A 54,828-nucleotide genomic window follows, 5' to 3' on the forward strand; every position below is an offset into this window, starting at 1 on the left:
TGCTCCTCCAATTGTTAGATGTGTCTAACAATTGGGGAGCAGTTCATAATAGTAGGGTTTTATTATTTTCCTTTTAAAGAGATAGTTGTAGTTTTGATAACATGTATGGCTAACTGAACTGTATATAAAAAAGCTGCAAAAATAACATAGATATAAAAGTTAAAAAATAAAACTTTATAAGTAAGTATATTTTCAATTGCACTATTCAATGAAGAAAAAAAAGTAAATATGGACATCATTGCAACAATACCCCAAAGTATTATATTTAATAAAAAGGGAAATAAAAAAATATCTAATAAATTGTTTTCAACCATTTCTGGAACCGCTGGTTTATAGATTACAGATATAAAAACTGAAAGAGCAGCAAGGGATATTCCGAAAATAGATGCAGAAGCGCCCAAAAAAGTGGTGGAATAGGTACCATAAAAAGTAATTATGTCAGAATTACTTAATTTTACTGGTCCAATTAGGTAAATTATTATCCAAATTATTGCAGGAAGGATAAATGAAAAAGAAGTGATTTCTGAATATTTGCTAAACATGAATTTGTCAAAATTATTTTTAATTTTCATAATTACACCTTTCCTTTCTTAATAATTTGATTTTATACCTATATAGTTACACAATTTTAAATACATGGAATAGGCTTAAGAGATATAAGATTTCAAATGAACTTTAAAAAAGCCCCTATTGATAATGAGCATGAAATTCTTAATCCCATCCTATAGTTTATTATAACATTTATACGTACATATGTACGTATAAATGTTTTGTTCTTTAAAGTAAATTTTTGATGATAAAATCAACTACTTTTTCGAATGCTTTTGATGACGAGCTATCTTTAACAGATAGCTTTTTATTAGAGTTTTTTGAGTTGAATTTTTTCCTTTTTACAATTCGCTTTTTTGTCTTTCGTTTCTTACCTGAATCAACATATGAAATGTTTTCCCCACGTACCTCTATTTCACCATACCCAGATTGTACCATTTCTATTCCATCATTTACGGTTTCATTTTCGATTGTCTCTTTTTCATTTTTTATTTTTAGACCATCTTTTTCATCTTTAAAACTTATTTCCATTTCTTTTGAGGAAGTTTCTTTAACCATTTTTTGATACATATTGTAATGACGTTTACCAGGATTTGGGTGAATAAGTGAAAATTTAAGAAAAGTTATCTTATCTATTGCTTTTATTTCCTCGATAATATCGTATTCCTCAGGGATAAGTTTAATAACTACCTCTCCAACAACTTCGTCTTGACTAAGCAAACTTGTAAAATGCTTTATGAACTGATCGACTCCAATTTTAGTTGTAGTTGTAAAGGATAAAATTTCTGAACCTAAATCATATATAAACATTGCAGAATTTGCTACTTCATTATCAGTATTAGAAACAAAGGTATTGGAACCACTTTTAAATCGCAATTTTTCCTTCTTCGAGTTTGTTAAATGACCAATAATAACTGTTCGATTATTTATTTCTTTACGAATAATGTCTGTAAATGAAATAGTTGAATGCTTTAATTTAATGTCTTTTGCTGCTTCGATAACTCTTGGGATTTCAGTGTGAATGAGTTCATCAAGATTTGGTTTAAAAATATTTCCATGGATATTTATTTTTGCAAAATAAAAAACTTTATCTGATGTTACAAAACTTTCTGCAATTTTGTTTTCGAAGTCTTCAGCTGATTTCTTTTCATTACTTGGTGTATTCATTTTATCCTCCAATAATATTAATAATAATTTCCCTTTTAAACTGTCTATGTATTGAGTATTAGAAAAGAAGTTGAATTACTTCCTTTCAACAAAATACCTAAGCACAATTTTGGTTATATAGTCTTGAGTATATTTAACTATTATATTATTAAAACAATAATTAATCCATTATTGTTTTATATTTACAATAAAGACTGTAATTAAGGACATGAAATTAATCATGCCCTACTTTTTCTTATAGTCATTTTTAATAATTTCCCGAAGTCGTTCCACAGCTTCTTCCTCGGAATCTGGCAATTCTTTATAAAACACATTCAATTTGGGATTGTTTGCAAAGGCTTGAAACTCAGCTTGCCTTTATTTTTTTTCCAAAAAGTTCTGTCATATTAATATCACCTGTTTTCATATTAACACAGATTGTGTTAAATAAATTGTTTTATCTAATTTATTGACAACACGATTTGTGTGGTTTAAAGCTGAGCAAATCGAATATCTTATTGATTGGTCACAAGCGAATTCATTCTGGAAATCAAATATTCTTTCAATCAAAAAATTATGTGAAAAGGCTACAACGTTAATACGTCAAATCAAAGCAGAGAATGCAAAAGAGAAAACAAAGCCAAACACCTTTACCAATTAAACATCGACAAGGACGTAATGAAGTTGTACCAGAGTGGTTCCATAAGCGAAATGAGGACAGAGCTGAAACTGTAGAAGTCAGTCAAGAAATTAACTTTGAAGCAGAGCGTAAAAAAATACTTGAAACTTTAGGTAGGATAGACAAAAATGCACAGTAAGCTGAATTTGCTGTATAGAGTAAAAAAATCCCCCTCTATCAAAGGGGAAAATACTTTATTAATTATTTTGACTTATAAATTTAATATATTCTCTATAATTTACCCAAATTATCAAGAGGATTAGTATGAAAAAAACACTAAAGAATGCTAACGGAAACGAAATCAAATTATTTAAAGTAAAGCTATAAATAAAAACCACAATAAAGCCAATGATGAGTATACGAAATATAATTCTTAATTTGGTAATAGGCCATAAATTATATATTTTTTTTAGGGGGAAATGATAGACCAGTTCATAAGTTATGTTTTTATTATTCCAGTTGTCTACAATTCTATAGTTTGAATCTCTTTCCACCAATAAGGAAGATTCATTTTTCATTTTGAGTATTTTCCATTTTTCGTTATCGTCTAAAAGGAGAAAAAATTCATTATGTAATGATACTTTTCTATCTACCCAAATGATTGCGTTAAAAAGCAAGATAAATGCGAATGTCACGATTAACCACACTATACCAAAAGCAATAATAGTAGTAGTTATAGAAGGCGAAATATTGCTAATAGAACTGGGATTGTATACAGCTATATAAAAACTACCAATAGATAATATGAAAAATGTATAAACGCCGTAGTTTGAAAAGTCTATTTTGAATTTTTTCCAATCAGTCATTAATAGTTTTTCAATTTCTAATAAATTCTTATTATCAATTATATTTTTTATTGCAATAACTACTAAGGAAAATAATGTTATTATACTGATTTCTCCAAGAAATTTGGATATTAATGTATCCATTTAAAAACTCCTTTACGTAAATTTATAGTTAAATTTTAACATAATTAAAGCTGAGATAATTCAAAAAATAAATGTTACTTGATCAAAGAAGAAAGGGGAATAGTGATGGGAAGAACACAACAATATTTTATCAATGGCAAGTTATATGAACTACCTATATACAAAGCAGGGGATAGAGTGCAATTACTTGAAGCACCTACTATTAAGGGGACGGTAAAAGAAATTAAAAATGATGGCATGTATGTTCATGTGATATGGGACAAGTTTCAATATCCAAGTATTAAAGGTATAGGCGTGAATTGGCTGGTTTCCAACATACAAGCAGCTAAATGAAAGAGAGGGAAAATTTATGTATAACAGGATGGGATTATTAAAGCAACAAAACGCATTGCATAATCAGTACTGTGTAACATGTGTAAATCGAAAAGACCGTAACGCAAAAAGCTGTAAAAAGTGTGACATCTTCATCAAGTTTAATGAAATCGGTAGATGCCTTTTAAATCTAAATAAATCTCCTAACGATCAAGCGTCACTGAAGAAGACAATAGATGATATTTTTTTAGAATCAATGACTGAATACGGAATGATTCTTACAATAGATCGGTACTTGGACTTACAAGAAATGGGCCTAAAAAATTCTGAAATAGCAGCGCACTACGATATTAAGATCAGGAGCTTAATGAATGGAAAGTTTGGCAGGGGCTAACTGGGAAACGTGGTCCAATGTCCAAAAAGGATCTAGCATGCGGCAGTTAAGTATCTTTGATTGTCAGGGAGAGGATAGATATGAATGTATTCAAAAACATGCTCTAGTGAAACTAATTCTTTTAGATAAATCGATAGATTGGGAGATTCATAATTATCGAAAATACTATTGTGAACAATGGATTGGAAAAATAGGAACAGTTTTGGAAATAAAGAAAAACACAGTTGAGGTTCAATTTTTAGAGGAAATCATTTTATGTGATGTTCGCGAGCTAGAATGGATAGCATAGGGTATGGCTGCAACCGTAGCCATACATTTAAACCTTCGTGCTTTATACACTATAGCAATTATAGCAGGGAGAGGCTTTTATGGGAAATACAGTTAATTTAGGGGCATTAGGTAATGGAGTTTATATCGTTCAACAAGAAGCAATTGTAGAGGTTCTAGAGCCTTAGGAGTATGGACAAGATTCTATTCAGTGGCAACATGGCAAGGTGTTTGAAGTGAGTGAGAGTAAGCGAAGACGTGTTGGATCAGTTAAAAAAACTAGATAAAATATATAAGAATTTCGACCAATACAGAATTAATTTAACATAATAAGAAAACACTGAAATATATGTTCTATTTTTAAAAATTTATAAATCAAAAGGAGAGAATAATGTGGTATGGATTGAAGCACTTGAAATAGGAAAAGCTTTAATATTCGCAGGAATGGAAAATGATGCAAAACATAGGGAGACAAAAATTGTCTTAACCGAAATTCAAAAAGCTACAACTAAAATAATTGAAACAATTGAGAATCAAGGTTTAGTTTTACTTAAAGGAGACCTTGTAGGCTTTTATGAACAGTTCGAACGTGATATTCGGGAAAATGAACAAGGTACTTCTAATACTGATTCATTTATTACTTTAAGTAACACAGTTGGTAATCTTAAAACAAAATTAGATAATTATTTTAAAGAAAATGACATAACTTTCTTTACAACGAAAGTATACCCAGTTTATGTTTTAGCTGTATCTTTACAAATATCAGTATTTTCTGAAATAGTTTTTAGATTTAAGAAGTATGTATTTAAAGAACATATTTTAAAGCAATGTATTGACGAATTTCTCAAAACCCATCATCTAGTAGAGGAACATCTTTTTAATGTGGCAACAAAAGAAATTAGTGATGAATACGATAACAATATAAAAAAAGAATCAGGTGGATATTGGAAAATCTCGCCTTACTACGAAAAAATGGTTCTTAATGAAGCAAATCGTCGTGTTAAAGAATTGGTTAATTTTAGGGAACTGATTGAAATGAAAAGGTATAAACTTTTGATAAATCTAAATAGTAATTTTGAAATAAAAGAAACAGAAGATAGATTTAAATTTGGAGAGATTGATTTTTCAAGATGTACAAACTATTCTTTAATGACCATGGAAGACAAGACAACAGTTCTATCAGTAAATGACTTTAATGGTGATAATTCTAGAAATCCAAGCATCTTCAAAGTAATTGAAGATATACCAAGAGGGGCCTTTGATGGTATGGGTCAAGCAAAGATTCAAGTTAAAATTAAATCAGACAAAATTGATCGTAAGGTAGAGTTAGTAATTCATGAAGTTGATATAAATACTAATCAATATATTGCTCGTGAACCATTTGAACCAAAAACTATTAACGTAGGTAATGAATGGGTAACTCTTGAACAAGAATATGTTTCAGTGAAGAAGCGCACTAATATTATAATATTTGAATTGTATTGGTATGATCATGAGGAATCAAATTTACTGATAGATGAGTTTACAATAGACTTTAATATTATTAAAGAGGTATATCCTTTGCCTGATGTTCCATATAAAGAAGTTCTACCTAGTATAGATTATCCTTATGCTAAGTTTAATTGTTCCCATCACTCACATTTACTTGAATTAAGTAATAATCATATATCAACTCATGTAATAGCTGTAAATGATTCGGGAAAAACTGAAGGTAATCCAAGTATATTTTTTGACTTGATTTACAAAAGAGTTGAATTCAACCTTAGTGACAACACCGTACTCAATGACCTTAAAATGATAACAGAGTGGAAACAAATAAATACAACTTGTAGAGTAATTCTTCGAAATAAAGAGGATTTAAAACGAAAAATAATTGTTTATTTAAAGGAAATAGCTTGGTCAGAGTTTGGTTATAAATTCGAAGAAGTACGTGAAGTATCCACTGGAAAAATTGAAGTCGGTAATAAATGGACTGAGATAAGTTGTCAATTCAACAGGGACAAAAATGAAAACGATCTTTATTTAGGTATTAGTTGGGAAGGTGAAGAAAACTCAGACCTTCTTATAAGAGATATTGATGTAGCACATAATTTATTCTAATCTATCTCGAACTTTTAACAGTAAAAAATATTGCTCTTTACGGAAAATACCGGAGGCACTAACAGACAGGTGAATGACCTGTTTTGTTGGTGCCTCTTTTTATTTTATTAAAGGGGTGGAGAACATGAGGACAATACAAACAGAGCTGGTACAAAAGGAGTTAAGCAAAGAAGTTAAAGGGCAAATCTCAAAAGGATGCCAACCTAAACAACAGATGAGTCAAAGAGAAACTGAAGGTTTAATGTGAGTTAAACGCAACACTTATAAACGAGTAAAGGGTGCATTTAGACAAAAAAGATGATAAGAGATTCATACTGTTACTGGGAAGGAGCGAAAAGATTGAAAACAAGGCACATACAACTTGTAGATGAAAAATTAACACACAAAGCAGTTGAAGAAAAGATAGAAAAGTATCGTATGTATTTACTCACTGTTCCGGCCGATTAATTATCAAAAATAACAGCAGATTATTCATTAGCACCAGTCAATTCAGATCAATTTAATAGTAAAACAGAAAATGCGAATATTAAACGTGTAGAATTTGAACTTGCACGTGAGAAATATTTTAATTGGGTGCATAAAGGTTTAATGTCATTGAAAGAGGATGAATGGCAAATAATTGTTCGTCGGTATCTCCAACCAGTAACTGAATATGATATTGATATTTGGATGGATTTAAACATTGGTAAGACAAAGTATTATAAAAAGAAATGGCAAGCTATGCTACGTCTTGCTTTTGCCTTAAAAATAGAAGTTTATCAGCAGCTAGTATTTGAAAGTGGAACCTATAAGAGATCGTGAAGTGTTAGCAAGAATGAAATGATATTTAAGCGATACAAACAAAAGAAATCATTTGATGTTTCTGACAGAGATACATTGTGGATTTCGTATTAGTGATATTTTGAAACTGGAAGTAAAACATGTTAAGGGATGGGATATTCGATTATTTGAGGAAAAGATGAAGAAATATCGTTCTGTAAGGATGACTAAAGAATTGAAGCGAGAAATGCGAGACTATATTCATGGGAAATCGGATGAAGAATATTTGTTCAAATCACGCAAGGGAATCAACCAACCAATATCGAGAAAAAGAGCCTATGAAATATTGCGTGAGTTAGCAGACGACTTTGACCTTGAACAGATTTGCACGAACAAGAAGAATTAGATAAGCAGCAAGGTAAAATAGATTGGTAACTGCACTGATAATATATTGGTGTAGTTTTTTTATGTCTATTTTCTGTGTGAAGGAAACTATTTTTTATAAACAAGCCCTTTTTGTGTTTTGGCACAATGAATAAAGGGACAAGGAGAAAATGTAGGCTGGCAAAGGGGTGGAAAGGAATAAGCGAAAAGGACAATACATGTAAAAAGACACTTTGAAATAATCAATCTAGGGTATTTCCAATTATTTGTTATAATGAATTTATAATTTTTGTAAGGGGTGTAATAACAATGGAAATAAAAGAAGATCAATTTGAAATATTGAAAAAAATAGGTGAGGGAGGGTATGGAGAAGTTTATGAAGCAAAATTGAAAGCAACAAATGAATTGGTTGCAATAAAATTCATTAATAAAGAAGAATTGATAGGCGATGAACTTAAACGTTTTGAAAGAGAAATTAGAATACATAATCAATTGAACCATCAGAACATAATAGGGATTATTGATTATTATATTACATCAGAAGATTCAAAACCATATTATGTAATGCCAATTGCTGAAAAGAATTTTTCAACTTTTTTAAGAGAATATAGGGAAGATAATTATGCTCCAATGGACGATGAAATTGCCACTATGTATTTTAATCAATTACTAGATGGAGTAGAATATGCACATAGTGAGGGAATTATACATCGAGATTTAAACCCTAGAAATATTTTGGTCTTTAATAATGGAAACACAATAAAGATTAGTGACTTTGGGTTTGGAAAAAGGCTGAATTCAGACAGTGAATCATTGACTCTTACTGGAACGGGTGTTGGAACAGATATCTATTCAGCACCAGAGCAATTGCATGAAGGAAATGCGAAAGAAGTAGACGAAAGAGCAGATATTTATTCATTAGGAAAAATTTTATATGAAATGGTAACAGGTGATTTGCCATATATAATCGATGCGGAACGAATTAAATCATCGAGATTTTCTTATATTATTAACAGAGCAACAAGACATAACAAAGAAGATCGTTACAAAAGTGTAAGTAAACTTAAAGAGGATTTAGAGTATCTAGTGATAAAATCAAAATATCTTAACGAAGATCCATCTGCTAAATTTAATGAATTATTAGATGAATACTATCGAACTTCAGAAATAAAAATACTAGAAGACATTTTAGATCTTTTTCTAGCTTATCATGATAGTGAGAGTTTATTTGAATCAAGATTTTTTTTGTTAGAAGAAAATATATTTAAAATAATGTATAACGAGTATAAAGATAAATTGTTAACAAATGTGGAAAATTATCTGTACCATACAAGAGGATATCACGCATTCTCCAGTACAGACTATATAGCTGATACACTTGAAAAAATTTATTCGGTAATTTCTAGTGATGGTAATGATGAGTTAAGGGAAAAGATTTTAATTAGGCTGTGTGGACTAGGCTATGATCATAATAGATTTCACGTGGGGATAGTCTTTGCTAGAGTTGCTTCTAAAATGACAACAGGAAATGATATTCTATTACTTATTTCTGTTTTAGAAGCTAATATCGCTGCTAGTAGTTGGAATAAAACTTATTTATTTGAATATACCTTACCTAGCCGAATCACTGAATTTTTGAAAACTATCTAAGGTGATATTATATAAAAAATGGTTACGAACTTTTTGCGAACGAAAAACGAACTAAATGCGAACCTATTTTTGTTTAAACTGTCCTAATTTTATATTATGCACATTGATAATTAAATATATGGATTCAAGGAAGCTTCACCAATAAAAGGTGTGGCTTCTTTTTTGTGAGGTAAAATTATGAGAGAACATACGGCAGCAGCTAAGAAATTTTATAACAGCAAGGCATGGAGGGATTGCAGGGCATCGTATCAATTCATTAGAAGATGAACTTGCGAACATTGTCAATTTAATTTTGGTTACATTGTACATGCTTTAGTATTAAAGCTACGTTTGGTAATGATAGGCCAGCCTTGATTCAAAAGATTAAACAAGAGCTTAGTCAGATTAGGAGAAATTAGAAGTTGAACACAATCATAAATTTATTGCCTATTATTTTGAAGTAAACAAATATTTTTTGGTTGAATATATTCGAAAAGAGGATGTTGAAATAATGGCAGAGTTACTTCAATTGAATTTTACTATTGTAATTAAACTATAATTAAAGTGTAATTAAAATACAATTATAGGGGTGGATGTAATGAAATTTCAAAAGATGTACTCTGCTGAAGAATTTGCTGATCAAGTGGGTGAAAAAGTAGCCAATATTCGTGCTTTTAGATTATTTGCTAGGGAATTTAATTTAATTCAAAACCATGAGTTATTGACTGAGGCCTTTTTACCAGCATGGGATATTGCTCAAAAACTACACTATGAAAATAACGTAAAGTGGGAAAATGCTATGAAACATGGTCTTAGTGAAGTGTTTGGAGTAACTGTAGATCAAAGTTCATCAGAAAAAGAATCAGCTACAACTAATAATATTGATGAAAAACTTGATGAAATAATAGTTTATTTAAAAAGAATAGTTACTGCGTTAGAAAAATAACTTTAAAAACGAATATACTTTCAGCCTTCCACAATCATCTGTGGAGGGTCATTTTTATACAACAAGACCTAAGCTAAGCACTGTTCCGAGCAGTGCTATTTTTATTGATGAGGTGGTTCACATGGAGCAACAAATGGGAAGATTAGAAAATGACATGGCCGATGTGAAAATACGGCTTGCTGTTACTGAATCAAATATTAAGGAAATTCGCAAAGATATAGGCGGAATAAAAGATAATACAACTTGGATATTAAGGCTGGTTATTGACGGTCTTGTAAGTGCAAGATTGGCTTTGATTATTAAAGGAGTACTGATGTAATATGAAAATTAACTGGAAAGTAAGTTTGCATCATAAACAATTTTGGGTGACATTAATCGCATTATTTCCTGTGCTCGCTAAACAAAGCGAAAGACAGAAGCACAATAAAAGACCACTCCATTATTGGGTGGTCAAAATAGATAAATTAATAACCAGTCTTATATTATAACGAAGTTGACTTCCCTTTTTTCTCATCCATAATAAGGTCTTCTTCACGTTGTGGGCGAGGGGCTTCCGTACGCCCATTAGTTTTTTTTGGGTCTGCTCCACTAGCAAATGATTGTTTTGTTGGCTCGTCTGTTGCAAACTCTGTATTTTTTTTGTCTCGTTTCATGTCGACACCTCCTAAAGATATTATTTATCTTATCCAATAAAATATCCCTTGTTTATTTCTACTTCCTATTTAAATATTTCAGATCATCCCAAGACTATGTAAGGAAAATTTGGTAGGAAATTTCTGATGTTTGGATTTTACATAAAATAATTGATTATTTAGAAAAAATAAATCTTTATGTTAAAATAAACCAAAGAAAACATTTTAGAAAAGTATCGGCGCTTTGATTGGAGGTTGAACAGGTGGATGAGAAGAAGAAGGGGAAATTACAAATCCTCGTAATAATTTTAATGATATTACTTTTGGTTGCAACGTTTGTTTTATTTTTCATAGGTAAATATATGTTGGCATTTATTTTATTTGGAATTTTTATGCTAATACTAAATTTTATTAGTAGCTGGAAAAATCTAGATAATGCAGATTACGTTTATAGAAAAATTCATAAGAGTAACCAGAAGTGGTAATTACTAATCATTTAGCTTAGGAATGTTGTTATACTTATGTTACTTGTAGTGCTTATTTGGATAGCTGAAAAGAGCAAAGAAGGGATCCACACTTTATATGAAGAAATAGTGAGTTATAATATTTTTTCAACAACTACGGAGGTGCTTTTTTGCAAACATTTTTTAAATATAATTGGCTAGTTAGGGAAGACTGGTTTCGTTGGTGTGAAGAGTTGACTGAAGAAGAACTTTTGCAAAAACGAACTGGAGGAATGGGCAGTATATTACACACACTTTTCCATATCATTGATGTTGAATGGAGTTGGATTCGTCTATTACAAGGGAAAACTGATTTTCAGGAGAGCTTTGATGAATATAATAGCTTGGAAAAGGTTCGTAAATTGGAAGCAGCATTTCATTTAGAAGTCGAAAGCTTTGTAAATCAATGGGACGACAGTATGGAAGAGCGTATACTTCATAATTCATTAGCCGATGGTAGCATTGAGACGCATACATGGGGTGAGATCATTCGTCATACCATTGCACATGAAATTCACCATATAGGACAATTATCAATTTGGGCAAGGGAGATGGGGAGAGCGCCTGTTTCAGCGAATCTAATCAGACGAGGTCTTTCTTCATCATTGAAAAATGCAGTAGGTGCTCAAATAAATATAGAAACGTCTAAATAGTGTTCCAGAAAATCTTCCAATTCATTTGAAATGGAAGATTTTTTATGCCCAAATAAGAGAAATTGCGAGGTAAATTTCATATAGATATTTAAAGAACCAACCATCTCTATTATGGCGTAAAATACCCAGTAAATATTAGTTAAAAGCTAATGTTTACTGGTTATTTTTTGGACAATATTTAGGTTAATTAGAAATATTTATATGAAGAATAGCTAACAACTTGACAGAAGTTTAAATGGGGAGTACTATACATTGGTCGCGAAAAAAACTATTGTAACGTAACATTTTTTAAAGTGCAATACAGTACTTATCAGTTAAGTTCATATATATCTAGATTTTAATTTAATTAGTAAAAGGTAGGTGCAGAAATGAAAAATCTAGTAAATAAAAAAGATAACCTATTACAAAATTTTTTAGGAATTTATATAGTAGCAGTATTAATGTTATGGAGTAAAACGTACATCTCTCAACTATCACAATTTGACTTAGGTGTAGAAGGAGTCATGCAACAATTCCTTTTACTAATAAATCCACTAGGCTCAGCAATGCTATTTCTAGGATTTTCATTTTTATTTAAAGGAAAAAGAAAATACACATCACTCGTTGTAATTTATACTTTGATGTCTATTCTTTTATATGCCAATATTGTTTATTACCGATTCTTTAGTGATTTCATTACATTACCTACACTTTCTCAAACACAGAATTTCGGTGATTTAGGTGGTAGTGTTCTTTCTTTACTAAAGCCTTATGATATTTTGTTCTTTGTAGATGTTCTTGTTATGTTTTATCTACGATTCTCTAAAAAAATTCAAAAAGATACGAAACGTTATGGCTATAAAAAAGGAATGGCAATCATTGCTATTGCATTAGCAGTATCCGTCCTTAATTTAGGACTAGCTGAAACTAATCGTCCTCAACTATTAACACGAGGTTTTGATAGAAACTATATTGTGAAATATCTAGGAATGTATAACTATACGATTTATGACTCAGTTGAAACGATGAAAGCATCGTCTCAGAGAGCTTTGGCGGATAGTAGTGATATTACTGAAGTAATTAACTATACAAAATCAAATTATGCCAAACCGAATGCCCAATATTTTGGTGCAGCAAAGGGAATGAACGTTATCTATTTACATTTAGAATCATTCCAAAACTTTTTAATCGACTATAAATTAAACGGTGAAGAAGTAACACCATTTTTAAATTCATTAGCAAAAGATAAGAATACCTTGTATTTTGATAATTTCTTCCATCAAACAGGTCAAGGGAAAACGTCTGATGCAGAATTTATGCTTGAAAACTCTTTATTTGGATTACCACAAGGATCTGCTTATATTACAAAAGCACAAAATACGTATCAGGCAGCACCTAGTATTTTAAAAGATTATGGTTATACATCCGCTGTATTCCATGGTAATAACGGAAGCTTCTGGAATAGAAATGTGATTTATAAATCATTTGGATTCGATAAATTCTTTGATGCTAGCTACTATAATACAGGTACTTCAGAGGACATGGCTGAATATGGTTTATTAGATAAACCATTCTTTGCACAATCTCAAAGTCTTTTAAACTCCTTACCACAACCTTTTTATACAAAATTAATTACGGTAGGGAATCACTATCCATATAAAATGAATCAAGATTTAGTGACAATTGATAAAGCCAATACGGGAGATGCAAGCGTTGATAATTATTTCCAAACAGCTCGTTATGCAGACGAAGCAATTCAACAGGTCTTCCAGCAATTAAAAGAATCAGGTTTATATGATCATTCAATGATTGTTCTTTATGGTGACCATTATGGTATTTCAGATAATCATAACGCTGCAATGAGCCAAGTAATTGGAAAAGATATTACACCATATGAAAGTGCTAATTTACAACGCGTTCCATTATTTATACATGTTCCGGGTATGGAGGGTGGTACTAACCATACGTATGGTGGGCAAACAGACCTTCTTCCAACGTTATTACATTTACTTGGAATTGATTCACAGCAATTTGTTCAATTTGGTTCAGACTTATTATCAGAAGAGCATGATGAAATTGTTCCATTTAGAAATGGCGATTTTGTCAGTCCTACTATTTATTCAATTAATGAAAAATATTATGATAATAAAACAGGCTTACCATTAGACGAGAGTCAATTAGAGGAAGCAAAAACGATTAAAAATGAAGTAGATCATAAATTGGCGTTATCTGATAGAGTCGTAAATGGTGACTTATTGAGATTCTATACGCCAACAGGTTATACGCCAGTTGATCCTTCTAAATATAATTACTCTCAAGATGAGAATGTAGAATCTAAATAATTTAAGTAATTTACTTTGGCAGTTCAAGGAGCTATGTAAGATATCAGAGTGTATAGGATATCTTACCATCTCCTTGAATTGCTTTTTTAAAGGTCATTTTTAAATAAGTATGGCATTACTAAGATTTTGTATTCTGGACGTTTCGAGGTTCAAAGAGAAAAGTTGGGCTAATTGAAAAAGCGATTCAAATCCTTTAATAGTAAGGGTTTGAATCGCTTTTATTAAGGAGAGGTAAGAGGAACCATTACGGCACTCTTTATTTTAACTTATTTCATTTTAAAGAATAATCTATATGAAAAGAGGAAAGAAATAGGTGTAAATTGTAGGAGTTGATCGTGATGGAGTTTTATAAGGATACAGTAATTTACTGTTACAGTTGTCGTAAAAAGACTGTGTTTACATGTAAAGATACGCATGAAAAAAAGGGTGTTGATAGTCATTGCAGTGAATGTACAGGTATTTGGTTTGAATGGCAAAATCGAGCTGTGGAAAGAGAAATGGAAAAGTGGATTGCATATAATAAAGAGTTAGTAAATCATATGAACCATTGATATATAACTTTTATATAAAAGTCACCTAGAATTATGAAGCGAAAAACAATAGAAAAATCTAATTCTCAAGTAATGACGATGATAGTTGAAAGAGCCATTTTCTTTTAAGAGAATGGTTCTTTTTCTTTTGTATAGAAACAAGCTGTCGTAGCATGAACAAAATTACTACTTCTTCATCTCACTCTTCAAATACATATAATAGATGTGCACGGAGTATTGGTTAAGAGACGTGTATAATAGATTTATTGAATCCCAAAACATGATGTGTCTGTATAGTTAATCTGGGAGGTACCATGGACGTTTATAAAAAGATTGGAATAATCGGGGGGAACAGGTAAAGAGGGGCGTTACATTGCTTCAAAAGCATCAGAGAAAGGGTATCACATGCGTATGCTTGTGAGAAACCAGAAAAACCAATTGATAGTAAAGTAACGGAAAATATATTGGAAGTCATGTCTGATTTACATAGGGTTACGATGGATCTAACCATTGGTGGAGATACAAAGAGTGTTATAGATAAAATGGGTGCAAAGATATTTAACATTCTTTATTCATAAATGATGATGGATAAGAAAAAAGGGCATAGCCTTAGCCAAAATCAACTAATCAAATGGACTCTAATTAGCCTTCCATTTAAAGTAGAGGGCTAAATAGTCAAGATATAGCTTCATTTATCATTAGCCAAATTGAAAATCAAAAGTATGTACAAAGGCACCGTTTATCTCGAATTAATACTAATTTAACGGAAAATTCCACCTGTGTAGGGAGGTCAGGGCCTCAATTATATTTAATTAAAACCTTCTCCAATAAGCCTTCCAACCCCTCTCAACAGCCAATAAATGATTCTAAATGGGAGGAGAAGCAATTCTGGTATCCAAACTAGTACGTCAAGAAATAAGTCAATTAATGAATATTGATCATTACGTCGCATATCTCTTCTCTTTTTGTTTTTCCTTCCTTGCCACCATTCCTTCATATTACTCGACCCCTTTTTCAAAAATAGCTTGATATATATACGGTTCAATGTTTTAGTTGGTTTCATTTTAAGTACTTTATGGAGTAAAAGAGTAGGATAATTATATTTTTCCCAGCGATCTGTAAAGCCGAAGATGTGGTAGATGGTGATATGAAATGGAACAAGGGGAAGGGTATACAGGGTTAAAAAGGGCCACTAGGCTTGGAGTGACCCTCTTTTGCTATTGAATGTGTGGATGTATTGACATTATTGTTAGCTGCCAATAATGAAGATCATCCCTTTTTCATGTTTTATCAATAAATATTAATATTCTTTTTGTACGAATGCTGCGCCTACAATAATGAGAAGAATGAATAAAACAACGATTAAAACGAATGTTGAACTATTATTCTTGCCGCCGTAGTCCATGCCACAACTCATGCTATAACCTCCGCTATAGTCATTACCATAGCCTCCATAACAACAATTGAAATTACCCATGTTTCCAAAGTATCCCATCAAGATCTCTCCTTTCTTCAGTTTATTGTATGAATGCCGTTGAAAGAGAAAAGGGTATTCGTCTAATGAATCGTATTTAGATAATTTTAAAAAGGATCTTGGGTGAAAGGTAAATTTCACTAAACACCTGATATGATGAAACTCAAAGGCGCTTGTTACAGCATGAAGAATAATTGTATTCCATGATAATGTCTTTTTCAATTAGCCTACCATTGTGAATAAGAACGTCGTTGCCAATCCACTTCATCTTTTTTTTCTGTAGCTTTTAATTTAAATGCATGAGGAATTGAAAATATTTTTTTATGAATGCTGGTGGAACAAGTTTTAAGCAGGAAAAACTATGCTATCCCGTTTATTTTTAATTACATGGCACAATGGAATCATTTATCTTTTTAACTAAAAATAATGTGAGAGTTTTCTTTCATTCGCTCGTTATTACTTGTAGAGAAGAAAGGAGGTTTTCTAACTTCGTGTATTCATTAATTAATCAGCTACAAAAAAGGGATGAACAAGCTTTAAGAGAAGTGATAAACAGATATGGAGGTTATGTTAAAGCCATTGTGATAAAAGTGTTACAGCCAAATCAAACAGCAATTGAAGAATGTATCAACGATGTATTTCTAACCATTTGGCAAAAGAGTATTCAATTTACTGGTGATGAGATTGATTTTAAAAAATGGATTGGCGTTATCGCAAAATATAAAGCGATTGATACATATAGAAGCCTTCAAAATAAGCCAAAAACAGTCGAGTTACTTCCATCCATTTCAAATAGCAAGGATCTTCCAGAAAGCATCATAGAACAAAGAGTACAAAAAGAGCAGCTATTTATCAGTATTTTAAATTTAAGTAAAAACGATCAGGAAATTTTTCTCTTGAAATACTACTTAGGATATTCCAACGGAGAAATTGCAGAGCTATTTGGTCTATCTAAATCAGCTGTTGAAAATCGTTTATATCGAGGTAAGTTAAAGTTAATAGAAGAGCTGGGAGGTATCTAAATGAACGAAAAGGACATTATCAAATTAGAAATTGAAGAGATTGAACCAGTTGAAATATCTGATTGGGAAAAGATGAATATTGAAAAAAGTGTTTTACGATCAACTTCGCGCAAGAAGTATTCACTTAAAAAATGGAAATGGGTTAGTATGGTCGCCATGTTGACATTCATTTTTACTAGTAGTGTCATTTGGCTACCTGCCGTGGCTAATCGATTACCGATTGTACAGCAGCTATTAAAAAGCAATGATAATCCTCAATTACAAGTATTTAGTGAGAATGCAACAATCATTAATCAAATAGACGAAAGTAACGGCACCTCCATTGAATTAGCTGAGGCTTTTTTCGATGGAACGATTGTATCGGTTAGTTATGAAATGAAACACGAAGAACCGATAGATGAACCCCCGCTATTTTGGAATGGTGATTTAGAAGTCAACGGAAACAAATTAGACGTACTTAGTCATCAAATCATTAAAAAGAATGATGCTACTTGGATTGGTATGTTTACGGCGAGAATTTCAGACAAAGCGATGGATGAAACGATAAATCTTCAATGGCGTCCTAAAGATTTTAAAGGTATGAAGAATACGACTCTTGTGGAAGGGGCATGGAACTTTCAATTAGAACTTACACCAACCCGAGCCTATTCAAGAAAAATAAATAAACCATTTGGTAATGAACAATATCAGTTATTATGTAATCAAATTACAGAGGGGAAATATATAACAACTCTTTACTTTGAGGGAAATCTAGATTGGGATACAGAATTTTTAATGGTAGACATACAAGATAATCTTGGAAATGTATATGAACAGGTAGGAACAACAACAATCAAAAGCGACTCAGGGCGAGTAAATGGCTTTATTGAGGTTTTTATCCCTGATTCTTCTATTCGAACGCTAGTCATTACACCAACTATAAGAATTGTTGATGAAAAAACATTAGAGCGGAAAGAGCTTGTTCCGCTCCCAAGTTTTACTATTTCTTTAAAATGATATGGTCTTTGTTCCTCCAACTAATTCTTACTTTCAAAGATTGATGTAGAGTATTCAATCTAGATATAGTTACTCAATTTCTTTAAATATTCTTTTTAGTACCAATAATCATAAAACCTAATAATAAATAGAGAAAACTGGCCGAAATGGAGCTATACAACAGGAATGTGATAGAAGTTGGTGCCCAGACTTTAATAAATGTCCAATTTAAGCCACCAAGTACGATGTTAGGCGTGATAAATATCGCTGTTAGCATTGTAGCCACAAGTACAGTATGAGCAGCTATTAACAATATTCTTTTGTAATTTAGCTTTGCCATACCACGTTGTTTGTTATAGAGGCTACGTACATTCTTCACTAGTAGATAACAGAAAATAATACTGATTACGATGATGATGGCACATATGATTGTGACAATTTTATCTAGCTTTTGATAGCTGCTGATATGTTGCATGTCAATCGTTTTGCCCTCCCATAAATCCATGACACCTTGTCCAATCGCTGTTGTAGAGCTAGTATTCATATTGGCTAATATAGCCACACCGATTTGTTCGTCAGGTTGCATAATGAAATACGAGGAAAAGGTTGGATTCTCACCAGCATGGTAGATATATGACTTTGTGTCCTTTTTCACAACGGCCCAACCATTTGCATAATAAGTATTCGTATCAAAAGGCTCCACTGTTAAATCTGGATTATGGGATTCTTGAATTAAATTGTTACTGATTGAATAAATGTTACTGTTTCCTAACTGTAATTTTAACCATCTGGCTATATCATTGGCATTACTGATGATATAGCCAGCAGGGATATTGCCACGATAGATTGGTGGTATGTATGGCTGTGCTTTCAAAAGACCTATTTTATAGCCAGAAGCCATATGTGTGGAATGTACTTGGTGAATCCCTACAAAAGATTGATTCATACCAACAGGTTGTAAAATTCTTTGTTGAATATACTGATCAAATGGCTGTTTTGCAACTTGTTCAATGACGAGTCCCAAGACATCATAATTGATGGTTGCATATTCAAAAGAACTACCTGGTTGACGATTTAGTGATTGATCCAGCAGTGTTTTAACTGTTAATTCAAGGGCATTATCCGCTGTGCTTTCTGGAATTCGAGTAATGGAATTTGAGGGAATTCCGCTAGTATGAGACAATAGCTGCTGTATTGTCATGGCCTGATCCTCGCCATTATAGGTTAATGTTAACCAAGGGATATACTTTCGGACATCATCAGATCGTTTTAACAAACCTTGCTTTTCTAATTGTAAAATAGCAAGTCCTGTAAATGCTTTAGACGTCGAGCCTAGCTCAAAAAGGGTATCTGATGTGACAGGCGTTTTTGTTTTCATATCTGCAAAGCCAAAGCCCTTTTGATAGACTGTTTTTCCTTTATCAACAATGATTACTGAAATTCCTGGGATTTTACTAGTGGCTTGCTGCTCCTCAATAAATTGATCAATTTTACTAACTGTATCAATCGATGCTGCATGTCCAAATTCGGGGATTAAAGTAAAAAATACTAACATTACCGTCATCATCACCGATTTCTTCAATAATAATGTCATGTTGTTCTTCTCCTTAGAATGTAATGTGCTTATCACAACATGGTTTACTGTAACAAGAAAATTATGGGTAAACCATCGATTAACATGACTATTTCAGAGATAACATGACAAAATTGTCACTTCAAAAAGGGCCACTCCTAAAACCAATAGGAGGGCCCTTGAAATTTTATTTAGTTTGTTTCTGGCTCTGGTGTAAAATCTTGACCGTTAAAAGTTAATTTAGATGGTGAGATGAGAATTTCTCTGTTCGCTTCGTAGTAAGGGTCTAAAATTTTATAAAAGGCTTCCCATTGCTCGCCAGCTTTTTCATCTTCACCCTTTTGTTCAAGGGCAACAGCTTCTTCATAGTGTTGTTTTAATTTTGCGTAATCCGCATTACTAATGCTGAATTCGATATCTGCCATATATTCCTCGAAGGGAACTGGTTTAAAGTGTGGGCGAAGTATTTCATAGAATTGATCCCATTTCTTCATGGACAATTCATCGTCTTTATCTTTTTCAGCTTTTTGTGCCTCTTCATAGAGCGTTTTAAGTTTTGCAAGTTCCTCTTTAGTTAAATCGACGTTCATATCCGCCATATACTCTTCAAAAGTTAATGGTGGATATAATTCTTGGTAATAAGGTTCAAGAATAGTAAAAATTTTATCAATGTTTTCGGATGCCTCATCCGTTTTATTTTCTTTTACATACTTAATCCAGTTACTATAAAGTGTTTTTAGCTGTTCTTTATCTTGTGCTTTGATGACGATATTTTTTTCAGCGAATCCAGCTTCATTAATAAATTCTTCAAAAGGCTCAGGTTGCCAATTTGCTAATTCGTAAGGTCTTGTGATGTTATCCATCGCCTGATAGATTCGTTCCATTTCCTCATAATTCTCTTCTTTTTCAGCCTTTTTCATGTCAGAAAAGAGTTTTTCTAGTTGGACTAATTCTTCCTTTGTCACTTCTTTAGGTAAGCTTTTTTTATAGACGGCAAAGGTAAAGAAGTCTGAGTAATCTTTCACAATACTACCCTCAACTAAAATTTCCTGCCCCTCTGCTAGCTTTAACTGCTCAATTTGCTTATCAGAGAACTTGTGTAAACCAATGTAATAGTTCTTTCCATCTGTTCCTTTAAGGGTAATGCTGCCACCATCAAAATATTTAATGGTACCTGTTATTTTTTGTTCTATTTGGATCGTTACATTATTTGTTGTTTCAACAGCTGTTGCACCAGCTTGAAGCGGGGTAAATACAGCCATCCCAAGTGTTAATGCTGAAGCTAATAGCCAGGTTTTTTTAGCAGGTTTTTTCATATTTATCAATTCTCCTTTAGGTTAACTTCTGTTACCAATTATTAGACGTTTTACCAATTGAAAAAGTTTTAACTTTTTGAGAAATTTAAAAAAAAGATTGTTTAAATGTATTTATTACCCGATCTCTTCCGTTGAGCTTTTATCTTGATTTTCGTCGTTGTTGGGACAACTACTGAATCAAAGAGAACATTTTGTTCATTTTTCACAACGCTTATAGAGGAGGGCACTTTCTGCTGAGTCAAAATAAAAATAAGACTTTCTATTAAAAATAGAAAGTCTTATTGGCATTAAGCCATGATAACAGCTGTTGCTTCCATTGCTTTAGGGGGAACTAAGTCTTTAGGAATTAGGGCTTCGTACGTTTCACCATCTAGACGCTTCACCAACTCGGCCTTTGCGTCTTCAATTAATGTTGGATTTTCCATAGCTGAGATCGCTGTACAAGCAATCGCCTTGCCAGCAAGTAATGTTGCCTCAAGAGCATAAGCTGATTTTCCTTGTGCGACAGCCTGCCATGTATGGAACGGTGTCCCGAATGCCCATGTGGCTGTTGTGCATTGGGCAGTTGGAACATTCCAGCTGACATCAGCCACATCTGTTGAGCCACCCATGAAAAATGGTTCTTCTGGGAGAGGTGCCAGAAAATCAACAATAGGCTTGTCAATGAGAATTTGCGCTGCTTCTTTACCTACCTGTAAAGCTGCTACATTCTTTTCTTCGTCGGAAAGTGTATGATAGATTTCCTTAGCAAAATGTATATCGTCTTCTGTGATTTTTGCGCTCCCTAACTCCTGCATATGCTGATGCATTACCTTCTCCAATGTTTTATTGGGAATTAAATTGTGACAAGAACCCACTATTTGCTCCTCTACCGTTGTTTCGGTCATTAAAGCAGCACCCTTTGCGCAATTGAGAACACGTTGATATAAGTCTTTTACTTGATTTGGCTTAGGTGCACGAATCAAGTAAGTTACTTCCGCTTCTGCTTGTACAACATTCGGCGCAAGTCCACCTGTATTGGTCACAGCATAGTGAATTCTTGCTTCATCTACGATATGTTCACGTAAATAATTTACTCCTACATTCATTAACTCTACTGCATCTAATGCACTTCTCCCTAAATGAGGAGAGGCAGCTGCATGTGAACTGCGTCCTTTAAATTTAAATGTAGCGTTAATTACCGCGTTCGCTCTCGCATGCATAATGGCGTTTACAGTGCCAGGATGCCAAGAAAAGGCCACATCTACATCATTAAAATACCCGTCTCTGGCTAAAAAGGATTTGCCATAGCCACTTTCTTCGGCTGGGCAGCCAAAATATTTTACAGTTCCAGCTAAGTTATGTTCCTCTAAGTATTGCTTTGTAGCAATAGCTCCTGCAAGAGCGCCGACACCTAATAGGTTATGACCACAGCCATGTCCATTACCATTTTGAATGATTGGCGCATAGTTCGCGCTTCCTGCCTGCTGACTTAGCCCAGCGAGTGCATCATATTCACCAAGTATGGCGATCACTGGATTTCCACTCCCAAAGGTTGCAATGAAGCCTGTTTCAAGATTTGCAACGCCTCTTTCGACCTGAAAACCTTCATTTTCTAACGTTTTACACAATAAATCGGCCGAGCGCACCTCATCAAATCTTGTTTCCGCATAATCCCAAATGCGATCGCTTAGATTTTTATATAGCTCACTTTTTTGATCAATATAGCTTGCGATTTTTTCTGTTATACTCATAATCTATCACTCCTTAGTCAATGATTTCATTTATAGAAGGGGAATTCACGATTACCTTATTTTTATTTGGACGGATCAAAAATAATGACACAGCACACACAATTGTAAAGCCAATCAGCATTGTGAATGCTGCACTATAAGAACCACCAAAAGCTTCCACTAAAAAGCCAATCAGCATCGGTGTGAGCACACCTGCGAATTGAGCACCTGTATTGATAAAGCCATTTGCTGTTCCTACCACTGCCTCTGGTAAAATTTTCAGTGGAACAGATGTAATTAAAATAATATTAAAGGACAGCATGACCGTCACAACACTTTGACAGATTGTAAATATGAGCATGCTTGGTGCATTCGCCATGAATAATAGCCCTATACCTGCAATGATGGCAAAAATACCAGCGATCAGCTTATCTCGCCCTTGAGGCATTTTATCTAGCACATAACCGCTACAAAGCATGGCGAAGATTCCGATAAATGGAGGAATAGCTGAATAGATACCAACAGCAGTCAATTCTAATCCCTTTACTTTAGATAAATACGTCGGCATCCAAGATGTTAAGCCCCAGTTCACTGCATAAATACTAAAGTAGGCAATAAACAGCTTCCAAATCATTGGTGTCTTTAAGACTTCTCTTAATGGAGCTTTTGACGTTTTTGCCTTTACTTGCTCTGTTGCAGGTGCATTTTTTTCCTTCACTAAGAAGAAGAAACTAAGTGCAACAACAATACCAATTGCCCCTACAATGTAAAAAATATCTCGCCAACCAAGCGCTAACATCAAATATGTTCCTACTATTGGTGCAACAACGCCCATAATTGAGCCAGATGTTAACATAATAGACATGGCTTTACTACGCTCATCAACAGGGAACCAATTAGCAATGCCTTTAGAGGCAGCGGGGAAATAGCTACCTTCACCTACACCGAATAGGAATCGAATCACTATAATCGATAGAAACGACCAGGCAGCACCCGTTAATACAGTGAAGATGGACCAAACTAAGATCGTTGATATGAGCACCTTTCGATAGCCAAAGCGATCCGCTAACCAGCCACCTGGAATTTGCATTAAGGCATAACCAGCAAAAAAGCTACTTAACACAATGCCCGTTAATGATTCAGTCAATTGTAATTCCTTTGAAATATCAAGAATGGCGAAATTTATAATGAAACGATCAAAGTTCCCTAATGACCACCCTAGAAACAACATAGCAATTACAAGATATCTAGCATTTTTAGCTGTTGTTGTTGTCATTGTTTTTCCTCCTAGCTATAGTGGATTTGTTTATATTGCAAAGTATAAAAAATTTAGACTTTTCTAACAATGTGTGTTTTCATATAATAAATCTGTTAAATATAGATGTTTATACATACAAAGTGAGGTATTTCATCATGAAAATAGTAGAAAGACTACAACAATTCCTCTTGCACTCTTGTGAATTAACACAATTTCAAGTATGGAAAAATATCCATGAGGATCGTTTTTCGCTTGTGCTTTCTCAAGGAATAGAAAATCATCTGCCACCTTCCTATGACAGGAAAGTTGTAGGTTTTTATGATTATTTCTTTCAATTTCATGAGAGGGGACGTTTGGTCATTCGAATTAAGAGAGTACTATCAGTAACGGAGCAACAAATTATCGAAACATTACTGCATGCATATTACTTAGAACTAATGCTGGAAAAAGAACAATTTATACGTGAGAAAATGATGGAGAGCATACGGGAAATTTCCATTTTAAACGATATCCATACGCTATTGACCACGATTTTAGAGAATGCCTTATCGGTTATACCTGCTGCAGATTTTGGGGTACTGTGGATGTATGAGGAAAGTGAAGCAGCGCTTGTACCAAAAGCGTGGGTAGGGGGACCAGGTGAGGACATTAAAAATATGCGCATGAAGGTTGGAGAAGGGATTATTGGCAAGACCTTTAAAGAAAATCAGTCCATGATTTTGACTTCGTATACAGACGTGCTAAAAGCTTCTTCTTCTGTAACAGAAGAGAATCTACGACATTTATTAAATTCCTATACGTTTGAGCATTTACAATCGGTTATTGCTGTTCCGATTGCAGTTGAGGAGCAAACATTGTGTGTGGTCATAATTTATCAAAATGGGGAACAAGCATTGCTAACAACAGAAGATAAACAGCTTTTGGAAAGTTTTTCTGATCAGGTATCCATTGCATTGACGAATTCAAAACTGTTTCAGCACCTGAAGCTTCAAAATGAATTATTGCTGCAACGGGATCAAATTCACCATACTTTTATGAAGCTTTCTTTGCAAAATGCTGGTATGCAAGTCATTGTCAATGAAATAAGACATATGCTGAATTTGCGTCTCGTTATTAGAGATTTAATGGATGACTCCATTTATGCAAGTCCACGTCATTGGATAGACAATGATGATGTAGCCATATTACGATCTTCTGTTCGTTTAACAGACTCTCCAGTATTTTATACAATTGAAATCGAGAATGAATGGGTGGATTGCTATATTCAACCGATTGTTGGTGTAGGTCAAATACTTGGCTTTCTACTTATCGAGGTAAGTGAACAAGAGCTAGAATCCATTCATAAATTAATTATCGAGCAGGCAAGCTCCGTTATTGCACTTGAAATGATACGGAAACAAACAATTGTGGATGCATTTTATAAAAAAACACATGATCTATTTCATGATTTTTTAATGTGCAAGGATCCTGGACAGCTCATTAAAAAGGGTGAAGAGCTTGGACTTGAGTCAAATACCTATTATGCTGTCGTTTTACTTCAGCTATCATCGAGCATGGATAGACAAGTGATGGATAGACAAGTTCATCTAATAATTGGGGAAATTAAAAAACATTTTCAAGAACATGCACCGATAGTATTTGGCTTTGGTCATAAAATAACAATTCTTTGTCAATTTAAACGAATGGGTAATGAAGTGCTGCAACTTGTAAAGCAATTGCAAGCGAACTGGGAAAAATTAAAAAGCAATACGTTGAAAATTGGAATTGGTTCGTTGTATCTGGGCTTGGACCATATAGCGAAAAGTTATAATGAAGCGGATAAAGCACTTTCATTTTTAATCACTCGTCAGCGCTGGGGCATCATGCATTATCAGGAGATTGGGGTGAATCGCCTCTTTATTCATCAAACACAGGAGGAACTTCTGAGCTTTGTGAATGAAGTGTTTCAACCCTTACGCAATGAAAAAACAAAACATCAACTACTGGAAGAAACTTTACTGGTGTATATCGAGCAAAATGGCTCTGTAGGGGAGACAGCTAAACAGCTACACATTCATGTCAATACGTTGTATCAACGATTGAGAAAAATTGAAGAAAAGCTAACAATATCTTTTCAAAATGCTGAAGATGTCCTAAAGCTTCAGCTTGCCTGTTACTTAAGGAGAATGGTGCCTTAACAAGTTGCAGATGAAGTAATATAAATTTTAGTGTTTAAGCAAAAGAAAATGATTTCCGTTCCGACCAAGTGCTTTCCTGTGAAGCTCAGCACATCCTCACAGAAAGATTTGCTCTGCAAGAAAGCGATGGAAAATGGCAAGCTTTAGCCTGGAACGGAAACCTATTTACATAAGTTCTATTTAAAAAGTTTTTTTGTTACTTAAAAAGTTGTGTTTACAGAGCGTACCGCTTCTACTGTTCATCCTGAAAATAGATTTTATAGAATTTGCGATTCGTTGCCTCATCATAGCCTACTTCAATTAATTCATCTATTTGGTCGATATGTTGAATATTTACTTGAATTTCAATATTGGAATCGAGTTTGATTTTACGTTTGTATTTCTTTTCAGCCTTCTCTAGCGCACTATCAGAAATAATAGTCTCATAGGGTTTAACCGAGTTAATGATGACATCTTTTTGGGTAGTGTCCGCTTGCTCAAAAACAGTTTCGATATAATGATTTACCTGAAACTCCTCTTCATTTCTAAAGTAATCCAGTGTTTTGTTCAAAAGCCCAAGTTTTTCTGTGCTTGTATAATTTTCTTCCTTTAAAATGAATTTTTTGCATTCTGTTAGTGCTAAATTGGTTTTATAATAATGCTCATCCGCTGCTTGTATTTTTAAAAATCGTTCTTGCCAATAAACGATATCTTCTTTACGCTTTGTTTTAATATACACGGCAGGAGATTGATCTGGTCCCATATCAACAATAATAGCCATATTATTAATCTTCTTCACGTTAATGCCATCCACACCGTGCACGATCATTTGATTGTGTTCATTTTTCACATCTAAAAACATTTCCTTTTCATCAATTTTGACAATAGCGAGGATTTTTTTAGCCTCATTCAATAGTAAACAATTTTCAAATAGGCCAATAAAGAGTTCTCCGCTTTTGATGTTTGGATGCTGTGACACACTATGTAAGTGCTTGGCTATATTTTGTGATTGTTCTAGGAAGTTATTTTCCTGCTCGAAAATCGCTCTTGAATACGTAAAAACTTCATTGAGTGCAATATTGCTTTCATGGAAAAATTCATATTGCTGTTCCATGTCAATTTTATTAAAAGCAAGCTGTGTAAAGGCTGCTTCTAACATGACCTCAGGTTGTGTAAAAACTTCTTCTCCTAAAATAAGCGTCTCGCTCAAAAAATGCAGACTATAGTGTGCTAATTTACTTTCACTGACTTCTAGCATAAATTTCACCTTCTAATTTTTCATAGTAGCTAGTATACCATAACTTAAAGATTGCTTTTATAAGCACCAGTACTCATTGGAGGCAGATTTTTATGACCACCAAATGTTAGTGTTTTGTTATGAAAGAATGTTGAGGGTTGGAAGTTTAAAATACTGTTGCTTAGATAAAGATAAAAACATGTAGGGATACTCTGTACAAGTGTACTAAAGAGGGTGATCAATATGTGGGAAAAGGTTATTTCCTACATGCCACATTGGCAAGTTTTTTTACAAGGCTTTTTAGCATTTTTTATTCCATATTTAATTTATAAATTATTTCATGTTTTTTTATTTGTTAATAAGAGCAATGGCAAAATTGAGATGATAGAAAATAGTGAACAAGGTGAGATGATACACATACCTGTTCAAAAAACGTTAGAGCAATTTACAGGCGATTATAATAAAGATCTTTTACAAATGAGGAAAGAACTTGGCCATAATTGGGATATTCATATTAGAGAATTTCAAATAGGGAATACGGATACTCGTGCAGCGATCGTTTTTCTTAAAGGATTATGCGATAAAGAATTGATTGACAAACATATTTTGAAATCATTAATGAATGGACATACAGAAAAGTCATCAGTTTTAAGAGGGCATGAACTACAGCAATCGATTATTAATGAAATGCTACCAGTGAGTGATCTGTTAGAGGAAAAGAAAGTTATGAAAGCTGTTGGGAAAGTACTAACGGGTTCCACTGTATTAATTGTGGATGGCATACAGCATGTATTGATTATTGGTACGTCACATGGCAAAACTCGTAATCTTGAGGAGCCTGTTTCTGAGGCATTAGTACGTGGGCCTAGAGTGGGCTTCACGGAAAAATTAAGTGTAAATACCTCTTTATTAAGACAGCATGGTGAGAATCGAAATTTATCGATTATTGAGATGGAAGTGGGCGAGCGTACAAAAAAAGAGTTGGTTTTAGCCTATATAGATGAGATTGTGGAGCCTAATCTTGTCAAAGAGGTGAAAACACGAATTGAAACAATCCATTTGGATGATGTAGCTGAATCGGGGTATATTGAGCAATTGATTGAGGATAATTATCTTAGTCCCTTTTCGCAAGTGCAGAGTACCGAGCGTCCTGATCGTGTTGTTGCAGCTTTACAGGAGGGACGAGTGGCAATTCTTTTAGATGGAACTCCCTTTGCATTAATTGTGCCAGTCACGTTTAATATGTTACTGCAATCACCAGAGGATTACTATGAACGTTGGTTATCGAGCTCTCTTATTCGCTTGCTTCGCTATTTTGCTGCAGGCATCTCTTTATTTGGCCCGTCGCTGTACATTGCTTTTGTATCATTCCATCAAGGGTTAATTCCCACGAAACTAGCGCTGTCCATGATGGCCACAAGGCAGGGTGTACCGTTTCCAGCATTGATTGAAGCCCTCATTATGGAGGTCGCTATTGAGATATTACGAGAAGCAGGACTTCGCCTACCGAAGCCGATTGGTCCGACAATGGGGATTGTTGGAGGGCTTGTTATTGGAGAAGCGGCAGTACAGGCAGGAATTGTTAGTCCAATTATGGTCATTGTTGTTGCGCTAACAGCGATTTCTTCTTTTGCTATCCCTCAATATAGTGCTGGTATCACGCTTCGAATGCTGCGTTTTGTCGCGATGTTTTCCGCAGCTTTATTTGGACTATATGGCATCATTCTGTTTTTCTTATTCCTTTGCAGTCATTTAGTGAAGCTAAAGAGCTTTGGTGTATCATATGTGAGCCCAACTGTTCCGTATCGAGCAGGTGATTGGAAAGATTTTATGGTTCGCATGCCGTTAAAGATGATGAAGCATCGCCCAAGATTGTTAAAGCCAAAAGATTCTGTCCGCAAAGGGGAATAAGGGAAAGGGAGCAATGCAGCCATGAACAGCACTTTAAAAGATAAAATAACACCTTCACAAGCAGTTGTTATTATCATTAACTATATTCTCGCAACTGGGATTCTTACCTTACCTCGCGCATCTGTAGAAAAAGTAAAAACGCCAGATGTTTGGATTAGTGTATTTTTAGGTGGAGTCGTTGCAATGATTGCAGGTGTAATCATTGTGAAGCTAAGCCAACAATACCCTGACAAAACATTTTATCAATATAATCAAGATATCATAGGGAAGTGGTTAGGCTGGTTTATAAGTGCGTGTGTAATTGCCTACTTTTTTACCATTTCTGCCTTTGAAGTTCGCATCATGGCTGAAGTAACTTCTCTCTTCTTATTAGAAGGAACCCCCACTTGGGCAATTATTTTGCCTTTTTTATGGGTTGGACTTTACTTAATAAGCGGTGGCATCAACACAATCGCTCGCTTATTTGAAATCATTTTTCCTATTACCTTTGTTATTTTTTTACTTGTGGCCTTTTTAAGTTTAGGGATTTTTGAAATCGATAATTTGAGACCAGTACTCGGTCTGGGCGTTGTTCCGATGTTAAAGGGAATAAAAACAGCGACACTAGCCTTTTTAGGGCCTGAAATTATGTTGCTACTTGTGGCATTTATGTATCCATCAGATAAATCAAAAGCCGTAAAGGTTGTACTGGCGGGTATAGCCATACCCTTGCTCTTTTATGTCATTACGGTTGTGATGGTCATTGGTGCTCTATCCATTGAGGGTGTTTTGACAAGGACTTGGCCAACGATTGAACTGATGCGAAGTTTCGAAATTCCTGGATTAATTTTTGAACGCTTTGAGTCATTTCTTCTTGTAATTTGGATTATGCAAATATTTGCTACCTTTACGATTACTTATTATGCTGCTTCTTTAGGATTAGCACAACTTTTTAAGAAAAATATGCATCCTTTCTTATATGGATTGTTGCCAATTATCTACATTATTGCGATGACACCTAAAAATATTAACGATCTTTTTACATTTGGCGATAAGATTGGACATGCTGCATTAATTTTATTTGGTGTAGTACCGATAACCTTACTCCTTATTTCGAAATTGAAAGGAAAGAAAGCATGAAGCGAATACATTGTTGTGTACGTTTACTTCTAGTTGCGATGGTAACCTTACTTCTTACTGGCTGTTGGAGTAGTAAAGAGATTGAAGATTTAGGCCTTATTGTAGGTACATCATTGGATTTAGAAACGGGTGATGTTTCCTCTGAAGAGCAACAAGATGCTAGGTATGCAAACAGGCAGTTGCTAACTATTACCAATCAATTTGTTACGTCAGAGACAACGGTTTCTGGAACAAAAGAGGGAGCATTGCCAGAAAAAGCGTATAAAAATGTTTCTGAGACAGGTGATGCGGTGTTACCAACTTTACGAAATATGCTATTAAAGGTTGATAAACGTTCCTTTGCTGAACATTCCAAAGTAATTATTATTGGTGAGGAATTAGCTAGTAATATCAATCTCCAACAAACGTTGGATTTTTTTCTAAGAGAATTAGAAATACGGCCGAGTGGACTACTCTTTATTGCTCAGGATCAGGCAAGTCAGGCACTTGAAACAAATGAACCAACGAAAATTCCTGCCTTTCAATTAGTAGAAATGATGGAGGGACATGAAAGGACGACAAAAATTTTGCCTCCGATGACCGTAGCCAAACTAGAGGGGAAGCTGTATTCAGACTCTAGCTTTTTATTGCAAAATGTGAGTACGGAAAATGGAGAAGTAAAATTTGCAGGCGCTGCTATCATTGAAGGAAAAACCAAAAAGCTACGAGGATTTTTAAATGAGAGTGACCTAGAAGGAATTGCATGGATGTCTGGCGATGCGAAAGGTGGCCTTGTCAAAGGCTACGATGAGAAGTCAGGTACACCCATTGTGTATGAAATTATTTCAGCTAAAAGTAAAATTATTCCTCATGTAAAAGGGGAACAAATCTCCTTTACGATAAAAATTCAATCAGAGGGAAGAATTGCTGAACATTGGGTTCTCTCCGATAAAGCATTTGACAATCAATTTTTGAAAAAAGCAGAGAAAGTATTTGAAAAAGAGATAGAGCGATTGGTGAGGAAAGCATTAGATAAAACGCAGCATGAATTTCAAACAGATGTCTCAGGGTTTGGCAATAAACTAAGAATCGACTACCCGAAAGTATGGCAAAAAAGAAAAAAAGAATGGGATCAAACGTTTAGTGAGGTTCCCATTACATGTGAAGTGAATGTTTCCATTAAGGATTATGGCACGTCAGGTGATTAACATCGTTAATCATCTTTTTTTCTGTCCATTTAAGTATATACTGGAATTAAAGGTAGGAGAGTAGATATTCGAAAAGATGGGGGATAAAGGCATGCAATTTACCATTCAATCAATCGCTACAGTTCATAACAATCGACAAATGATACAAGATGATCGCTGGGGAGAGATTATTTCAACTATTGAACTTGCTGATCATATCCATGAGGCATCCTTAAAAGGAATAGAAGATTTTTCTCATCTAGAAATTATTTTCTATTTTGATAAGGTTACAGACGATCAAATCCAATATAAGGCTAGACATCCTAGAAATAATCAAGATTATCCTGAGGTAGGCATTTTCGCACAAAGGGGTAAGAATAGACCCAATAAATTAGGAAGTACAACCGTTGCGTTGTTAGAGGTCAAACCTAGAGCATTAATCGTTCAAGGGCTAGATGCCATAGATGGCACACCTATACTAGATATAAAGCCTGTGATGAAAGAATTTTTACCTAAGAAGGATGTTAAACAGCCCGCATGGTCAGTAGATTTAATGAAGGCTTACTGGGGGTAATAACATTGTTCATACGAAGACAATTGTGGATTTCTTGCGAAGGGGAGTAGCGTGCTCCCCTAATTTTTTAAAGAATGATTCCCTCTTGGTAAAGAATGCTAATGGCATGAGAGCGATTTTTGGCACGCAATTTTTTAATAGCAGATTTTACATATTGTGTAATGGTTAATTCACTTAAATTCATAGCATCTGCTATTTCCTTTGTACTATCTCCCTGCGCTACCTGTCTCATTACCTCTAGCTCACGCTTGCTAAGAAAACCCTCTTTTTTGCTATTTCTAGCTTGCATGATAAGCTGCCCAATCATGTTTCCAAAGGTTGTCATGTCATCTAACAGCTTTTCATTTATATCGATTTCCTCTTCTAATTGGGTACTACAAATATAACCAAAAACATATTGCCCAATGTAAATCGGGACAATTAAAAACGAATTATTTTGCGAGGGAATAGAATATTTAATACTGATATTTTTTAAATAGTCCATACCTGTACAAAATTTAGCCTTCTTATCTTCAATAGCAGCATAAATAATAGGGAAGCTACGAATCTCCTCACGAATTTCACCAATATGACTACCACCCGATTCATTCAAAAAAATGATTCCTTCAGCGACAAAGCCTATTGGAGAATACCTTAATAAATAGGCATCCTTGATAGGAAAAGAATCTAAATATACCTGCAAAATGTGTATCAACAACTCTTCATGGGTGGCATAACTTTGTACCGTGTCGAAACGTTTTTGAATGGTATAAAGATTGGACATGACCTATCCCCTTTTTTAAGTATATACTACGCTTAAAATAAGGAATTTTCAATATTTTCTGTAAGTTGTAGTATTTAAGTTAAGTAAATCCATATTTTCCTATTTTGATGTGAGGAGGAGCAGCAGATGAGTAGTCAAACAATTAAAGAGGTGGATGCAGTTGTTCTAGGTGCTGGGTTCGCAGGTCTGTATATGCTACATCAGTTGAGGAGTAAAGGCTTTTCGACCATTGTATACGAGGCTGGGGATGGTGTAGGAGGTGTTTGGTATTGGAATCGTTATCCTGGTGCAAGATGTGACATTGAAAGTATCTATTATAACTACACCTTTTCAAAAGAATTATATGAAGAATGGACTTGGACATCTAGATTTCCAGAGCAAGCGGAAATATTGCGCTATTTAAATTATGTAGCCGATCGTTTTCAATTGCGAACAGATATTCAATTTAACACAAGAGTCACTGCAGCTCATTTTGATGAAGAACGACATAAATGGATGATTTATCTAAACGATGGACAGTACATTTTAACAAAGTATTTTATTACAGGAATAGGCTGTCTATCTGCTGCAAATGTTCCTAACATCCAAGGATTGCAACAGTTTAACGGAAAATGGTATCACACGGGGCATTGGCCACATGAAAAGGTTGATTTTACTGGGAAGCGTGTAGGAATTATTGGGACAGGCTCAAGCGGGATTCAGGCAATACCTGTTATTGCAAAAGAAGCAGAGCAGTTAACGGTGTTTCAACGTACTCCCCAATATACGATTCCCGCTCGTAACCATGCATACGATGAGGACTTTATCAAAGAAACCAAGCAAAATTTCGAAGCGATAAAGCATTCCATGAGAAATTCTGTTTCAGGTACACCTTTTGCACAAAATCAGCAATCTGCAATGGAAGATCGTGATGATAGGAGGCAGGAGGTTTTTGAGAAAGCTTGGGCACAAGGTGGCTTTGCCTTCTCAGCTACTTATCATGACTTGTTAACGAATGAACAGTCCAATGAAAAAGCGGCAGAATTTATTCGCTCCAAAATACGACAGATTGTGAAAGACCCTGTGGTAGCAGAGAAATTATGTCCGAAGTATATGTATGGCACGAAAAGACAAGTGTTAGATAGCGATTATTTTGAAACCTATAACAGGGAGAATGTTTTACTGGTTGATGTCAAAGAATCACCCATTCAAAAAATTACAGGAGAAGGTATTCAAACGGCAGATAACCATTTTGATTTAGACATCATCATTTTTGCGACAGGCTATGATGGCATGACAGGGCCATTATTTAAGATTGATATCCAAGGAAGGAATGGCGTGACATTAAAGGAGAAATGGAAGGGTGGGGCAGCTGTTCAAACCTATCTTGGACTCACAACAGCAGGTTTTCCAAATTTATTTATGATTACGGGACCAGAAAGCCCTTCTGTCCTCGTGAACATGCCAATTGCAATTGAGCAGCATGTCGAATGGGTTGCCGAGTGCATGCAATACTTGCGTGAGCATGACATTGACCTTGTGGAACCAACTTTAGAAGCAGAGGAAGCTTGGAGCAAACATTGTCAAGAGGTTGCTAATGCAACACTCTACGTCAAAGGTGATTCCTGGTATACAGGAGCCAATATTGAGGGCAAACCTCGAAGCTTTTTAATCTATCTAGGAGGATTTGATTATTACACAAAACATTGTAAAGAAGTGGCTCAAAACAATTATGAAGGCTTTAAGTTAATGAAATTAAAATCAATATCATAGATTGTGAGAGGGGAGCATATATCAATATGGAGCAACAAGTAGTCATTATTACAGGTGCAGGAAGCGGTATAGGAAGAGAGACTGCAAAATTGCTAGCAACTAAGGGAAAGGCATTAGTTTTAGTGGATTTTGATGAAACAAGTGGACTAGACACACTACATGCTGTAAAGGAACATCAACTACAAGCAATTTTTGTCCAAGCTGATGTTTCACAAAGCCTAGATGTCAAAAAATATGTGGACACTGCAAAAGAAACATTTGGCAGGATTGATGCTTTTATCAATAATGCAGGCGTTTTAAGCCCACCAGCACTACTAGGAGATCTAGATGAGGAGACGTTTGATAGAGTAATCTCGGTCAATCTTAAAGGGGCGTTTCTCGGCTTAAAGTATGTGTTAAAAGAAATGGAGCAACAGCAATCAGGTGTTATTGTGAATACATCTTCAGCAGCTGGTATACAGGGACAACCCTATCTAGGTGGCTATGCGGCAAGTAAGCATGGTGTAATTGGGTTAACTAAAACGGCAGCCATGGAATATGGACCTAAAGGTATTCGAGTGAATGCAATTTGTCCTGGTGGTGTTACGACAAACATGACGAAGGGATTGGTATCGAGTCCAGAAGGAAATGGACCATTACGAAGATTAGCAGACCCTACTGAAATCGCAAATGTAATCGCTTTCTTAATTTCGCAAGAAGCTTCTTATGTGAATGGCGCTATCGTTCCAATCGATGGCGGTCTAACATCGTAAAAAATATTTTAAATAAGAGAGGAAGAATTTTAATGGAACATCGTATTGATTCAGAGCTAAAAGAAACGTTAGCAATTTTTCCACCATTAGATTTGGATAATGTACAAGCTACAAGAGAAGGAATGGCAGCTGTTGCTGTACCAGCTCCAATAGAAGAGCATATCACAATAGAAAATAAAGTAATTCAAGGACCTGACAACCATTCTCTTCGTATTCGAATCTATAAGTCAAAAGAGCAAAAGGAAATTTATCCAGGCCTGCTATGGATTCATGGTGGGGGCTATGTCTTAGGAGCTCCCGAGGGAGATGATGTGCTTTGTCAGCGCTTTGTCAATGACGCGAATTGTGTGGTGGTATCTGTAGACTATCGACTTGCACCTGAACATCCTTATCCAGCTCCGCTTGAAGATTGCTATGCAGCGTTAAAATGGGTCGCGGATCATGCGGATGAATTACGAATTGATCCTACCCGCTTAGGAATTGCTGGAGCTAGTGCTGGAGGTGGACTCACAGCTGCACTTGCATTACTTACACGTGATCGAAATTATCCGAAGCTTAGTTTCCAAATGCCGCTCTATCCAATGATTGATGATCGCAATAATACACCGTCTTCATTAGAAATTAAGGGTCATATGATCTGGAACCACTCACTCAATCAGAAGGGCTGGGAAATGTATTTGAATGGAGCAAATGGTAGCGACAATGTGCCACCATATGCCGCAGCAGCTAGAGCGGATGATTTATCAGGTTTACCATTTACTTATACATGTGTTGGTCAACTTGATCCGTTTCGTGATGAGACTTTACAATATGTAACCAAGCTATGTCAGGCTGGAGTAGATGTCGAATTCCACTTATACCCAGGCTGCTATCATGGCTTTGAGAGTATTGTTCCGACAGCCGCAGTCAGTCAAAGAGCTGTCACAGAGTATGTAGAAGCCGCTAAATATGTGTTGCATCGAAAGATTTCAGTGCCTTTATAAAAAAACTTACGAAAATCCAGAAACCATAATTTACTCAGGTTTCGGGATTTTTTTGTTAAGCAAAAAGGATTTTATAGCAAGTTTGTAATAGCGTCTTTTAGGTTAAACTTTTATCGAGTGAAAGGAGGAGAATATAAAATGCTACAATTTGATTCAAAAATTGTTGGTAAAGAGATAGGTTTTGGCTATTTACGAGATAAAATTGCTAATCGAGGTTTCACGATCGGCGGAAATTGGGAGTATTATAAAGGTAGCTTTGACTCGGTATTGTGGAAAGAGGCAGGAGAAACGATTTATTTGCGTGTCCCCTTTATCGTCACATCAGGGGAGCTTGATAATGAAGATGCTCAAATTCGTTTTCAAAAGCCATTTGTCATTAAGCATGTTGAGAATATTGGTCTAGATTATGATGAGGGTTCCTTACTAGATGCAACTGGTGCTAGCCAATTCCAAACCCCGCTTGATAAAGATGGCTACATTCATGACAAAAGTAGATGGATTCAAGCGGGTGAACAAGCTGTGGAAGAGAAAGTACTACCATTTTTCATTCATTAGTTAGATAAATTTAAATGGTTGCTAGAAGAAATCATATGTCTTTTATCCTTGTTATTTTGGTAACATGTAATCAAAAATACAAATAGAATTGTCGTAAGAATTTTCCAACATTATAATGGTATTAGCATGTACTACTATATGAGGTGAGTTTATGGATAAAACAGCTATAGATGATTTTCAGCATTCCTTTCAGAAATTGCACCAAGAACGACTCATCCATCGTAAAGAAGCCTATCTAGAGGTGCTAGAGAAAACAAGAACATTTGGTGAAATAATCCTGTTTGAAAGTATAAAAAGTAAGAGAGGCGTCTAGGTGACGTCTCTTTCTATTTTTCATAAATGAGAGGACGATTAATCATGAGACGATATATGCCTTTATTACTGCTAACAATGATTCTATGTGTTGCTTGCACGTCAACGAAGGATAAAAACAATAAAAGGTTAGAAGGTGAGGAAAATCACGCTATAGATGCCATGAATGCCTCAATTGAAATAATAGCAGATCAATTGCAGACACCTTGGTCGATTCAAAAAAGTGGAGATGACTTTTATATAGCAGAAAGGCCAGGAAGTATTGTAAAAATTGCGGAAGGGGCCTTTACTAGACAACAGATTACCCTAAAAAAGGAGCTATCATCCGCGCCTGAGGCTGGTTTGTTGGGATTTGTTTTAGCACCTAATTTTCCTACCAGTCAGGTAGCCTATGCATATTATACGTATGTCGAGAAAGAGGAACAATTTAATCGAATTGTTACGTTAACGTTAAGCGATAATAAATGGCTCGAACAGGATCTTATTATTGATCGAATAAAGAGTGGTACATATCATCATGGGGGACGTTTGAAAATAGGTCCTGATGGCAAGCTGTATGCAACGGTAGGAGATGCAACACAACCTTCTTTAGCACAGGATGTGACTGCTTTAGAAGGGAAAATTTTGCGTATCAATTTGGATGGCTCCATACCGAATGATAATCCTTTTCCTCAATCCTATATATACAGCTATGGACATCGAAATCCACAAGGCTTAGCATGGTCTACTGATGGTACGATGTACGCCAGTGAGCATGGCAATGCAGCAAATGATGAAATTAATATAATTGAAAAGGGGAAGAATTATGGCTGGCCTCTTATTGAAGGAACGGAGAAAAAGCACGGGATGATAACACCTCTCTTTACATCGGGTACTTCTACCACATGGGCACCATCAGGCATTGCTATTGTAAATGATCAATTATATGTCGCTGCCCTAAGAGGTACAGCAGTCTTAGCTTTTGATATAAATAAGAACAAACACAATGAATTACTATCAGAATTTGGTAGAATTCGTGATGTCTTTGTGGATGAAAAATTTCTTTATTTTATTAGCAATAATACAGATGGCCGTGGAAATCCGCAACCACAGGATGATAAACTATATCGAATGCCATTGTGATATAATATTTGAGAAAACATGGAATGGTAGGATGAATGGGGAGGACAAACATGGCAAACTATCTTAAGATCGCAGTAGCAATTGATTTCTCAGAACAGTCATTAAAAGCATTGGATAGAGCGAATCAATTAGCAAAGGAACACAATGCTATTTTGCAATTGGTGAATGTCATTGATACAAAATCGTTTGGAGCAGTTTCAGCATATGACTTAAAATATGCCGAGGAATTGAAGAAGGAAAACATTCTTAAAATGGAAAAGCTAGAAAAAGAGGCGTTACAGACAGGAGTCAAAGCTGTTGAATCCATTGTGGAAACAGGGTCACCAAAAGGTATTTTAACACAATTACCTCAGGTTGATTTAATTGTTTGTGGTGCAACTGGATTAAATCGTATGGAGAAAATGATGTTAGGCTCTGTTGCAGAGAAAGTTGTACGACATGCGCATTGTGATGTGTTGATTGTTCGTTAGTTGTTAAAATAGCTGAGAGTAAAAAACCTGCTTGTGCTAGTAGACAAGCAGGTTCTTTTATTATTGGATTGTTTGAGCGTTATCAATAATACTTTGAGGTATATCGATTGTTTTTAGATGATTAAATTCAGTATACGTTACGACTGATTTTGTATTCATTAACAATTCGTCACCTTCTACGGCCATTTTTAAATCAAAATTCATATCCATTTTGTTCGTATCGAAAGTCTCTTTATCGATGTGTAGCACGTAGTTAATTTTTTCAATTGATAGTTGATCCATTGGATTTTCTTCTAGACCCATTTCTTGCATAGACTTATTAATCTCAGAATCGATTAGCTCTTTGAACTTATCGCCTTTTGCATCTAATGTAAGGACATATTCATCATCCGTTTGTTCAAATGTAAAGTCCTTAATGAATTTTTTCAATTGTTCTAGCTGTTCCTTTGCATCCGCAGAAGCCGCCGTTTGATCTAATATAGCATCAAAGTTCTCATCAGGGAGCTTTAACCAGCTATCTGTCGTCGAATCCTTCATAAATAAGCCTGCATCTTTTTTCATATACATTTCAATCGGCATGTCCATTGTTTTGTCACCTTCATTCATCATATCAGGCATTGTCATAGATCCTGATAAATGCATTGCAAGTGGATCAACGATGATATCCATCTCCATTTTGGAGTCGATTGAAAACTCCATTGCTTCTTCACCAGACCCAACCTTTGTCACCTGTGTCATATCCATTTTAGCACTTGCACTTTGAATATCAGCCTGGCGATCTACTGCTTTGTCATACACTTGTTCTAAAGTGAGCTTGCTTTTATTAGTTGTGTCTTTCGTAGGCGTAGCACTTGAATTACAAGCGGCAAGTGTCAACGCTAGTGTTCCGACTGCTAATACTTTAAAAATTTTCTTCATTACTTTCATCTCCTATTCTTGGTAAAAAACACTATCTACTACTATACGCACTAAAAAAGGAAAAGTTTCATAAATTGTTAGAAAAGAACTAATTTTTTATTAAAAAAATAACATTTTCCCTACTTATACAAGTCGCAAACGCGAAAATTATCAAATGAATAGGGATAAAACAAAAAAGCTGTCACGAACTTATCATACAAGGACGATAAGCTCAGACAGCTTTTTCTTTACACTGTGGTTTCAGGGATCAATTATAACCCCAGATCATAGCAAATAATGTACCAATGATTGTCACAACACCTACGAATACTGAGTATAAAATTGTTGTATATAATGTTTTTTTATCTTCAGATTCACCGATGTGCATGAATAATACTAATTGTACAGTTGCCTGTGCAAGAGCAGTTACTAGTAAAATTCCAAATGCCATGTTAAGAGACATATCGAATTTAACAACTGCTAAAGCTACGATTGTTAGTAATAGTGAGAAGCCGAAGCCCATCACATGTTGTTTTGGGAATAATTCCTTCATCAGCTAATCAGTCCTTTCAAGTAGACGAAGCTGAAGATGAAAATCCAAACAACGTCTAGGAAATGCCAGTACAGTGAGAAGATAAACGCTTTATTAGCCGTTTGTGGGTTTAAGCCACGTTTCGCTACTTGGATTAAAATAGCTACGCCCCAGAAGAAACCAAATGTTACGTGGGCTCCGTGCGTTCCAAGTAAAGTCATTAAGGACGATAAGAATGCGCTTGTTTGAATCGTCGCACCTTCGTGTACATATGTGACAAATTCATCAATCTCAATAGCTAAGAAGCCAAGACCTAGTAAAAGAGTAATGATAAAGAATGTCATCATTGCTTTTTTACGACCGATACGCATTGCATGAACACCAAGACCAATTGTGAAACTACTTGTTAATAATAAGAATGTTTCCCATAGAACTGGAGTTAATTCGAAAATTTCGGCACCATCTGGTCCACTACCTGTACGTGTATGAAGTGTAAAATACACTGTAAATAATGTGGCAAATAACACGATCTCGGCGCCAAGGAAAATCCAAAAGCCAAAGATCTTTAGACGGTTTTCCTCTGTACTATATTCTAATGGAAGTGAAGAATCGATTTTCATATTATTTATCACCTCTCAAGCTTTTCTCAGTTGCCATTACTTCCTCAACTGAAATGTAACGACCATGATCTTTTTCGAATGAACGATGAATCATGAAGCCAAATACACCAAGCATACTGATGATGGCTGGAATCCATAGATTGAATACAGCGAAGAATGCTGCAAGGAAGAAGAATCCACTCATCCAGAATGGTGTGCCTGTATTATTTGGCATGTGAATTTTTTCGATTGTACCTGCAGTAATATCGCGACCTTCTTTTTTCGCGAACCAATACTCATCTAAGCGAGTAACAGTAGGCACTACGGCAAAGTTATATTCTGGTACTGGAGAATGAGTAGCCCACTCAAGTGTACGACCATCCCAAACATCCGCCTTTTCATTGCGAGGCATATGCTTCCAGCTGTAATAAATATTGTAGACGATTAACGCAAAGCCGACTGCAAGTCCTAGAGCACCGACGAACGATAACATGTTCAATGGACCATAACCAGTAGACTCAGAATAAGTGTACATACGACGAGCATATCCATCTAAACCTAAAATAAATAGTGGGAAGAACGTTACGTTGAAGCTGATGGCAATGAACCAGAAACCAGCTTTCCCTAATTTTTCATTTAGACGGAAACCGAACATTTTTGGCCACCAGTAGTGGTAACCTGCAAGCACACCAAATACTGTACCTGGAATTAATACATAGTGGAAATGGGCAACTAAGAACATCGTATTATGATATTGGTAGTCAGCACTTGCCATCGCTAGCATTACCCCTGTAACCCCACCAATTGTGAAGATAGGAATAAAGCCAAGTGCATAAAGCATCGGTGTTGTAAATTGAATTTTCCCGTGCCTCATTGTGAGTAGCCAGTTGAATATTTTAACCCCAGTAGGAACTGCGATTGCCATTGTTGTAATAGAGAAAACACTGTTTACCATTACACCATGACCCATTGTATAGAAGTGGTGGGCCCAAACTACGAATGATAGTAGGGAAATGACCACCATACTCATCACCATAGATTTGTATCCGTATAAGTTTTTACGTGCAAATGTTGCAATGATTTCTGAGAAAATACCAAAAGCAGGTAGGATAACGATATAAACCTCAGGATGTCCCCAAACCCAGAATAGGTTGGCCCAAAGCATATCCATACCACCGTCTTGCATCGCAAAGAATTTTGTGCCGAATTGACGGTCAAACATCATAAGAGCAAGCGCTACAGTTAATACTGGGAATGCGAATACGATAATGATGTTTGTTATTAAAATAGACCAAGAAAACATTGGCATTTTCATTAATGTCATACCAGGGGCACGCATTTTAATGATCGTCGTGATAAAGTTAACACCTGTCATTAAAGTACCAATACCTGATAATTGAAGAGCTAAAGAATAATAGTTATTCCCTACAGTCGGACTAAAATCCGTACTTGCAAGAGGGAAGTAGGCTGTCCAACCAGCGTCTGGTGAACCACCAATAATGAATGATAAGTTTAGTAAACCAGCACCTGCTGCAAATAGCCAGAAGCTGACAGCATTTAGACGTGGGAAAGCAACGTCACGTGCACCGATTTGAAGTGGAATAACAATGTTCATTAAGCCGATAACAAATGGCATCGCCATAAATAGAATCATTAATAAACCGTGTGTTGTGAAAATTTCATTATAGTGTTGTGCATCAAGAAGTCCATTATCTGGAACGGCTGTTTGTGCACGCATTAATAGTGCATCGATACCACCGCGGAATAGCATTAATAAAGCTACTGCGATATACATAATCCCGATTTTTTTATGGTCAACAGTTGATAGCCAGTTTTTGTAGAAATAGCCCCATTTTTTGAAATAAGTAAGGCCTGCTACGATAACCACTGCACCAACTACGATACTAATAGCTGCCGCTAAAATCATCGGTTCTTGCATTGGATGGAATAATTCTTCCATACTCATTGGATGCGCTCCTTTCAGAATTAAAAATTAATGTCTCGATTCGTTCAACGATAAAATCTAATTAATGACCAGAATGTTCATTATTCATGTCTTCTTCAGACATATCCCCATGATCCATATCATCCATATTCATGTGTTTACCATGTTCCATTGGAGCTGGTCTAAAGTCTAAGTGAGTAGATGAGAAGCTTTGGCGACCAACGTGCTCTGCTTTTAATAGCTCATCAAATTTTTCTTCAGTTAATGGTGCCTCTTTCGCTTTTACATCAGCAACCCATTTATCGAAGTCTTCTTGTGTCATAGATTGTGCTTCAAATTCCATTTCGGCAAAGCCGCGTCCATTAAAGTTAGAGTTACGTCCCATAAATGAACCAACCTCATCTGCTGCAAGGTGGATTGTTGTTAACATATCACTCATCGCATATTTTTGACCGGCTAATTGAGGAATCCAGAAACTTGTAATTGGACCAAATGAGTAAAGTTTAAACTCGATTGGACGATCCACCGGAATGTTTACATAGTTAACTGTTTCAACACCTTCTTCTGGATAACTAAAGTGCCATTTCCAGTTTGATGATGATGCATAAATCACTAAAGGTTCCTTATCGTCATAACCTGCTGGTTGAGCTTCTACTGTAGAAGTTGTTCTTACAGTCACAACAGCTAAAAATGCTACGATAATAATTGGAATTACTGTCCATGTAATCTCAAGCAGATGGCTTCCTTCTTCATGAGGAGGCTCATAATCTGCAGCTGCTTTTGATGCACGATATTTTGTAAGCATAAAGGCTAAAAGCACATACACGACTAGCAATATAAAGGCCATTGTAATAATGGATAAGATAATTGTGTTTGATAATGTTTCAGCATTAGGCCCTTTTGGATTGAACACTGTTAATGGTTCACATCCAGCAAGAAGAGCAAGCGCACTCAATGCAACGAACATTAAACTTAATTTTTTCTTCATGTTTGACTCCTTTCTATAGAACGGCTATTCATAAAATTCATGTGTTTTTTTGTCAGTGTCACATTTACAAATAGTTGATACTGAGGTCACCTCTTTTATCTTGGCGTATCAATCAACAACATAAGAAATTACAATGGCATGGTTCAATATGAAACATAAAATCTAGTGTTGATTGATCTGATGCAAGCGTTAGCAAAATCAATGATTTGCGCAATCGTTTAAATACGTACTTGGTTCACTCCGATTGTCACAATCTCTCGTTGTTTGCACATTGGATTATACGCCCTGTTTTTAAGAAAAAACATAATTTTGTTATGAAAATGATAGTATAGCTGTGTTGATTTTGAACATTTCTTGAACAAAAATCGTTATTTTAGTATTGGTATTTATAGGTTTTTATTATTAAACACTGTGGAAACGTTGAAAATACTGCATTCTCAATGTTTACCTAAGTAAATAATTTATATTATGAAAAATGGCATTTCACATTTTGGACGCTGTTTTGTAATAAAATCATTGCCATAACAGACGTAACGGGATTTTTTATTTGCCTTTTATCCGAAAAAGGAGTACATGGAATGACGCTTTATGGAAACAATAGGTTGAATTTTCAATGTAAGGAATGAGTGGAGAGGGAATAAATGGAGTGAATTATTAATTATGTTAACATAATAATTGTTTTTCATTAATATCCATATTTTTACTTCGTTTGTTTTATCTGAAAAGTAAAAAGCAAACTAAGATAGTACTTAGTTTGCTAGTATTTTAGAAAAAAATTATGTTATGAAGAATTAAGCGGAGTAATTCAGCATTTTTAAGATTACCTGTCAATTACCAAGCTTTAGCCATTTGGCTACTTGTCCATAAATCGTATTTTGTAGCTGTGGAGCTTTATTATTCATTTTCAAAGAAAAATACAGTGTTTTCATAAAGTTTAAGGTACAAGTTCTACCGCTAAAGAAGTGTTCATTATAACCTTGTGTCAACAAATGCATTTCAAATTTATCAAAAGCCTGCTCAACAAATTCGATCAAGGCTTCCTCTGAGTAATTTTGAAGTAATAACGCATCCACTATATTGATTAAACGCTCCTCTTCATCATTAACAAAGACGGTTTCTTTCCAAGTGACGAGTTTTAATGCATGTAAAATGGATGGTGCATACTGTAAATCGAATTTTGGATGTTTTATTGTTGTTGCAGCTAAATCTGCACCATGTGCAATACTGTGTGCCCATCCTTTTTCCTGAACATATCCTCTCGTATCCTGTTCTAATAACAAATAACGGCCGATTTTTTTAAAGAATTTTTGTAAGTCATCATCACTTAAAACGAGTAATTCAGTGTCCTTTGCAAGCAGACCTGCCACTAGTAAAGCGGAAAACGAACGTGTAAAGACACTATCCGTTGTTTTTTCTCCAATATGTAAATATAAAAAATCCTCACCTGTAGCTGTTTCAAACAAATATTGAAGTTGTTCAGAACTCAATAAATTATCACTTAGTAAATCAACAAAGGTACGATAAATAAGGTGGTCTCGTAACTCTGCATCAGCTGAGCCAATATGGGCTAACATCTCCTGTAACAACCAATCACTATGTTGCAACATAAATGCCTGACGCTCAGACAGTGTCATTGTAGAAAAAGACTGCAATGTTTCTTTAATATCCATGAGTAAAAAAGCCCCTAACATTATTTTTGTACTATATATTATAGCGCCATTTCATTTCGAAGGGATAAATTTGAAACCTTCATTTTAAATAAGCACTGTTAGAATGTCCTTATTAAAACATAATATTATTTCCAGAAACTATAAAAAGTTGTTATGATAGAAACGCATTAAAATGGTAAAACTTAAATGTGAACAATAAAAAAGACATACCTATTTAAGTATGTCTTTGTCTAGCTAAATAATGACTGCGGATTTAATGCCGATTGGCCATTCAGTGAGCGTGTGTTGATTTGTCTTTAGCTCGACAAGAATATTGGCATTTTTGATTGCATCAATGAGCCATTCACTATAGTGACGATTTGGTTCAGGATGCTGTAAAATTTGCTGCATATCTTTTTTATCAACATGTAACAGCTTGTAGTTACATTCAATGTTTACTTTTTGAGGAATAATGGAAAGAGACTCATTTTGATGACCAAGTGCAATAGATCCAGGAATACACCCTTGAATTTTTAAAATGTAGGTGCTGGCTTCTTGTGTGTAGACATCAATTTTGGTGCGTGTTAAAAGTTCAAATTCTATCGGCTTATCTTGAAAAACGCCGTCCGTTGTAGAAATTGAAATGACTTTAATCGATAATGCCTCGAATGCAGATGAGATACAATGATCAAATTCAGTAATTGTATCAAGTAATTGCATGGATTCCACTCCTTGTTAAGAACTTGATTTTCTAGGTGCAGACAACAAAATGGAACGTCTGCGAATTGTGATAAATTTTAGACTATTCTAATTATAATACAATTTATTACAAAATATGAATGCAAAAGCAATAGTTTTTTGTTAAAAACAAGAAAGTTGTGGATTTTTTTAGTAAATAGCAGAAATGAAAAATTAGAACAATGAGGTGAGAAAAATGACAAAAAGAAAGCGTCATGTCATTAAACATGACAATATTGTTGTTTTTCCAGGCGCTGTCCAAACTTTAATACGTGAAGGGCATATGTTTGCTGAAAATTTTCAGTATGAAAAAGCGGTGGCAAGTTTTGAAAAGGCATTTGTGTACGAAGCAGGAGATGAATTTGCTCTTAGTGCCTATGCCTTTGCTTTGTATGAATTAAAGGACTATAGCAAGGTTAAGAATGTTTGTGAGCAATTATTTTCGATGGGTACGTCACTTTATGTAGAAATCATGGAATTGTACATTACCGTATGCATGCAGTTAAAAGAATACCATCAAGTAGAGTCATTAATTACAACCCTACTTGAAGAAAATGTTTTGCCTCAGGATCAGATTGAAAAATTTGAACGCTTAAAAAATTTGAATAGTGAAGTGTCTAAGAATCTAGAAAAAAAAGAAAATGCACAACGTTTAATAGAAGAACAGGAATATGAACTTGAGAAATTTTGTGCACTTACTTCAAATGAGCAGTCTATACGCTTGCATCGACTTATGGACACAAATGTAAGACAATTAAAAGAGCCATTAAAAGAGATTATTGAATGTTCAAGCATCCATCCGTTCGTCCAGAGCCTAGCACTCATATTATTAGTGGAACAAGAAGTAGCTATGAAGGTTAGAGTAGCTAAATTTAAACAAACAAAAATCGTAAATCCTGCTGAGTTAGTATTGCCTAACCAGCTACCGCAGTATGGAGAAATAAAAAATATAGTAGAAGTGAAGCTAGAACAAGACCCATCTACGTTGGAAATGGTACAATATTTAATGGCAAAGCATGCCATTGTAACGTATCCATTTGAATGGCACCCGTTCGAAGCAGATGATGTTGCCTATAGTTATATTGATTTTGTCTTAGCGATGCTAGGAAATGTACAAGAAATGGATTATGAAATCATTGACTTTTTACAAATGTTAGAAAAGCTAACAGAACTACATTAGGTATGAAATAAGTTGAAACTATACACATCTATGTTATACTAAAATGGTTGTCAAAATCGTAGTTACGAATGAATTGTCTAACATCTAAACTTGATTATTTATTTGGAGGTATTTATACATGTCAGCAAAATGGGAAAAACAAGAAGGTAATATCGGTACTCTTACAATCGAAGTACCTGCTGCAGAAATCGACGCAGCAATGGACCAAGCGTTCAAAAAAGTTGTAAAACAAATTAACGTACCAGGTTTCCGTAAAGGTAAAATGCCTCGTAAAATGTTTGAACAACGTTTTGGTATCGAATCTCTATACCAAGATGCATTAGAAATCATCGTTCCTGAATCTTATGCAAAAGCAATTGACGAAGCTGGAATTATGCCAGTTGATTACCCAGAAATCGCTGGTACAGAAAACTTTGTACACGGCCAAGATTTCACATTCACTGCACAAGTAACAGTGAAACCAGAACCAAAACTAGGAGACTACAAAGGTCTAGAAGTATCTAAACTTCCAGTAGAAGTAACAGATGAAGAAGTAGATGCTCAAATTCAAGACCAATTAGCTCGCAAAGCAGAGCTTGAAATCAAAGAAGACGAAGCAATCGTAGATGGTGATACAGCTGTAATCGACTTCGAAGGTTTCGTAGGCGAAGAAGCTTTTGAAGGTGGTAAAGGTGAAGACTATCCACTAGAAATCGGTTCAGGTTCATTCATTCCAGGTTTTGAAGAGCAACTTGTGGGTGTTAAAGCTGGCGAATCTAAAGATGTTGTTGTTACATTCCCAGAAGAATACCATGCAGCTGAATTAGCTGGTAAAGAAGCTACTTTCAAAGTAACTGTGAAGGAAGTTAAAACAAAAGTTCTTCCTGAGTTAAATGATGAATTTGCAAAAGAATTAGATCCAGAAGTTGAAAGCGTTGAAGCTTTACGCGCTAAAATTAAAGAACAAACTGCAGCTCAAAAAGTAACAGAATCAGATGCAGCTCTTCGTGACGAGCTTGTAGAAAAAGCTGCTGAAAACGCTGAGTTTGAAGTACCAGCAGGTATGATCAACTCTGAAACTGATCGTATGTTACAAGAATTTGGTCAACGTTTACAAATGCAAGGTATGAACTTAGACCTTTACTACCAATTCTCTGGTCAATCAGAAGAAGACTTACGTGGCCAAATGAAAGAAGAAGCTGAAAGCCGTGTACGTGTATCATTAACACTTGAAGCGATTGCTGAAGCTGAAAAAATTGAAGCATCTGAAGCAGATATTGAAGCAGAATTAGAAAAAATGGCTGCTCAATTTAACATGACTAAAGATCAAATCACAAGTGCTTTAGGTGGTACAGCAGTACTTGAAAACGACATCAAAATCCAAAAAACAGTTGAATTTTTAGTAGAAAACGCTAAAATTACTGAATAAGATTTTGTGTAATTAGATAGCCCAAAAAAAACAAGGTACGGCATTCATCCGTGCCTTGTTTTATCACATAAACTCTTAAAAATTAGTCCCCTTAACATTTATTTCACTTTATACTTCACTTATACATAGTATTGTTTTAGTTTTTATCTTCATTCAGCAGATATTTTTTGTAGCCAAAGCATATCGTCAGGTACAAAAAACGTCCATCTCACATAGATGGCGAGCTGTATGCCTTTTAACCTTTTTAGTGTGTGTTTAAACCACGACTGGATGAAGATAGTGCCTACTGGCAAGTGTCAAGGATTTGGATTGAAGTCCAGGCGCTATTTGAGTCAAGGCGAAATTGATACGATGCTATACTTAACTTCATTCAGAAAGGTCCTAATAAAATTTTATTTTTTGAGTGATATACCCTTGGTTGAATGTAGTAGATTTATAAATAGAGATCGGTAGTTTGTAGTGTGTCGAAAGTGAATAAATGTAACTTTATAGCAGTATAAGGTGGCGAAGTAAGCAGGTTCCTATAGCATGCTTCGAAAGTTAAATGAAGTAAAGTACATGACGATGCGTTATAATCTACACATGCATAATTGCTGAGGCGTAAATGATGCAGACAATTTATTTGATAAAGATTCAATAATCTTGTAAGATTGTTGCTTGAATAGGGGTGAAACATATTGTTCAAATTTAATGATGAAAAAGGCAATTTAAAATGCTCATTTTGTGGAAAGCCACAAGAACAAGTGCGTAAATTAGTTGCAGGTCCAGGTGTTTATATTTGTGATGAATGTATCGAGCTTTGTTCAGAGATCGTTGTAGAGGAACTAGGTGTAGAGGAGGAAATTGAATTCCAAGATATTCCGAAACCGAAAGAAATCTTAACGATTTTAGATGAGTATGTAATTGGACAAGAGCGTGCTAAAAAAGCATTGGCAGTTGCAGTTTACAATCACTATAAACGTATCAATACGAATAGTAAAATTGATGATATTGAATTAGCAAAATCGAACATTGTGTTAATCGGCCCAACTGGTAGCGGTAAAACTTTATTAGCTCAAACGTTAGCACGTATTTTAAATGTTCCGTTCGCAATCGCGGATGCTACCTCCTTAACTGAAGCAGGTTATGTTGGTGAGGACGTTGAAAATATTTTATTAAAGTTAATCCAATCAGCTGATTATGATATCGAACGCGCTGAAAAAGGGATTATCTATATTGATGAAATTGACAAAGTTGCACGTAAGTCAGAGAATCCATCAATTACACGCGATGTTTCTGGCGAAGGTGTTCAGCAGGCACTCCTAAAAATTCTTGAAGGAACAGTTGCAAGCGTTCCACCACAAGGAGGACGAAAACATCCTCATCAAGAATTCTTACAGATCGATACAACCAATATTCTTTTCATAGTGGGCGGTGCATTTGATGGTATTGAAACAATCATTAAACGACGTCAGGGTGAAAAAGTAATAGGATTCGGTTCAGATCCGAATAAAGTTGATGTAGATGAAGGTTCTATCATGTCCAAGCTGATTCCTGAGGATTTATTGAAGTTTGGTTTAATACCAGAGTTCATTGGTCGATTACCTGTACTTGCAAGCCTGGAGCAATTAAACGAAGCTGCACTAGTACAAATTTTAACAGAGCCGAAAAATGCACTAGCCAAGCAATATCAAAAAATGCTTGAATTAGATGGCGTTGAGCTTGAATTTGATGAAGATGCTCTTGTGGCAATTGCTAAGGAAGCAATTGAACGTAAAACAGGTGCGCGTGGTCTTCGTTCAATTATTGAGTCAACAATGCTTGATGTAATGTACGAATTACCTTCACGTGAAGACGTAAAAAAATGTATCATTACAGCAAAAACAATTACGGATAAAGAAAAACCGAAATTGCTTCTTGAAGATGGCACTGAACTCGATGAAGGTAGCGACACTAAAACTTCAGCATAATGAATAGACGTGGCTGTCTACCGTTGTGAGATAGAGAGTAATTAGCTGACTTCGATTGTGCAATATTCGCACATATCGACAGTCAGCTTTTTATTCATTCCTACATAAAGCCAGCTGTAACTTGAAGAAATTTTTGGCTCGCTTCAATATCTAGTGTGAATCAACTTTTTAAACACATACTAGTAGCGCGGGATGTTAACATGAAAATTTTGACGGAGGTGAATGCCCGCATGGTGACAATACAAAAAACAACAAATGTACCATTATTGCCTTTGCGTGGACTTTTAGTATTCCCATCGATGGTGTTACATATTGATGTGGGTAGAAATCGTTCTGTAGCGGCGCTTGAGCAGGCAATGTTAGAGGACCAAATGATTTTATTGGTAACACAAAAAGAAATGCACGACGAACAGCCTGAAGAGCAAGATCTGTATTCAGTTGGTACAATTGCATATGTCAAACAAATGCTAAAATTACCAAACGGCACGTTACGCATCCTTGTAGAAGGTGTTGCGCGTGCAACGTGGAAAAATTATCGTGCGTTAGAGAAGTATACTGTTGTGGATATTGAGGTTAAAGAGGAGTCAACAGAAAAAGATGTAGAAACACAAGCATTGATGCGGACATTGTTGACGTATTTTGAAAAATATGCCAAATCCTCCAATAAAATTACAACTGAGACGATCAATACTGTAACGGATATTGAAGAGCCTGGCCGTTTAGCAGATATTATTGCTTCTCATTTGCCGTTTAAAATTGCTGACAAGCAAGAAGTATTGGAAATGCTTAGCGTTAAAAAACGACTTGATCATTTAATTATTCGCTTGCATGATGAACAGGAAGTTTTGGATTTAGAAAAGAAAATTAATTCCAAAGTAAAGCAGTCAATGGAGCGTACGCAAAAGGAATATTATTTACGTGAGCAAATGAAAGCTATACAAACGGAGCTGGGAGATCGCGAAGGGAAAACCGGAGAAGTTGCAGAATTACGGAAGCGTATCGACGAAGCTGGTATGCCAGAATCAACAAAAGAAGCAGCACTGAAAGAATTAGATCGCTATGAAAAAATACCCGGGGCTAGTGCAGAGAGTGGTGTTATTCGCAATTACATTGATTGGCTTATTTCCTTACCGTGGACAAATGCTACAGAGGATCGCATGAATATTGCCCATGCTGAAAACATTTTAAACCGAGATCATGATGGATTAGAAAAAGTCAAAGAACGTGTTCTGGAATATTTAGCCGTACGTCAGCTGAAAAATTCACTGCGAGGACCTATTTTATGCTTAGCAGGACCTCCAGGCGTTGGTAAAACATCATTAGCTCGCTCCATTGCGGAAAGTTTAGATCGAAAGTTTATTCGTATTTCTTTAGGTGGTGTTCGGGATGAATCGGAAATTCGTGGACATCGACGTACGTATGTTGGTGCAATGCCAGGACGTATTATTCAAGGAATGAAAAAAGCAGGTACCATTAATCCGGTGTTTTTATTAGATGAAATCGATAAAATGTCGAATGATTTTAGAGGTGACCCTGCAGCAGCGATGCTTGAAGTTTTAGACCCTGCACAAAATAATACATTTAGTGATCATTATATTGAGGAACCATATGATCTCTCTAATGTGTTATTTATTGCAACTGCCAATGATTTAAGTAGCATACCAGGGCCATTATTAGATCGTATGGAAGTAATTTCTATTGCAGGCTATACTGAAATCGAGAAAGCTCAAATTACCAAAAACCATCTCATACCAAAGCAGCTTAAAGAACATGGTTTGAAAAAAACACAGGTAGTAATCAAAGATGAAGCAGTCACTGATATTATACGTTATTATACACGGGAAGCAGGAGTGCGCGGTTTAGAACGACAAATCGCTACGCTTTGCCGTAAAATTGCCAAAGTAATTGTATCTGGTGAGAAAAAACGCGTAACGGTTAGCTCAAAATCATTACAAGATTTACTTGGTAAACATCGTTTCCGCTATGGACAGGCTGAAAAGGAAAATCAAGTGGGTGTCGCAACTGGACTTGCTTATACAACAGTTGGTGGAGATACATTACAAATTGAAGTTTCTTTAACGCCGGGTAAAGGGAAGTTACAACTTACTGGTAAGCTTGGAGAAGTAATGAAGGAATCTGCTCAAACAGCATTATCCTATGTTCGTACAAAAATGGAACACCTAAATGTGGATGCAGAATTTTTTGATACTCATGATATTCATATCCATGTACCAGAGGGTGCTGTACCTAAAGATGGACCATCAGCTGGTATTACAATGGCAACAGCTATCGTTTCGGCTATTCTACATCGCCCGATTCGCCGCGAGGTAGGTATGACAGGTGAGATTACCTTGCGTGGCCGTGTATTGCCAATCGGCGGCTTAAAAGAAAAAACATTAAGCGCTCACCGTGCAGGATTAACGACAATCATATGTCCTAAGGATAATGAACGTGATATAGAGGATATTCCTGATAGTGTACGTGAGCAATTAACATTTAAACTAGTGACATCGGCTGATGAAGTTTTAGCCTATGCGCTGGACGGAGGTTTTTAAAAAAATGAAAGTCCATAATGTCGAAATGGTCATTAGTGCGGTACGACCAGACCAATATCCAGAAGATGGACTGCCAGAATTTGCATTAGCAGGTCGTTCGAATGTAGGAAAGTCTTCCTTCATTAATCGAATGATCGGACGTAAAGCTTTAGCACGTATTTCATCTAAGCCTGGTAAAACACAAACCCTTAATTTTTATAAGATTGAAGAGCAGCTATTTTTTGTAGATGTTCCAGGGTATGGTTATGCAAAGGTTTCTAAAACAGAGCGTGAGGCATGGGGAAAAATGATCGAGCGCTATTTTACAGGACGCCAGGAGTTAAAAGCAGTCGTACAAATTATAGATTTGCGACATCCTCCAACAGCTGATGATCGTATGATGTATGATTTTTTAAAGCATTACAATATTCCTTGCATTGTCATTGCAACCAAGGCAGATAAAATTCCAAAAGGTAAATGGGATAAACATAAGAAAATTGTCAAAGAGACGCTGGAGATGGAAAAAAGTGATCCTCTTATTGTCTTCTCTTCAGAAACAGGTCTTGGCTTTGAGGAAGCTTGGAAAACAATCGAAAACAAAATGTAATAAAAAACATCTATTGTGTCTAAGGCGTTAGGACAATAGATGTTTTTTGTATTTTCAATCGTATAGAAAATTAGGGAAAAATACTTGATGATGAAACTATTTGTCCGATAAATTAGATAGGAGGTGGACTAGATGGATATCGCAGCTTTATCGATGGCAAAGAACCAAGCAACACTTATGCAAAATGTATCTTTAGCTGTTACGAAGCAGGCAATGGAAATGCAACAGCAAAATACAGAACAGTTAGTTGAAATGTTAGATGCTCCACATCCAACTGCTGGACATACAATTGATATTCAAGTATGAAGTAGGCAAGGTAGCTTGAGGTTAAAAGCTACCTCAACTTTTATTTTTAGAAAAAAATTCAAGAAGGCCTAAAATGTAACTTTTCGAATAAGAAAAACTACCAATAATACGATATACTAATAATTAGTAAGGAGGCAGGGTTTTTTGAAAAAATATTCATACATACTGATGATTACGTTACTGATGATAGTAGGTTTTTCCTTTAATCAATCTGCTAAAGCTGCCCAATTAGTGACAGGGACCTTTGTCGATGTAACGTTTTCAGAATATACGAAGCCAGATGGCACGATAGAAAAGCAGCTTAGTAAAATAACATTGGAAAATGATCGTGGACGAACAGTGACGTTTAATATTAATAAAAATACTAGATTATATATTAATAATACGTCTACAACGATTGAGGGCTTTAAGATGGGTATGGAAGTCGAGGCTGACATTTCTCTCAGAAGTGTTGTTGAACTTCGCGGTACCTCTAATACACCAACAGAAACAAATGTACCCTCAACAGGAAGCAGTAACGGTAAAACAACGGCTGGTGTCGTAACGAGTATTGATCCAAAT

At 35.2% G+C, this 54,828-nt stretch carries 52 protein-coding genes and 2 pseudogenes; 35 read left to right on the plus strand and 19 right to left on the minus strand.

The window, feature by feature from the left end:
* Nucleotides 1-62 precede the first annotated feature (62 nt).
* Both CD31_RS02500 and CD31_RS02505 read right to left on the minus strand, forming a co-directional pair.
* Entirely contained in the window at nucleotides 63-572 is a 510-nt protein-coding gene (locus CD31_RS02500; protein WP_036075596.1) for a hypothetical protein, read from the minus strand.
* A 205-nt stretch (nucleotides 573-777) separates the two neighbouring features.
* Nucleotides 778-1,716 (minus strand): DUF4747 family protein, encoded by a 939-nt coding sequence (locus tag CD31_RS02505; protein ID WP_036075602.1) that lies wholly within the window; start codon nucleotides 1,714-1,716, stop codon nucleotides 778-780.
* A gap of 599 nt (nucleotides 1,717-2,315) precedes the next feature.
* Here CD31_RS02505 and CD31_RS02510 point away from each other — a divergent pair.
* On the plus strand, nucleotides 2,316-2,513 hold the full coding sequence (locus CD31_RS02510) for a hypothetical protein (protein WP_036075605.1): 198 nt from the start codon (nucleotides 2,316-2,318) through the stop codon (nucleotides 2,511-2,513).
* Between the two features lie 58 nt (nucleotides 2,514-2,571).
* Here the strand turns inward: CD31_RS02510 and CD31_RS02515 are convergent, their stop codons facing one another.
* Nucleotides 2,572-3,303, minus strand: coding sequence for a hypothetical protein (locus CD31_RS02515; protein ID WP_036075606.1), 732 nt, complete (start codon nucleotides 3,301-3,303; stop codon nucleotides 2,572-2,574).
* Between the two features lie 105 nt (nucleotides 3,304-3,408).
* Between CD31_RS02515 and CD31_RS02520 the strand changes: the two genes are divergently transcribed.
* From CD31_RS02520 to CD31_RS24200, 10 genes and pseudogenes are all read left to right on the plus strand, one after another.
* Complete coding sequence (locus tag CD31_RS02520; protein WP_036075607.1) at nucleotides 3,409-3,636, plus strand: hypothetical protein; 228 nt, start codon at nucleotides 3,409-3,411, stop codon at nucleotides 3,634-3,636.
* A gap of 350 nt (nucleotides 3,637-3,986) precedes the next feature.
* Complete coding sequence (locus CD31_RS02530; RefSeq protein ID WP_036075609.1) at nucleotides 3,987-4,298, plus strand: hypothetical protein; 312 nt, start codon at nucleotides 3,987-3,989, stop codon at nucleotides 4,296-4,298.
* 371 nt (nucleotides 4,299-4,669) lie between these two features.
* A complete protein-coding gene (locus tag CD31_RS02535) occupies nucleotides 4,670-6,376 on the plus strand; it encodes a hypothetical protein (protein ID WP_036075611.1) in 1,707 nt (568 codons plus the stop codon).
* A 124-nt stretch (nucleotides 6,377-6,500) separates the two neighbouring features.
* Nucleotides 6,501-6,623, plus strand: coding sequence for a hypothetical protein (locus CD31_RS23945; protein ID WP_280522783.1), 123 nt, complete (start codon nucleotides 6,501-6,503; stop codon nucleotides 6,621-6,623).
* Between the two features lie 209 nt (nucleotides 6,624-6,832).
* Nucleotides 6,833-7,177 (plus strand): ArpU family phage packaging/lysis transcriptional regulator, encoded by a 345-nt coding sequence (locus CD31_RS22810; protein WP_081977446.1) that lies wholly within the window; start codon nucleotides 6,833-6,835, stop codon nucleotides 7,175-7,177.
* 49 nt (nucleotides 7,178-7,226) lie between these two features.
* Nucleotides 7,227-7,541 (plus strand): annotated as a pseudogene (locus tag CD31_RS02545) (tyrosine-type recombinase/integrase); the annotation flags it as partial.
* A 287-nt stretch (nucleotides 7,542-7,828) separates the two neighbouring features.
* Complete coding sequence (locus tag CD31_RS02550; RefSeq protein ID WP_036075613.1) at nucleotides 7,829-9,169, plus strand: serine/threonine-protein kinase; 1,341 nt, start codon at nucleotides 7,829-7,831, stop codon at nucleotides 9,167-9,169.
* Between the two features lie 577 nt (nucleotides 9,170-9,746).
* Complete coding sequence (locus tag CD31_RS02555; protein ID WP_016995033.1) at nucleotides 9,747-10,094, plus strand: hypothetical protein; 348 nt, start codon at nucleotides 9,747-9,749, stop codon at nucleotides 10,092-10,094.
* 121 nt (nucleotides 10,095-10,215) lie between these two features.
* Entirely contained in the window at nucleotides 10,216-10,413 is a 198-nt protein-coding gene (locus tag CD31_RS02560) for a hemolysin XhlA family protein (protein ID WP_036075616.1), read from the plus strand.
* 1 nt (nucleotide 10,414) lies between these two features.
* Entirely contained in the window at nucleotides 10,415-10,582 is a 168-nt protein-coding gene (locus CD31_RS24200; protein ID WP_140423010.1) for a phage holin, read from the plus strand.
* Here CD31_RS24200 and CD31_RS23460 read toward each other — a convergent pair.
* Nucleotides 10,577-10,747, minus strand: coding sequence for a hypothetical protein (locus tag CD31_RS23460; protein ID WP_167334352.1), 171 nt, complete (start codon nucleotides 10,745-10,747; stop codon nucleotides 10,577-10,579). The two genes, CD31_RS24200 and CD31_RS23460, sit on opposite strands and share 6 nt — an antisense overlap.
* Nucleotides 10,748-11,360: 613 nt before the next feature.
* Between CD31_RS23460 and CD31_RS02570 the strand changes: the two genes are divergently transcribed.
* From CD31_RS02570 to CD31_RS02580, 3 genes are all read left to right on the plus strand, one after another.
* A complete protein-coding gene (locus tag CD31_RS02570) occupies nucleotides 11,361-11,882 on the plus strand; it encodes a DinB family protein (RefSeq protein ID WP_036075617.1) in 522 nt (173 codons plus the stop codon).
* Nucleotides 11,883-12,250: 368 nt separating this feature from the next.
* A complete protein-coding gene (gene ltaS, locus CD31_RS02575) occupies nucleotides 12,251-14,203 on the plus strand; it encodes a lipoteichoic acid synthase (protein WP_036075619.1) in 1,953 nt (650 codons plus the stop codon).
* Between the two features lie 338 nt (nucleotides 14,204-14,541).
* Nucleotides 14,542-14,754, plus strand: a complete 213-nt coding sequence (locus CD31_RS02580; RefSeq protein ID WP_016995027.1) for a hypothetical protein — start codon at nucleotides 14,542-14,544, stop codon at nucleotides 14,752-14,754.
* 787 nt (nucleotides 14,755-15,541) lie between these two features.
* Here the strand turns inward: CD31_RS02580 and CD31_RS02585 are convergent.
* Nucleotides 15,542-15,730 carry a hypothetical protein gene (locus CD31_RS02585; protein WP_016995025.1) on the minus strand — a complete coding sequence of 63 codons (189 nt, stop codon included), beginning with the start codon at nucleotides 15,728-15,730 and terminating at the stop codon, nucleotides 15,542-15,544.
* A 303-nt stretch (nucleotides 15,731-16,033) separates the two neighbouring features.
* On the minus strand, nucleotides 16,034-16,228 hold the full coding sequence (locus CD31_RS24145) for a YjcZ family sporulation protein (protein WP_016995024.1): 195 nt from the start codon (nucleotides 16,226-16,228) through the stop codon (nucleotides 16,034-16,036).
* Nucleotides 16,229-16,698: 470 nt separating this feature from the next.
* On the opposite strand from CD31_RS24145, the gene CD31_RS02595 reads away from it, so the two are divergent.
* Together CD31_RS02595 and CD31_RS02600 are read left to right on the plus strand one after the other, a co-directional pair.
* Nucleotides 16,699-17,229 (plus strand): sigma-70 family RNA polymerase sigma factor, encoded by a 531-nt coding sequence (locus tag CD31_RS02595; RefSeq protein WP_036075621.1) that lies wholly within the window; start codon nucleotides 16,699-16,701, stop codon nucleotides 17,227-17,229.
* A complete protein-coding gene (locus CD31_RS02600; RefSeq protein ID WP_036075624.1) occupies nucleotides 17,230-18,225 on the plus strand; it encodes a DUF4179 domain-containing protein in 996 nt (331 codons plus the stop codon).
* A gap of 82 nt (nucleotides 18,226-18,307) precedes the next feature.
* Here CD31_RS02600 and CD31_RS02605 read toward each other — a convergent pair whose 3' ends face one another.
* The 4 genes from CD31_RS02605 to CD31_RS02620 all read right to left on the minus strand — a co-directional run bounded on the left by CD31_RS02605 (nucleotide 18,308) and on the right by CD31_RS02620 (nucleotide 24,081).
* Entirely contained in the window at nucleotides 18,308-19,798 is a 1,491-nt protein-coding gene (locus tag CD31_RS02605) for a serine hydrolase domain-containing protein (protein WP_036075627.1), read from the minus strand.
* Between the two features lie 170 nt (nucleotides 19,799-19,968).
* Nucleotides 19,969-21,093 (minus strand): hypothetical protein, encoded by a 1,125-nt coding sequence (locus CD31_RS02610; protein WP_036075628.1) that lies wholly within the window; start codon nucleotides 21,091-21,093, stop codon nucleotides 19,969-19,971.
* Nucleotides 21,094-21,380: 287 nt separating this feature from the next.
* Nucleotides 21,381-22,826: a M20 family metallopeptidase gene (locus CD31_RS02615; RefSeq protein ID WP_036075629.1), complete on the minus strand. Its 1,446-nt coding sequence runs from the start codon at nucleotides 22,824-22,826 to the stop codon at nucleotides 21,381-21,383.
* A gap of 13 nt (nucleotides 22,827-22,839) precedes the next feature.
* On the minus strand, nucleotides 22,840-24,081 hold the full coding sequence (locus tag CD31_RS02620) for an MFS transporter (RefSeq protein ID WP_036075630.1): 1,242 nt from the start codon (nucleotides 24,079-24,081) through the stop codon (nucleotides 22,840-22,842).
* Between the two features lie 137 nt (nucleotides 24,082-24,218).
* On the opposite strand from CD31_RS02620, the gene CD31_RS02625 reads away from it, so the two are divergent.
* Nucleotides 24,219-26,240, plus strand: coding sequence for a helix-turn-helix domain-containing protein (locus tag CD31_RS02625; RefSeq protein WP_052125314.1), 2,022 nt, complete (start codon nucleotides 24,219-24,221; stop codon nucleotides 26,238-26,240).
* A gap of 232 nt (nucleotides 26,241-26,472) precedes the next feature.
* Here CD31_RS02625 and CD31_RS02630 read toward each other — a convergent pair whose 3' ends face one another.
* The gene (locus CD31_RS02630; RefSeq protein ID WP_016995113.1) at nucleotides 26,473-27,477 is read right to left on the minus strand and encodes a nucleoid-associated protein; all 1,005 of its coding nucleotides are present in this window, start codon (nucleotides 27,475-27,477) and stop codon (nucleotides 26,473-26,475) included.
* A gap of 222 nt (nucleotides 27,478-27,699) precedes the next feature.
* On the opposite strand from CD31_RS02630, the gene CD31_RS02635 reads away from it, so the two are divergent.
* From CD31_RS02635 to CD31_RS02650, 4 genes are all read left to right on the plus strand, one after another.
* The gene (locus CD31_RS02635; protein WP_036075632.1) at nucleotides 27,700-29,367 is read left to right on the plus strand and encodes a spore germination protein; all 1,668 of its coding nucleotides are present in this window, start codon (nucleotides 27,700-27,702) and stop codon (nucleotides 29,365-29,367) included.
* 21 nt (nucleotides 29,368-29,388) lie between these two features.
* On the plus strand, nucleotides 29,389-30,486 hold the full coding sequence (locus tag CD31_RS02640; RefSeq protein WP_016991848.1) for a spore germination protein: 1,098 nt from the start codon (nucleotides 29,389-29,391) through the stop codon (nucleotides 30,484-30,486).
* Complete coding sequence (locus CD31_RS02645) at nucleotides 30,483-31,673, plus strand: Ger(x)C family spore germination protein (RefSeq protein WP_036075635.1); 1,191 nt, start codon at nucleotides 30,483-30,485, stop codon at nucleotides 31,671-31,673. Before CD31_RS02640 ends, CD31_RS02645 begins: the two co-directional genes overlap by 4 nt.
* Before the next feature lie 91 nt (nucleotides 31,674-31,764).
* Nucleotides 31,765-32,226 (plus strand): SAM-dependent methyltransferase, encoded by a 462-nt coding sequence (locus tag CD31_RS02650; RefSeq protein WP_036075638.1) that lies wholly within the window; start codon nucleotides 31,765-31,767, stop codon nucleotides 32,224-32,226.
* Nucleotides 32,227-32,293: 67 nt separating this feature from the next.
* Here the strand turns inward: CD31_RS02650 and CD31_RS02655 are convergent, their stop codons facing one another.
* The gene (locus tag CD31_RS02655; protein WP_036075641.1) at nucleotides 32,294-32,989 is read right to left on the minus strand and encodes a response regulator transcription factor; all 696 of its coding nucleotides are present in this window, start codon (nucleotides 32,987-32,989) and stop codon (nucleotides 32,294-32,296) included.
* A gap of 126 nt (nucleotides 32,990-33,115) precedes the next feature.
* Between CD31_RS02655 and CD31_RS02660 the strand changes: the two genes are divergently transcribed.
* The 7 genes from CD31_RS02660 (at nucleotide 33,116) to CD31_RS02685 (ending at nucleotide 38,935) form a co-directional block, all read left to right on the plus strand.
* On the plus strand, nucleotides 33,116-34,741 hold the full coding sequence (locus CD31_RS02660) for a flavin-containing monooxygenase (RefSeq protein ID WP_036075643.1): 1,626 nt from the start codon (nucleotides 33,116-33,118) through the stop codon (nucleotides 34,739-34,741).
* Between the two features lie 26 nt (nucleotides 34,742-34,767).
* Nucleotides 34,768-35,493: an SDR family NAD(P)-dependent oxidoreductase gene (locus CD31_RS02665; RefSeq protein WP_425319330.1), complete on the plus strand. Its 726-nt coding sequence runs from the start codon at nucleotides 34,768-34,770 to the stop codon at nucleotides 35,491-35,493.
* A 32-nt stretch (nucleotides 35,494-35,525) separates the two neighbouring features.
* A complete protein-coding gene (locus CD31_RS02670; RefSeq protein ID WP_016991854.1) occupies nucleotides 35,526-36,476 on the plus strand; it encodes an alpha/beta hydrolase in 951 nt (316 codons plus the stop codon).
* Nucleotides 36,477-36,614: 138 nt separating this feature from the next.
* Nucleotides 36,615-37,031, plus strand: a complete 417-nt coding sequence (locus CD31_RS02675; protein WP_016991855.1) for a YugN family protein — start codon at nucleotides 36,615-36,617, stop codon at nucleotides 37,029-37,031.
* A 151-nt stretch (nucleotides 37,032-37,182) separates the two neighbouring features.
* Complete coding sequence (locus tag CD31_RS23465) at nucleotides 37,183-37,344, plus strand: hypothetical protein (RefSeq protein WP_167334353.1); 162 nt, start codon at nucleotides 37,183-37,185, stop codon at nucleotides 37,342-37,344.
* Nucleotides 37,345-37,388: 44 nt separating this feature from the next.
* Nucleotides 37,389-38,465 (plus strand): PQQ-dependent sugar dehydrogenase, encoded by a 1,077-nt coding sequence (locus CD31_RS02680; protein ID WP_036075647.1) that lies wholly within the window; start codon nucleotides 37,389-37,391, stop codon nucleotides 38,463-38,465.
* A 50-nt stretch (nucleotides 38,466-38,515) separates the two neighbouring features.
* A complete protein-coding gene (locus CD31_RS02685; protein ID WP_036075648.1) occupies nucleotides 38,516-38,935 on the plus strand; it encodes a universal stress protein in 420 nt (139 codons plus the stop codon).
* Nucleotides 38,936-38,995: 60 nt separating this feature from the next.
* Here the strand turns inward: CD31_RS02685 and CD31_RS02690 are convergent, their stop codons facing one another.
* From CD31_RS02690 to CD31_RS02720, 7 genes are all read right to left on the minus strand, one after another.
* Entirely contained in the window at nucleotides 38,996-39,853 is an 858-nt protein-coding gene (locus CD31_RS02690; RefSeq protein WP_036075649.1) for a DUF6612 family protein, read from the minus strand.
* A 247-nt stretch (nucleotides 39,854-40,100) separates the two neighbouring features.
* Nucleotides 40,101-40,385: a cytochrome aa3 quinol oxidase subunit IV gene (gene qoxD / locus CD31_RS02695; protein WP_004226585.1), complete on the minus strand. Its 285-nt coding sequence runs from the start codon at nucleotides 40,383-40,385 to the stop codon at nucleotides 40,101-40,103.
* The gene (qoxC, locus tag CD31_RS02700; protein WP_016991860.1) at nucleotides 40,385-40,984 is read right to left on the minus strand and encodes a cytochrome aa3 quinol oxidase subunit III; all 600 of its coding nucleotides are present in this window, start codon (nucleotides 40,982-40,984) and stop codon (nucleotides 40,385-40,387) included. Before qoxC ends, qoxD begins: the two co-directional genes overlap by 1 nt.
* A 1-nt stretch (nucleotide 40,985) precedes the next feature.
* Nucleotides 40,986-42,929, minus strand: a complete 1,944-nt coding sequence (gene qoxB / locus CD31_RS02705; protein WP_016991861.1) for a cytochrome aa3 quinol oxidase subunit I — start codon at nucleotides 42,927-42,929, stop codon at nucleotides 40,986-40,988.
* Between the two features lie 61 nt (nucleotides 42,930-42,990).
* Entirely contained in the window at nucleotides 42,991-43,896 is a 906-nt protein-coding gene (gene qoxA / locus CD31_RS02710) for a cytochrome aa3 quinol oxidase subunit II (RefSeq protein WP_016991862.1), read from the minus strand.
* An 827-nt stretch (nucleotides 43,897-44,723) separates the two neighbouring features.
* On the minus strand, nucleotides 44,724-45,566 hold the full coding sequence (locus CD31_RS02715; RefSeq protein WP_036075653.1) for a DUF2785 domain-containing protein: 843 nt from the start codon (nucleotides 45,564-45,566) through the stop codon (nucleotides 44,724-44,726).
* Between the two features lie 234 nt (nucleotides 45,567-45,800).
* A complete protein-coding gene (locus CD31_RS02720; RefSeq protein ID WP_016991863.1) occupies nucleotides 45,801-46,265 on the minus strand; it encodes a hypothetical protein in 465 nt (154 codons plus the stop codon).
* 214 nt (nucleotides 46,266-46,479) lie between these two features.
* On the opposite strand from CD31_RS02720, the gene CD31_RS02725 reads away from it, so the two are divergent.
* From CD31_RS02725 to CD31_RS02750, 7 genes and pseudogenes are all read left to right on the plus strand, one after another.
* On the plus strand, nucleotides 46,480-47,463 hold the full coding sequence (locus CD31_RS02725; RefSeq protein ID WP_036075654.1) for a hypothetical protein: 984 nt from the start codon (nucleotides 46,480-46,482) through the stop codon (nucleotides 47,461-47,463).
* A 118-nt stretch (nucleotides 47,464-47,581) separates the two neighbouring features.
* Entirely contained in the window at nucleotides 47,582-48,871 is a 1,290-nt protein-coding gene (gene tig / locus CD31_RS02730; RefSeq protein ID WP_016991866.1) for a trigger factor, read from the plus strand.
* A 677-nt stretch (nucleotides 48,872-49,548) separates the two neighbouring features.
* Complete coding sequence (gene clpX / locus CD31_RS02735) at nucleotides 49,549-50,820, plus strand: ATP-dependent protease ATP-binding subunit ClpX (RefSeq protein WP_036075657.1); 1,272 nt, start codon at nucleotides 49,549-49,551, stop codon at nucleotides 50,818-50,820.
* Between the two features lie 230 nt (nucleotides 50,821-51,050).
* Nucleotides 51,051-53,375, plus strand: a complete 2,325-nt coding sequence (gene lon, locus CD31_RS02740) for an endopeptidase La (protein ID WP_016991868.1) — start codon at nucleotides 51,051-51,053, stop codon at nucleotides 53,373-53,375.
* Between the two features lie 4 nt (nucleotides 53,376-53,379).
* On the plus strand, nucleotides 53,380-53,961 hold the full coding sequence (yihA, locus tag CD31_RS02745; RefSeq protein WP_016991869.1) for a ribosome biogenesis GTP-binding protein YihA/YsxC: 582 nt from the start codon (nucleotides 53,380-53,382) through the stop codon (nucleotides 53,959-53,961).
* 132 nt (nucleotides 53,962-54,093) lie between these two features.
* Nucleotides 54,094-54,267 carry a YjfB family protein gene (locus tag CD31_RS22820; protein WP_016991870.1) on the plus strand — a complete coding sequence of 58 codons (174 nt, stop codon included), beginning with the start codon at nucleotides 54,094-54,096 and terminating at the stop codon, nucleotides 54,265-54,267.
* A 144-nt stretch (nucleotides 54,268-54,411) separates the two neighbouring features.
* Nucleotides 54,412-54,828 (plus strand): annotated as a pseudogene (locus tag CD31_RS02750) (hypothetical protein); the annotation flags it as partial.

This window comes from Lysinibacillus boronitolerans JCM 21713 = 10a = NBRC 103108 (genome assembly GCF_000772935.1).
GTDB classification, from domain to species: Bacteria; Bacillota; Bacilli; order Bacillales_A; family Planococcaceae; genus Lysinibacillus; species Lysinibacillus boronitolerans.

What these genes read in the sequence shown, in the direction of transcription:
- CD31_RS02500 (WP_036075596.1), bottom strand. Translation starts at nt 572, where the DNA reads ATGAAAATTAAAAATAATTTTGACAAATTCATGTTTAGCAAATATTCA.
- CD31_RS02505 (WP_036075602.1), bottom strand. Translation starts at nt 1,716, where the DNA reads ATGAATACACCAAGTAATGAAAAGAAATCAGCTGAAGACTTCGAAAAC.
- CD31_RS02510 (WP_036075605.1), top strand. Translation starts at nt 2,316, where the DNA reads ATGCAAAAGAGAAAACAAAGCCAAACACCTTTACCAATTAAACATCGA.
- CD31_RS02515 (WP_036075606.1), bottom strand. Translation starts at nt 3,303, where the DNA reads ATGGATACATTAATATCCAAATTTCTTGGAGAAATCAGTATAATAACA.
- CD31_RS02520 (WP_036075607.1), top strand. Translation starts at nt 3,409, where the DNA reads ATGGGAAGAACACAACAATATTTTATCAATGGCAAGTTATATGAACTA.
- CD31_RS02530 (WP_036075609.1), top strand. Translation starts at nt 3,987, where the DNA reads ATGGAAAGTTTGGCAGGGGCTAACTGGGAAACGTGGTCCAATGTCCAA.
- CD31_RS23945 (WP_280522783.1), top strand. Translation starts at nt 6,501, where the DNA reads ATGAGGACAATACAAACAGAGCTGGTACAAAAGGAGTTAAGCAAAGAA.
- CD31_RS02550 (WP_036075613.1), top strand. Translation starts at nt 7,829, where the DNA reads ATGGAAATAAAAGAAGATCAATTTGAAATATTGAAAAAAATAGGTGAG.
- CD31_RS02555 (WP_016995033.1), top strand. Translation starts at nt 9,747, where the DNA reads ATGAAATTTCAAAAGATGTACTCTGCTGAAGAATTTGCTGATCAAGTG.
- CD31_RS02560 (WP_036075616.1), top strand. Translation starts at nt 10,216, where the DNA reads ATGGAGCAACAAATGGGAAGATTAGAAAATGACATGGCCGATGTGAAA.
- CD31_RS24200 (WP_140423010.1), top strand. Translation starts at nt 10,415, where the DNA reads ATGAAAATTAACTGGAAAGTAAGTTTGCATCATAAACAATTTTGGGTG.
- CD31_RS23460 (WP_167334352.1), bottom strand. Translation starts at nt 10,747, where the DNA reads ATGAAACGAGACAAAAAAAATACAGAGTTTGCAACAGACGAGCCAACA.
- ltaS (WP_036075619.1), top strand. Translation starts at nt 12,251, where the DNA reads ATGAAAAATCTAGTAAATAAAAAAGATAACCTATTACAAAATTTTTTA.
- CD31_RS02580 (WP_016995027.1), top strand. Translation starts at nt 14,542, where the DNA reads ATGGAGTTTTATAAGGATACAGTAATTTACTGTTACAGTTGTCGTAAA.
- CD31_RS02585 (WP_016995025.1), bottom strand. Translation starts at nt 15,730, where the DNA reads ATGAAGGAATGGTGGCAAGGAAGGAAAAACAAAAAGAGAAGAGATATG.
- CD31_RS24145 (WP_016995024.1), bottom strand. Translation starts at nt 16,228, where the DNA reads ATGGGATACTTTGGAAACATGGGTAATTTCAATTGTTGTTATGGAGGC.
- CD31_RS02600 (WP_036075624.1), top strand. Translation starts at nt 17,230, where the DNA reads ATGAACGAAAAGGACATTATCAAATTAGAAATTGAAGAGATTGAACCA.
- CD31_RS02605 (WP_036075627.1), bottom strand. Translation starts at nt 19,798, where the DNA reads ATGACATTATTATTGAAGAAATCGGTGATGATGACGGTAATGTTAGTA.
- CD31_RS02610 (WP_036075628.1), bottom strand. Translation starts at nt 21,093, where the DNA reads ATGAAAAAACCTGCTAAAAAAACCTGGCTATTAGCTTCAGCATTAACA.
- CD31_RS02615 (WP_036075629.1), bottom strand. Translation starts at nt 22,826, where the DNA reads ATGAGTATAACAGAAAAAATCGCAAGCTATATTGATCAAAAAAGTGAG.
- CD31_RS02620 (WP_036075630.1), bottom strand. Translation starts at nt 24,081, where the DNA reads ATGACAACAACAACAGCTAAAAATGCTAGATATCTTGTAATTGCTATG.
- CD31_RS02625 (WP_052125314.1), top strand. Translation starts at nt 24,219, where the DNA reads ATGAAAATAGTAGAAAGACTACAACAATTCCTCTTGCACTCTTGTGAA.
- CD31_RS02630 (WP_016995113.1), bottom strand. Translation starts at nt 27,477, where the DNA reads ATGCTAGAAGTCAGTGAAAGTAAATTAGCACACTATAGTCTGCATTTT.
- CD31_RS02635 (WP_036075632.1), top strand. Translation starts at nt 27,700, where the DNA reads ATGTGGGAAAAGGTTATTTCCTACATGCCACATTGGCAAGTTTTTTTA.
- CD31_RS02640 (WP_016991848.1), top strand. Translation starts at nt 29,389, where the DNA reads ATGAACAGCACTTTAAAAGATAAAATAACACCTTCACAAGCAGTTGTT.
- CD31_RS02645 (WP_036075635.1), top strand. Translation starts at nt 30,483, where the DNA reads ATGAAGCGAATACATTGTTGTGTACGTTTACTTCTAGTTGCGATGGTA.
- CD31_RS02650 (WP_036075638.1), top strand. Translation starts at nt 31,765, where the DNA reads ATGCAATTTACCATTCAATCAATCGCTACAGTTCATAACAATCGACAA.
- CD31_RS02655 (WP_036075641.1), bottom strand. Translation starts at nt 32,989, where the DNA reads ATGTCCAATCTTTATACCATTCAAAAACGTTTCGACACGGTACAAAGT.
- CD31_RS02660 (WP_036075643.1), top strand. Translation starts at nt 33,116, where the DNA reads ATGAGTAGTCAAACAATTAAAGAGGTGGATGCAGTTGTTCTAGGTGCT.
- CD31_RS02665 (WP_425319330.1), top strand. Translation starts at nt 34,768, where the DNA reads ATGGAGCAACAAGTAGTCATTATTACAGGTGCAGGAAGCGGTATAGGA.
- CD31_RS02670 (WP_016991854.1), top strand. Translation starts at nt 35,526, where the DNA reads ATGGAACATCGTATTGATTCAGAGCTAAAAGAAACGTTAGCAATTTTT.
- CD31_RS02675 (WP_016991855.1), top strand. Translation starts at nt 36,615, where the DNA reads ATGCTACAATTTGATTCAAAAATTGTTGGTAAAGAGATAGGTTTTGGC.
- CD31_RS23465 (WP_167334353.1), top strand. Translation starts at nt 37,183, where the DNA reads ATGGATAAAACAGCTATAGATGATTTTCAGCATTCCTTTCAGAAATTG.
- CD31_RS02680 (WP_036075647.1), top strand. Translation starts at nt 37,389, where the DNA reads ATGAGACGATATATGCCTTTATTACTGCTAACAATGATTCTATGTGTT.
- CD31_RS02685 (WP_036075648.1), top strand. Translation starts at nt 38,516, where the DNA reads ATGGCAAACTATCTTAAGATCGCAGTAGCAATTGATTTCTCAGAACAG.
- CD31_RS02690 (WP_036075649.1), bottom strand. Translation starts at nt 39,853, where the DNA reads ATGAAGAAAATTTTTAAAGTATTAGCAGTCGGAACACTAGCGTTGACA.
- qoxD (WP_004226585.1), bottom strand. Translation starts at nt 40,385, where the DNA reads ATGAAGGAATTATTCCCAAAACAACATGTGATGGGCTTCGGCTTCTCA.
- qoxC (WP_016991860.1), bottom strand. Translation starts at nt 40,984, where the DNA reads ATGAAAATCGATTCTTCACTTCCATTAGAATATAGTACAGAGGAAAAC.
- qoxB (WP_016991861.1), bottom strand. Translation starts at nt 42,929, where the DNA reads ATGAGTATGGAAGAATTATTCCATCCAATGCAAGAACCGATGATTTTA.
- qoxA (WP_016991862.1), bottom strand. Translation starts at nt 43,896, where the DNA reads ATGAAGAAAAAATTAAGTTTAATGTTCGTTGCATTGAGTGCGCTTGCT.
- CD31_RS02715 (WP_036075653.1), bottom strand. Translation starts at nt 45,566, where the DNA reads ATGGATATTAAAGAAACATTGCAGTCTTTTTCTACAATGACACTGTCT.
- CD31_RS02720 (WP_016991863.1), bottom strand. Translation starts at nt 46,265, where the DNA reads ATGCAATTACTTGATACAATTACTGAATTTGATCATTGTATCTCATCT.
- CD31_RS02725 (WP_036075654.1), top strand. Translation starts at nt 46,480, where the DNA reads ATGACAAAAAGAAAGCGTCATGTCATTAAACATGACAATATTGTTGTT.
- tig (WP_016991866.1), top strand. Translation starts at nt 47,582, where the DNA reads ATGTCAGCAAAATGGGAAAAACAAGAAGGTAATATCGGTACTCTTACA.
- lon (WP_016991868.1), top strand. Translation starts at nt 51,051, where the DNA reads ATGGTGACAATACAAAAAACAACAAATGTACCATTATTGCCTTTGCGT.
- yihA (WP_016991869.1), top strand. Translation starts at nt 53,380, where the DNA reads ATGAAAGTCCATAATGTCGAAATGGTCATTAGTGCGGTACGACCAGAC.
- CD31_RS22820 (WP_016991870.1), top strand. Translation starts at nt 54,094, where the DNA reads ATGGATATCGCAGCTTTATCGATGGCAAAGAACCAAGCAACACTTATG.